Below are 56,852 nucleotides of genomic sequence, written 5' to 3'. Positions count from 1 at the left end.
TTTATCACCGGACGGCCCAGACAGTACAGCTCCCACGCCAGCAGCGTGCTGGTGGCGTGCAGGTGAAAGACGGAACGCAGCGCGGCGTTAGCGCCGGGGAAAATAATGGTGTCCTGCGGCAGCCACTCCAGCGTGGCCTCTTCGTCGAGGTAAAAATGCTGACTGAGGCAGGCCAGCGGGCCGCTGCTGCGATAGAACTTGCTGGCGCCGGGCATGGTGAGGAGGGCATGGCTTTTGGCGTCGAGCCGCACGGAAATATCCAGCGTATCCCCGCCCACAATTCCACCTGGCGGGTGCAGCAGGTAAAGGTGGCAGGTTTCCCCTTCGGGATAAAACGGACGCTGAACGGTAAGTGGCCCGGTGTGACGCGCGGAATGGAGGAGGGTTTTCTCAGGGGTATGACAAAACTGGAGGGCAAGCGAGGCCTGCCAGCCTTTGTATGAATTATCAGTGACCTGAGTTGCTAACATGGTGCTTCCACTTCCGCACTATCGGGATACGTTTCAGTATGCCCTGGCGGAAATGAAGGCTGTCATATGAGTCGCTTATGGATAAAAAAACCGGATCATGTGAGCCGGTTTCAGTAATGTAGGCCGGGTAAGCGCAGCGCCACCCGGCAAGAAAGGCTAGCGATAATCCTCTGCATCCACATCATACCCCGACGGCTCCCAGCGGATCGCCAGCAGCGAGGCCAGGCCGATAAACGGCGCCAGCGCAATCACCCAGAACACGGCGGTATCCAGCGAGGCGACCAGCAGCGGGAACAGAAACAGTGATAGCGTTGAACTGCTGCGCATCAGCGTCTGGTTAAGCCCCACACCCACGCCGCGCAGCGAGGTCGGGTAGCTCAGAGAGGCAAACGTCATGGTGTGCGCACCCGGACCAAAACCCTGGCCAAACAGGAACAGCGCCAGCATCGCGACGGCGACCACGCCTTCCGTGGACCCGTCAGGGCGGCCAATCAGCGCCAGGCCGAGCAGCGCCGCCAGCTGGCACGCATAACCCGCCAGTGACATCCGCCATGCGCCGAAGCGCGGAACATAGCGCACCGCCAGCAGCCCGCCGACAAACGCGAACAGCAGATTAAGCGCCAGCGAGATCAGAATGGTCGTCAGCATCGACTGCACAAAGAAGCTGGAGATGATCACCGGCAGGCCAAAGGCTACGGCGTTATAGGCGAACGAGGAGACGACCGACAGCAGCGTGGCGAGCGTGGTACGCCGCAGATAGATACCGCGGAACAGGTTCAGGTAGTTCGACCATTTTGCCTTGTTCACAACAGGCGCGGGCTGGTCGAGCGCATCCTGCGGTACGTGGGCATTAATGTTGTATGACTGCCGCAGGATGGACGCCGCCTCCTTCAGATTGCCCTGATTCGCCGCCCAGACCGGGGATTCGCTCATATAGCGGCTGCGGATGGCGATAATCACCAGCGCGGGCACCGCGCCAAAGCCAAGGATCAGACGCCAGAGCCAGTCGCTGTGGCTTTCCGGCAGCACGGCGTAAAAGAAGAGCACCAGAAGATAAGAGATGCTGATGGCCGCATACCAGGTGGGACACCACATCGCGACGCTGGAGGCTTTATTCCCCGGGCCTTTCAGTCTGGCGAACTCGCTGAGAAACGCCATCGCGACGGGAAGGTCGATCCCAACGCCAAGACCCATCACAAAGCGCGCGCCCGCCAGCACATATTCGTTCGGGGCCAGCGCACAGGCGATAGCGGCAACGACAAAGAATACCATGTCGGCCATAAAGACGCGGTAGCGCCCGATTTTATCCGTAAGATAGCCGCCGAGCAGCGCCCCGACAATCGCGCCAAACGTAATGGCTGAAGCCACCATGCCGGTACCGGCGGGCGTCAGGTTAAATTCGCGGGTGATGTCTTTGATGCCGAATGCCAGCGCGCCGAGATCGTAGGCATCGAGAAAAATTCCCCCGAGCGCGATACCGACCACGATGCGGGCATTGGCCCGGCCCTGAGAGCCGTCATTAACGAGACGTGAAACGTCCGATGCGCTGCGTACCCACCTGATGTCGCCATCCGGGGTGTTTGCTGCCGCTGGAAGGGGAGTTGAATCTGTGATTTCTGCCATTTTCTTTTTGTGTGGTTGTGTTGTGTCTCTAACAGTTACCACAGGCAGAAGGTGACAAAAATCACATTTGGTTATAAGGCATAACGAACGGTTTACTGAGCGTCTTTCTTTTTACGTCTGAGCTTCGTCCAGATCTTCGTTTCCTGACGACGCCACAGGCGTTGAATGTTGTCGTGATGGCGCAACAGGATCAGACACGAGAGCATCGACACCGGGAAGGTAAACTGCGGTTTAAACCACCAGACATAGAACGGGGCGATCAGTGCGCTGACGATGGCGCCCAGCGACGAATAACCGCTCAGCAGGATGGTCAGCAGCCAGGTGCCCGCCATCACGCCGGTGAGATCCCAGCCGATCGGCGCAATCGCGCCAAACGCAGTGGCCACGCCTTTACCGCCTTTAAAACCAAAGAAAACAGGCCAGATGTGGCCGACGCAGGCGGCGATGGCTATCAGCCCCAGCCAGAAGGGTGTGACGCCGAGCGCATACGCGCCCCAGACGGGAAGCATTCCTTTCAGAACGTCAAAAATCAAAACCGCTACGGCTGCTCCCTTGCCGCCAATTCGTAGTACATTGGTCGCCCCCGGATTCCCGGAACCACTTTCACGCGGGTCAGGCAACCCGGCGATGCGGCAGACCAGAATGGCGCTGGAGATTGAGCCGCAAAGGTAGGCGAGGATAATCATTCCAGGCGCGATTGCACTCATAACGCTGTTCCGTTTTGAAAAAGTATCTGTATTCTCAGCATCTGTGGATAATACGCATAATTCGCCGGAAGTGGTATCCGGTTTAGCCAAAAAGCAGGCAGGTCGTGATGGATATTGTATTTATAGAGCAACTTTCGGTAATCACCACAATTGGTGTTTACGACTGGGAACAGACCATCGAGCAGAAACTGGTGTTCGATATCGAAATGGGCTGGGATAACCGCAAGTCAGCGAAAAGCGATGATGTGAATGATTGTCTGAGCTACGCCGACATCAGTGAAACGGTCATCGGCCATGTGGAAGGGCAACGATTTGCGCTGGTAGAACGCGTGGCGGAAGAGGTGGCGGACCTGCTGCTGAGCAAATTTAACTCCCCGTGGGTGCGCATTAAGCTAAGCAAGCCGGGCGCGGTGGCGCGCGCCGCCAACGTGGGCGTGATTATCGAGCGTGGCACAAATCTGAAAGGAAAGATTTAACGTCATAATAGCTAAACCATTTTAGGTTATATCGGTCTTAGAGCTGTATGTTTCACGGTAGCCGTTGTGGCAACCGTTTTTTTATATCTTTTTAGGGGTTTATAGATGAGCGATATGCACTCGCTGCTGGTGGCGGCAATACTGGGTGTGGTCGAAGGATTGACGGAGTTTTTGCCGGTGTCCAGTACGGGCCATATGATTATCGTTGGCCATCTGTTGGGCTTTGAAGGCGATACCGCAAAGACGTTTGAGGTGGTGATTCAGCTGGGCTCTATCCTGGCGGTGGTTGTGATGTTCTGGCGTCGTCTGTTTGGTCTGATCGGCATCCACTTCGGGCGTTTGCCGCAGCGTGAAGGAGAGGGCAAGGGGCGTCTGACGCTGATTCATATTCTGCTCGGGATGATCCCGGCAGTGGTGCTGGGGCTGGTGTTCCACGACACCATTAAATCGCTCTTCAACCCGATTAACGTGATGTACGCGCTGGTTGTCGGCGGCTTCCTGCTGATTGCCGCCGAAGTGCTGAAGCCAAAAACCCCGCGTGCGGAAGGTCTGGACGATATGACGTATCGTCAGGCGTTTATGATTGGCTGCTTCCAGTGTCTGGCGCTGTGGCCGGGCTTCTCCCGTTCAGGGGCAACCATTTCCGGCGGGATGCTGATGGGCGTGAGCCGTTACGCGGCGTCTGAGTTCTCGTTCCTGCTGGCGGTGCCGATGATGATGGGCGCCACCGCGCTGGATCTCTACAAAAGCATCGGCTTCCTGACCGTGGGTGACATTCCGATGTTCGCCGTGGGCTTTATCACCGCCTTCATTGTGGCGCTGATCGCCATCAAAACCTTCCTGCAACTGATTAAGCGTATTTCGTTTATTCCGTTCGCGATCTACCGCTTTATCGTCGCGGCTGCCGTGTACGTGGTCTTCTTCTGATGACCGACCGCCCTCAGTCTTTCGGCTGAGGGCAACGTTTTTCCTTCCACGCCGCAACCGCATCAATCCGCCGCTTCGTCAGCTCTTCGCGGATCTCCGGGCCTTTAAACCCTGCCTCCACCACCTCTTTCGTTGGCACCGCTTTCGCTACGTCCCACGCCTCACGCAGCAAACGACCCTGCGGATAATCGGACGCTTCAAACCCGGTGCGGCCGCGCACGTCGGCTTCGCTGGTCAGCGCAATTTGCTCCACGCGCTGCGGCTTGCGCCAGGCGTCGATGTTATCGAACAGCCTGACGATGGTGGCGGGTTTCAGGATCGGGAAGGTGTGGATCAGGTCGTGGAACTCGGCGACCAGCTTTGCCAGATCGCGAATGTCATTCGGCACGCGCAGGCGCTGGCAAATCCCTTCAACCAGCTTTACGCCAGCCGGACCGTGCCCGTGATGGCGTGGCCACAATTCCTTTGGCGTTAACCCTTTGCCGAGGTCATGGCAGAGAGTGGAAAAGCGCACGTCCACTTCAGGACTGAGCATAGCGGCCATGCTCAGCGTCATCAGGGTGTGAATGCCGGTATCAATTTCCGGGTGCCATTTCGCCGGGGCGGGCACGCCAAACAGCGCATCTATTTCCGGGAACAGCACTTTCAGCGCCCCGCAGTCGCGCAGAACCTGGAAAAAGATCTGCGGATTACGGGTAGTCAGGGCGTTTTCGGTCTCTTTCCAGACGCGTTCTGGCGTCAGGTGTTCCAGCTCGCCCGCGTCGGTCATGGCCGTCATCAGCGCCATCGTCTCGTCGGCGATGCGGAAGCTGAGATGGGCATAACGGGCGGCAAAACGCGCCACGCGCAGTACGCGTAACGGATCTTCAGAAAAGGCGGGGGAAATATGGCGTAAAAGACGGTCGCGCAGATCGTTCTGGCCGCCGTAGACGTCGATAATATGGCCGTTTTCGTCCTGCGCCAGGGCATTAATGGTGAGATCGCGGCGCAGTAAGTCCTGCTCCAGCGTCACATCCGGCGCGGCATAGCAGGTGAAGCCGGTATAACCGGAACCGGATTTCCGTTCGGTTCGCGCCAGGGCGTACTCTTCCCGGCTTTTCGGATGGAGGAACACAGGAAAATCGCGGCCTACCTGCTGGTAGCCCGCGTCAATCATCGCTTCGGGCGTGGCACCGACCACGACCCAGTCTTTATCTTTGACCGGCAGACCTAATAACGCATCACGTACCGCACCACCGACCAGATAACTCTTCACGCCAACACTCCCGTTTTCTCTTTTCGCAAGATGATACGTAAGTGTGGCAGAGAAGACGAGTTAGTTCATCCAGCGGTCTTTACGTTTACGGCTTGGGATAAGGTGAGGAAGCACCAGACCCAGCACCAGACCGACGCCCAGCACCCCGCCGCCATACATAAACCACTGCATGATGATGGTGCGTTGTTTGTCATCCAGCTGTAGATTCGCGGCGTTCACTTTCTTCTGCGCGACGATCAGCTCATTTTTCAGCTTCTGATTTTCATCTTTCAGACCGGCGATCACGCTGTCGCTTTGTGCCACTTTCTGCTGCATCTCTGCGGTGCGCTGGTTCCAGGTGCCGTCGATGTTGTTCAGCTTGTCAGTCAGGGTTTTCACCTGATTTTCCAGATCCGGCACGCGGGTGCGCAGGCTTGGCACCGTGCTCAGCTCTTTCAGCGGGATCCATGAGGTGCGGCCAGAGCTGTCACGAACCTGACCGTAATTGGTGTCTGCATTGGTTTGCAGCAGAGTCACTTCCTCGCCGGCATTTACCGTACCCACGAGGCGATAATTGTCTCCAGGGCCGCTGCGTACCCAGGTATTCAGTTCATCAGAAACGTAACGTTTCTCTTCAGCGTGGACCGCGGTTGCGGCGCTAAAAGCGAGTAAAGTAAGTCCAATCAGGCGTAATTTAAGCATATCAGTCGTTATTTTCATAAAAAGTGGAACGATAGTAGTGGTATCAGTGTCGCTACGCAAAGGATTCATCATCAATCGGAATCATCTGTGTCATGATTTCCACCGCTTTAAACTTTTACGCCCGTCAAATTGCTCATTGCGTGGCAATTTGGCGCAAAATACTATGTACTGACAAACAAATGGCGAGGAAGTTCGCCTTCATCGACGCGTCTGTGACGCACGCAAAAGTACAAGGCTATGGCACAAGAGATCGAATTAAAGTTTATCGTCGAAAAAGACAGCGCTGACGCGCTCCGCCAGCATCTGAATACGCTGTCCGGCGAGCACCATGAACCCGTACAGCTGCTCAACATCTATTACGAAACGCCGGACAACTGGCTGCGCAACCATGATATGGGCCTGCGCATCCGGGGTGCGAACGGGCGCTACGAGATGACGATGAAAATCGCCGGTCGCGTGGTGGGCGGTTTACACCAGCGTCCGGAATACAATATCGACATCAGTAAGCCAGAACTTGAGCTGGATCGTTTTCCGGCGGAAGTGTGGCCGGAAGGGATGCTGCCCGCAACGCTGTCGGCAGAGGCGCAACCGCTGTTCAGCACCGATTTCTGGCGCGAGAAATGGCTGGTGACGGAAGGCAAGAGCCGCATTGAGATCGCGTTTGATCGGGGTGAAATTAAGGCTGGTGAAGAGCAGGAGCCGATCTGCGAATTGGAACTCGAACTGCTTGAAGGCGACGCGAGCGATGTGCTGAAGCTGGCGCGCAAGCTGGTGAACCAGCCTGGACTGCGTCAGGGCAGCCTGAGTAAAGCGGCACGCGGCTATCACCTGGCCGCCGGGAATGCGCCGCGCGTGCTGCGAGAAACCCCGATTCTGCGCGTTGTGCCGAAAGCCTCCGTTGAGCAGGGGATGGAAGCGGCGCTGGAGCTGGCACTCTCTCAGTGGCAGTACCACGAGGAGCTGTGGGCGCGTAACGTGAAAAATGCCAAAAAACAGGTGCTGGCCGCTATGGGGCTGGTACGTCATACCCTGACGCTCTTTGGCGGCATTGTACCGCGTAAAGCCAGCACTCACTTACGTGATTTGCTCACTCAAACCGAAACGCTGATGCTTTCCGACGTGTCGGCACAAACGGCGATCTACAGCCCGCAAAACGCCAGCGCGAAACTGGCGCTGACCGAGTTTCTGGTGACGTGCGGCTGGCGCACCTTCCTCGATGCGAAAGGGCAGGCCAAAATTGCGGAAAACTTCAAACGTTTTGCGGATATCCACCTCTCCCGTCACGCGGCCGAACTGAGAACCACCTTTGCGCATCCGCTGGGTGACCAGTATGGCGATCAGCTTCCCCGCCTGGCGCGTAACATCGACAGCATGTTGCTGCTGTCGGGTGCGTATGAGGGCGTGAAGGCGCAGGCCTGGCTGGAGAACTGGCAGGGGCTTAAGCATGCCATCGAGACCCGTCAGCAGATTGAGATCGAGCATTTCCGCAACGAGGCCATTTCGCAGGATCCGTACTGGCTGCACAGCGGAAAACGTTAATTCTGGCAAGGAACCCCTGATATGCCGCTTTCTTCGCAGTTACAGCAGCACTGGCAGACCGTTTGTGAACGGCTGCCTGAGTCGTTACCCGCGTCGTCGTTAAGCGAGCAGGCGAAAAGCGTGCTCACGTTCAGTGATTTTGTACAGGAGAGCGTCAGCGCTAACCCGGACTGGCTGGCAGAGCTGGAAAGCGCGCCGCCGCAGGCTGACGAGTGGCGGCATTATGCTGGCTGGCTGCAAACCGCGCTGGCAGAGGTGGCAGACGAAGCCACGCTGATGCGCGTTCTGCGTCAGTTCCGCCGCCGGGTGATGGTACGCATTGCCTGGGCGCAGGCGCTGGAGCTGGTGAGTGAAGAGAGCACCTTGCAGCAGTTGAGCGAGCTGGCGCAGACGCTGATCGTCGCCGCGCGGGACTGGCTCTACGCCGCCTGCTGTAAAGAGTGGGGCACGCCGTGCAGCGAGGAAGGGGTTCCTCAGCCACTGTTGATCCTGGGGATGGGCAAGCTGGGCGGCTGCGAGCTGAACTTCTCCTCAGACATCGATCTGATTTTTGCCTGGCCCGAGAACGGCTCCACGCGCGGCGGCCGTCGCGAGCTGGACAATGCCCAGTTCTTTACTCGTCTGGGGCAGCGGCTGATTAAGGCGCTGGATCAGCCCACGCAGGATGGTTTTGTTTACCGCGTGGACATGCGCCTGCGTCCGTTTGGCGACAGCGGGCCACTGGTGCTGAGCTTTGCCGCGCTGGAAGATTACTACCAGGAGCAGGGTCGCGACTGGGAGCGTTACGCGATGGTCAAAGCGCGGATCATGGGCGACAGCGACGATGCCTACGCCAACGAGCTGCGCGCCATGCTGCGCCCGTTCGTGTTCCGCCGCTACATCGACTTCAGCGTGATCCAGTCCCTGCGAAATATGAAAGGGATGATTGCCCGCGAGGTGCGTCGCCGTGGCCTGAAAGACAACATCAAGCTCGGTGCTGGCGGTATTCGTGAGATCGAATTTATCGTCCAGGTCTTCCAGCTGATACGCGGCGGGCGTGAACCTTCTCTGCAATCCCGCTCGCTGCTGCCGACGCTAAGCGCTATCGATCAGCTGCATCTGCTGCCGGAAGGCGACGCGCAAACGCTGCGTGACTCTTATCTCTTCCTGCGTCGTCTGGAAAATTTGCTGCAAAGTATCAACGACGAACAGACCCAGACGTTGCCGGGCGATGAGCTGAACCGGGCGCGTCTGGCCTGGGGGATGCGGGTGGATGACTGGGCGGCGCTGACGCAACGGCTGGAAGCGCATATGGCGGGCGTGCGCCGCATCTTTAACGATCTGATCGGCGACGAAGAAACTGAATCGCAGGACGATGCGCTCTCCGAGCACTGGCGCGAACTGTGGCAGGACGCGCTTCAGGAAGATGACACCACGCCGGTGCTGGCGCACTTAAGCGACGATGCCCGCCATCGCGTGGTGGCGTTGATTGCCGATTTCCGCCTCGAACTGAACAAACGCGCTATCGGCCCACGCGGTCGTCAGGTGCTGGATCATCTGATGCCGCATCTGCTGAGCGATGTCTGCTCCCGCGACGATGCGCCGGTGCCGCTGTCGCGCATGATGCCGCTGCTGAGTGGGATCGTCACGCGTACCACTTACCTTGAGCTGTTAAGCGAGTTTCCCGGTGCGCTGAAGCACCTGATTTCCCTCTGCGCCGCCTCGCCGATGGTGGCGAACAAGCTGGCGCGTTATCCGCTGCTGCTGGACGAACTGCTCGACCCGAATACCCTCTATCAGCCGACGGCGACGGATGCCTACCGCGACGAGCTGCGTCAGTATCTGCTGCGCGTACCTGAAGAGGACGAAGAGCAACAGCTTGAGGCGCTGCGTCAGTTTAAGCAGGCACAGATGCTGCGCGTGGCGGCGGCAGATATCGCCGGTACCCTGCCGGTAATGAAAGTGAGCGATCACTTAACCTGGCTGGCGGAAGCGATCATCGACGCGGTTGTCCATCAGGCGTGGGTGCAGATGGTAGCCCGCTACGGCCAGCCGAAGCACCTTGCTGACCGTGAAGGCCGCGGTTTTGCGGTGGTGGGGTACGGCAAGCTGGGCGGCTGGGAACTGGGCTACAGCTCCGATCTGGATCTGATTTTCCTCCACGACTGTCCGGCAGACGTCATGACCGACGGCGAACGTGAGATTGACGGACGGCAGTTCTACCTGCGTCTGGCCCAGCGCATTATGCACCTGTTCAGCACCCGCACCTCATCCGGCATTCTGTATGAAGTGGATGCGCGTCTGCGCCCGTCCGGCGCGGCAGGCATGCTGGTCACCTCGACGGAGGCTTTCGCCGACTATCAGAAGAACGAAGCCTGGACGTGGGAGCATCAGGCGCTGGTGCGCGCCCGCGTGGTGTATGGCGATCCGCAGCTCAAAACGCAGTTCGATGCGATCCGCAAGGCGGTCATGACGACCCCGCGCGAGGGCAGTACGCTGCAAACCGAAGTGCGGGAAATGCGGGAGAAGATGCGCGCGCACCTTGGCAACAAACATCGCGATCGCTTTGATATCAAAGCCGATGAAGGCGGGATTACCGATATTGAGTTTATCACTCAGTACCTGGTGCTGCTGCACGCGCACGATAAACCGAAGCTGACCCGCTGGTCGGATAACGTGCGCATACTGGAACTGCTGGCGCAGAACGACATTATGGATGAGCAAGAGGCGCAGGCCTTAACCCACGCCTACACCACACTGCGTGATGAGTTGCACCATCTGGCATTACAGGAACAGCCGGGCCATGTGGCGCTGGACTGTTTCGCCGACGAACGCGCGCAGGTGACTACAAGCTGGCAGAAGTGGCTAGTGGAACCGTGCGTAACAAAACAAGTGTGATATTATCGCGCGCAAATTGTGAATCTTTCTGGAGTCAGGAATGAAAGTAACACTGCCAGAGTTTGAACGTGCTGGAGTTATGGTTGTCGGTGATGTGATGCTGGATCGCTACTGGTATGGGCCGACCAGCCGCATCTCTCCGGAAGCACCGGTACCGGTGGTAAAGGTCGACACCATTGAAGAGCGTCCCGGTGGCGCGGCAAACGTGGCGATGAACATAGCCTCTCTGGGCGCACATTCGCGTCTGGTTGGCCTGACCGGCATTGACGATGCGGCGCGTGCGCTGAGCAAGTCGCTGGCGGACGTGAATGTGAAGTGTGACTTCGTTTCTGTTCCGACCCACCCAACCATCACCAAGCTTCGCGTGCTGTCGCGTAACCAGCAGCTAATCCGCCTCGACTTTGAAGAAGGGTTCGAAGGCGTTGATCCCGAGCCGCTGCACGAGCGCATTAACCAGGCGTTGGGCAATATTGGCGCGCTGGTGCTGTCTGATTATGCCAAAGGCGCGCTGGCGAGCGTGCAGACCATGATCCAGCTGGCGCGCAAAGCCAGCGTTCCGGTGCTGATCGACCCGAAAGGCACCGATTTCGAGCGCTATCGCGGCGCAACCCTGCTGACGCCCAACCTCTCTGAGTTCGAAGCGGTGGCGGGCAAGTGCAAAACTGAAGAAGAGCTGGTTGAGCGCGGCATGAAAATCATCGCTGATTTCGAGCTGTCTGCGCTGCTGGTGACCCGTTCCGAGCAGGGCATGACGCTGCTGCAACCGGGCAAGGCGCCGCTGCATATGCCAACCCAGGCGCAGGAAGTGTACGACGTGACCGGTGCCGGTGATACGGTGATTGGCGTGCTGGCGGCGACGCTGGCGGCGGGTAACTCCCTGGAAGAAGCATGCTACTTCGCGAACGCCGCGGCGGGCGTGGTCGTCGGTAAACTCGGGACCTCCACCGTTTCGCCAATTGAGCTGGAAAACGCGGTGCGTGGGCGTGCGGATACCGGCTTTGGCGTCATGACCGAAGACGAGCTGAAAGTGGCCGTTGCCGCCGCGCGCAAACGCGGTGAAAAAGTGGTGATGACGAACGGCGTGTTCGACATCCTGCATGCGGGCCACGTGTCGTATCTGGCGAATGCGCGCAAGCTGGGCGACCGCCTGATTGTGGCGGTCAACAGCGATGCCTCAACCAAACGTCTGAAGGGTGAAACGCGTCCGGTTAACCCGCTGGAGCAGCGCATGATAGTGCTCGGCGCGCTGGAAGCGGTGGACTGGGTGGTCTCATTTGAAGAAGACACCCCGCAGCGCCTGATTGCCGGAATTTTGCCTGACCTGCTGGTGAAGGGCGGTGATTACAAACCAGAGCAAATCGCAGGTAGCGAAGAGGTCTGGGCGAATGGTGGTGAAGTAATGGTGCTCAACTTTGAGGACGGGTGTTCAACCACCAACATCATTAAGAAGATCCAGAAAGGCAGTCAGTAAAAAACGGGCCTGTTGGCCCGTTCGTTTTTCACCCTCTCCCTGTGGGAGAGGGCTGGGGTGAGGGCATCAGGCCGCACTTATGCCTGGTCATCCACCGGTGGAATAGCTGGCGCTGGCTTCACTTCTTCCGGCGCATTGCGGTTTTCCAGCTCGGTCAAACGTTGTTCCAGCAGCGCCAGCTTCTCGCGGGTGCGCAGCAGCACCTGCGTCTGCACGTCAAACTCTTCGCGGCTGACTAAATCAAGGCGAACCAACTGTGCCTGCAACGTCTGGCGGATTTTCTTCTCAACGTCATCACCAAACTCACGAATACCTTTCGGCATGGACTCATGAACCTGACGCGCGATCTGCTCAATTTTCTTTGGGTCAATCATTGTCGTTTCCCTTGATGAAAAGGTGTTAGTGCCTATTGTAGCGTGTCATGCCTCGGGTTAAACAAAATTGTTTGAAGCTTATGCATTGCCCAGGGTAATCAATAGCGTTATAGTTATCTCGCTTATTCTCAGGGCGGGGCGAAATTCCCCACCGGCGGTAAATCAGCTTAACGCTGAAAGCCCGCGAGCGCTTTGGGTGAATTCTCAAAGGTCAGCAGATCCGGTGTAATTCCGGGGCCGACGGTTAGAGTCCGGATGGGAGAGAGTAACGATCCAGTCGGGCAAAGCCCGCTCACGTTATTTTTTTGCCGCTTGTACGGCGCTCCTAAGACTGCCCTGATTCTGGTAACCATAAAGTTAATGAGGTTTTTTTACCATGAATCAGACGCTACTTTCCTCTTTTGGCACTTCAATTCAACGTGTTGAACATGCACTGGATGCCCTGCGCGAAGGCCGCGGTGTGATGGTGCTTGACGATGAAAACCGTGAAAACGAAGGCGACATGATTTTTGCCGCCGAGAACATGACCGTTGAGCAGATGGCGCTGACCATCCGTCACGGTAGCGGCATCGTATGCCTGTGCATCACCGAAGACCGTCGCCAGCAGCTTGATCTGCCGATGATGGTTGAAAACAACACCAGCGCCTTTGGTACCGGCTTCACTGTGACCATTGAAGCGGCGCATGGCGTAACCACCGGAGTGTCGGCGGCTGACCGTCTGACCACCGTGCGTGCAGCGATTGCTGATGGTGCGAAACCTTCCGATCTGCACCGCCCTGGTCACGTCTTCCCGCTGCGCGCGCAGCCGGGCGGCGTGCTGACCCGTGGTGGTCATACCGAAGCGACCATCGATCTGGTGACGCTGGCTGGCTTCAAACCCGCAGGCGTGCTGTGCGAACTGACCAACGATGATGGCACCATGGCGCGTGCGCCGGAGTGCATCACCTTTGCGCGTCTGCACAATATGCCAGTGGTGACGATTGAAGATCTGGTTGAGTACCGCCGCGCGCACGAGCGCAAAGCCAGCTGAACATGCTGATGTAAAAAAGCCGGGGAAACCCGGTTTTTTTGTTTCTAGTGGTAGTTAATTTTGAACAGTACCACGGTTTCGAACGGCCCGGACTGAATCGCTTTTCCTTCTTCCCGTGAAAGTTCAGCTGTGTAGTTTTGCTCAACATTCATCTTATCGCCCGTAAAATCGGCGTACTCTTTGTACTGGTTGAAGGTGTAAGGGGCCGTTCCGTTAAGAATACGCAGTTTTAACCCATTCCCTATCAGCACCGCAGTGTCGTCTGCGCTGAGCGTTTCGGTTGTGTAAAACGACGAGTCCATCTTAAATCCATCCGAGCACTGGGCATCCTGGACTTTGGTGGTTCGTATTGAAAACGTGCGCAAACGCGTCTGCTGATTCACGATGTCGCGCGCGCTGAAGGTGCCAAAGTCGATCTCCTGATTCTCAGGGTAAATGGTAAACGTCGCCCCGCAATCAAGCACCGTAATGTTTTGCAGTCCGTTGATGTGATACTTAAGGTTCTTCGCATCGGCCATCTGATTAACGCCGCCCTTACCGTCAAACTGCACAACGATGTAATCGCTGAGCGAGCTGACATAGCCATGTGGCGGCATAGCCTTAATTCTCACGAAAAGTCGTAAACGGGCGACGAACGTGCGCGTAATGTGGATATCATCCGGATTGCCAGAGCAGATGCGATTCTCCCAACCCATCTGGCGGATTTGATCCGGGGTGTAAATGGTGATGTTATCGTTGTCCAGGCACTGGCGGGTATCCACGCCGTTGGGCTGGCCTGTGGCATCGTAATCTATGCCTTCATAGGTGACGCCCAGTTCATAATAGGGATCGGTTGCGGCAGGATAAGGGTTTACCCAGGCAAAAACATCTTCCGGCTTGAAACCGCTTGTGACGTTATTGTCACACGTCACCGGAATTTTAATGTCATCAGACTCCCATATTTTTTGGCCAACCTGAGCGTTGCTGGGTATGGCAAAAGGGGAGATCGTTTTTGTCTCCTCGACGGGGCCGCCAGATCCACCCAGATAGCAGTTGAGCGCCAGCGCTTCTTTCAAAGGCAGCGCTGTAAGCAGCAATGTAAGCAGGAAACTAGTGAGCTTTCGCATCTTTATCGATTTTCCGTTCGTTAAGCTTACATTGCGCCGTTCCGGTGCACTGTACGTCGACTTTTTTCAGTGCGCCGTAATCGTCGATGTAGCCGATGCTGTAATAACTACCGTGGTAATCGCCGGTAGAGGCAGTTGCCGTGGCGAAAGGCGCAATCATCAGACTGTCAAAACCCGGCAGCATGGTTTTGGCATTTTTGCTCAGCCACGCCAGCGTGATGTAGTACGGCGTAGGGTTGTGGACCGTGAGCCCTTTCGCGTTGGCGGTAATTTCCATACGCATTTCAGTCAGTTCGCCAGATTTTTTGCGAATCGCTTCCGGACGCCAGAAGAGCTTAATTCGGCTCTGCATGGCAACCTGCATCACGCTGCGCTCCTCGCTGGCGCTGGTGCTTTTAGGCGGTACTTCACGCAGGTTGAAATAAAACAGCGATTCCCTGTCTTTTGGCAACTGGCGGGTAGCGGCTTGTTTAACAATTCTTACCTGCGACGAGGCGCCCGCTTCGATACGTTGAATGGGGGGAAGCGCCATAAAGTGCACATCTTCTTTTTGCCCCTTTTCATCTTCAATCCAGGAGAGCGCCAGATAAGGCAGCGCCTTGCTCTGGTTGTCCACTTTCAGGCTGCTGGCCTTGTCGCTTTCTGGAAAAACAATGCGCGTGCGGTCCAGGTTAATGGCCGCGTGGGCGGTAAATGTTGTGCTGATCAGCATCAGGCACAGGCTTTTAATCGGCGTTAATTTCATGATGATTTCTTACTGGCACGGCAGTATCAACTGCATACTGTTTTCTAAGTGAGAAGGTAACGAGAAGCGACACTGTTGGTTGTCGCCCCATGTCACGCGAAACTGCTGTTCTGGCTCAACGGCGCCGAGCCAGACGCGGCCTTCATCGGCCACCATCCCAACCTGTAAATTGCTTTCATCCAGGCGAACAATCGCCCCGAGTGGTGGTGTTCCTGACGACATCCGCAAAACGCCTGTTACGTCCTGACCTGCGCGCGTGGCAATCTGACGATAACCAATGGCCCCCTCAGTCCAGGTTGAAGTCACGACGCGGTTGTCCACGTCCACGCCATCCGGAAGGTTGTTCATATTGACCTGCACGCTGGAGGGGGAATAGCTGGAGAATGACGGTAAAACGCCGATGCCAAAACGGTTAGTTTCATCGCGCGACATGTTCAGCGGGATATGGCCTACCCCGTCGGTGCTGACCATTACGCGGGGTTCATTACCGTAACTGCGCCGGTGCAGCGCGGCGCCTTTCGCCGTTGAGGTGAAGGAACCGCTCCAGCTCGCGCTGAGGGAGTTATATTCGTTAGCTTTATAGCTGCCGGAGAGATTGAGATCGCCGTACGCAGAATAATGCTGATAATTCCCGCTGACCTGCGCGCCGGAATCTGGCTTCCCGCTCTCCGTACCTGCGGAAACGCCCCAGGTATTATTGCGATCCGACGTGTCATACCACGACACGTTATGGCTCAGCGTGTCGCTGTTACGCAGGTCATAGTTAAGTCGATGATCGGGATCGAGCGGTACGCTGAGCGAGAGATAAAACTGAGTATCGTCATTTTCGTCTTCCTCCTCGTAATGCGTTTTACTCCAGGACAGGGTTACGCCAAGGTTCTTCCAGCGACCTATATCAAAGTTGTAGCCCGCCGTGATGCTGCCGGTCGTGGAGGGTGAATCATTCCACCATGTCTGACGCAGCATATTGACGTACAGGTTCAGGGATAACGCTGAAATGTACTGGCTTGCCGTCACGCTCAGGGTTTGTTTTTCCGACTGGCGGTCACCGTTGTCATAATCCAGGTAGCGGGCGTAGCTCAAAAACTGTGGGTCTGAGTAGCGGTAGCTGGCGAGCGTAAGCTGACTGCCGGTGGTATCGAAACGCTTGCTGTAGTTAATGCGATAGCTGTAACCCGTCTGGCTGCGCTGGTGTGGCAGCTGGCTGGTAGCCTGCGTGACGTCAAAAGAGAGCGCCCCCAGCCAGGCCATATTCTGGCCGATCCCGGCAGCGACGGAACGATAACGGTCGCCATCGGCCAGCGTGCCGCCATACAGAGAGGTGTGCGACAGCATGCCCCAGGAAAATTCGCCGCTCATGAAGGCATTATCTTCAACATCATGGGAGGCGCCCTGGCGCGCTTTACCCGCCGCGAGCTTATAGCGCACCTGGCCCTTGCGCGTTAAAAACGGCACGGATTCAGCCGAGACCTGGAAGGTGTTGACGCGTCCGTCTTCTTCCGTGACTTTGACGTCCAGCGTGCCCTGAACCGACTGGTTAAGATCCTGAATAACAAAGGGTCCTGGTGGCACTTTACTCTGGTAAATCACGCGATCGGCAAGGCTTACGGCCACGGTGGCGTTGGTTTGTGCTATTCCGGTAATCTGTGGGGCATAGCCGCGCAGCGACCATGGCAGCATACGTTCATCGCTGATTAGCGATGCGCCGGTGTAGGTGAAGGCGTCAAAAATGGAGGACTGGAAATCCGTTTCACCCAGCGTCAGTTTCGCACCGATCGAGGGCAGAGGGCGGAACATATACACGCGTGAAAAACGGCCATTCTGCTCTGAGCCTGCTTCAGTATCGCTTCGCGTGTACTGGTAATCGCTTCGCAGGCGCCACGCGCCCATGTTCGCACCGGCGGTACCATAGGTATTGGCGTTGTCATTGCTGCCGCTGCTATTGGGCTGATAATGGCTGGCAAAAAGATTGTAATCCAGCAGTACGCCTGGCACGCCGTTGTCCCAGGTGGATGGCGGCATCCAGTCAACCGCACGGTATTGCAGCCACGCCTGGGGGATCGTTACTTTCAGGGTCTGGCTGCCTTGCTCAAAAATAAATTTGATGTCTGGTCTGGTGGCGAAATCAACGCATCCCTCTTTTTCCGGCAAAGCGTGACGAACGTCATCCTGCAATGCGAATGTATCGGCCAGCTCGGGGGGAATACAGACCTGAACTGCGTTATTTATTTCTCGCCAGCGAAGCTGCCAGCCATTTGCCAGCGGAATATCATTAACTGAAACCGTAACGAAATAGCTTCCCGGCGTAACCGATATTTGATCTTTAAAACGTGATAAATCGACGCTGCCGCGCTGATCTTTATCGATGGCGTTTATATTAAATTCAGTGGCAGAGGCAACTATCGTCATTAACAGGGACGCAATGATGATTATCCATTGTACTTTGTATGTCATCATCCTGTTACTCGAATAAATAAAGAGTGCCGACCGGCATGGATTGCCAGTCGGCTGATACCGTGACGTAACGGAATTATTTGTACATCAGGACGTAGTTAGCCGTGGCTTCAACCTGGCCTGCCGTCGCAGTTTTACCTGTTGGGACTTCCATAACCGCTTTGAAATGCAGCGTCTGGGTGGTTGAACCCGCCAGCAGATCAAGCACGTTTGGCTGACCAAGTGTGATGTTGCCTTCCGCGTTATCCAGCAGACGGACGCCCACGTTCTGCGCACCGTTTGCAAAGGTGTTGCTCATCAGGCTGGTATCCGTCGCATCTGTCGCTGCGCTGGTAAAGGTCACTTCCACTTTAGTAATTGGCGTGTCGGTTTCGTCTGCCGGATCGTCAAGCTGGCAGTTTTCCAGATTGATATCGACCGGAACCGGCGTGGATTTTTTGTTGGCGTTGATAACGGCCGTAGTCACTTCACCCAGGTCGACTTCTTTATCAACGCTGTCTGGAGCGATGCTGCATGGTGCGTCAATAACCACGCCTTTGAATTTGATTTTGCCTGAGCCTTGATCATCAGCAAACGCAGAACCCGATACAATGGCAGCCATAGCTGCCGCTAACAGCAATTTTTTACCCATATACATGAAAATATCCTTTTTCAGATTGATTCGTAATGTGAATGTTAATTTCAGAATACTCGAAAAGTATACGGATTGGGGCGGGGAGACGCGATTAACGTGACTTAAATATATTTTTAGATGGTTTTAATTAATATTTCCAGACTATCTGAAGAGGCTTCTTTTTTCGGGTTTTTAATATATTTATATTTTGTGGGTTATTATAGGTAAAATATATAGAATTGTTTTTTTGAATAATATAAAGCCTCCGTATAAAAACGGAGGCATTAATTCTTAGCCAATACCTGCCGTTTGCAGCAGAACCAGGCTCATCCCCATCACTGACATTCCACACAGCACGCCGTAGCTTGGGTTATTGTTGGGATCGATCTCTTTTGCCAGCGGCATCAGCTCATCGACAGAGAGCGCGACCATAATCCCGGCCACGGCAGCCATAATTGCAGCCATTACAACCGGGGATACGAGGCTACCGAGGATCAGCCACGCCAGCACGCCGCCGAGAATTTCAGCCATGCCGGAGATACCTGCCCAAAAGACAGCTGTACGTTTTGAACCCGTGGCGGCATAAACGGGCCCGGCAACGGCAAGTCCTTCAGGAATATTGTGCAAAGCCACGGCCAGCGCCACACCAAAACCCATTTCCAGGTTGCTGCTGGCCGTGACATAGGTGGCGATACCTTCCGGAAAGTTATGCAGGCTGATACCCAGCGTCAGCAGAATGGCCGTGCGTTTGATATTTCCCGGAACGGGGGTAACGCTTTTTTGCATTAAATCCTGCGGGTGCGCGTGAGGAAGAATACGGTCGAGTGCAAAATAACCCAGCAGGCCAATGATAAACATGCCATAGCCCAGAACAGGCGACATCCCTTCGGTGTGAAGCGCGGCGGGCAGCATCTCCATCAGCGAGATAAGCAGCATGATCCCGGCGGCGAAACCCAGCGAGAAGGCCAGCAGGCGATTAGAGGGTTTTTGCCCGAGTACCCCGAGGAACGCACCGATAAAGGTTGCGGCGCCCGCAAGTATGGTCAAAATCAACGGTACTGACATGCATTCTCCTTAAGCGATATCTGGCATTCAAATTTCCTGATGATGATCTTCACGGTTATCTGCGTTCATCTTCACCTGAATGCGCGTAATGTAGGCCTATCACATTGACACCTCCTTTAAGGATATCACCATGTCTTCTTCTCGTATGCCAGCACTGTTTTTAGGCCATGGCAGCCCAATGAACGTCCTGGAAGATAACGTCTATACCCGCGCCTGGCGTCAGTTGGGTGAGACGTTACCGCGTCCGAAGGCAATTGTGGTGGTCTCTGCGCACTGGTTTACCCGGGGTACCGGCGTGACGGCCATGGAAACGCCAAAAACGATTCATGATTTTGGCGGCTTTCCGCAGGCGCTGTATGACACGCATTATCCTGCGCCGGGCTCCCCTGAGCTGGCGCAGCGGCTGGTTGATCTGCTTGCCCCTGTTCCGGTTGCGCTGGACAAAGAAGCCTGGGGCTTTGACCATGGCTCATGGGGGGTGTTGATCAAAATGTATCCGAATGCCGATATTCCGATGGTACAACTGAGTATCGACAGCACCAAACCAGCTGCCTGGCACATGGAGATGGGGCGTAAGCTGGCTTCGCTTCGTGATGAGGGCATCATGCTGATTGCCAGTGGCAACGTGGTACACAATCTGCGTACGGTACGCTGGCACGGTGAAAATACGCCGTACCCCTGGGCAACAGCCTTTAATGACTATGTAAAAGACAACCTGGCCTGGCAAGGGCCGGTCGAACGGCACCCTTTGGTGAACTATCTGGAGCACGATGGCGGTTCGCTCTCTAACCCGACGCCGGAACACTTCTTGCCGTTGCTGTATGTATTAGGCGCATGGGACGGTCAGGAGGTTATTACAACCCCGGTCGACGGCATTGAGATGGGGAGTTTGAGTATGCTGTCGGTGCAGGTGGGGTAAACACATGCCCGGTGACGCTGCGCTTACCGGGCCTACGCTCGACATGTAGGCCGGGTAAGGTGAAGCCGCCACCCGGCAAGTCTTACTCGACGAAAATATGCGGGTAGAAACGCGACAGATCCTGCGTAATCAGCGCGCGATCTTCGCGAATGCCAATCCCGGCAGGCTGATCGTTAATAAGCCAGCTGCCGATCAGCGTATAGCTGTCGCCAAACTTCGGCAGTTGATAAAACGCCTGGACGATCATCCCTTCTTCACCGTACGGCCCTTCAACTGCTTCCAGCGTTTTACCGTTTTCGATAATCGAGACGTTTGCCCCTTCACGGGAGAAGATTGGCTTAACGACGTATTTCTCCATCGGTGGGAAATCATCTTCGGCAAAATAAGCAGGCAGCAGGTTCGGGTGATTCGGGAACATCTCCCACAGCATCGGCAGCAGGGCTTTATTGGAGATAATGCTCTTCCAGGCTGGTTCCAGCCAGCGCACGCCAGCGTCTTCCAGTTTGGTAGAGAACATTTCCCGCAGCATGTATTCCCACGGATAGAGCTTGAACAGGTTGCTGATCACCTGATCCTGCATGTCCGTAAACTGACCTTTTTCACCTAAACCGATATCTTCGATATAGAGAAATTCCGTCGCCACTTCCGCTTCGGCTGCGCAGTCCTGCAAATACTGAACCGTACCGCGGTCTTCTTCGGTATCGCGGCAGCAGGCGAGGTGCAACAGGTTGAAACCGTGCTGTTCACGCAGTTCGACGAAACGTTCAATCAGCTTTTCCTGAAGGCTGTTGAACTGATCGCTGCCTTCCGGCAAGTTTCCGGCATTCGCCTGATCTTCCAGCCAGATCCACTGGAAGAACGCGGCTTCGTACAGGGAGGTTGGCGTATCTGCGTTGTTTTCTAAAAGCTTCGGTTCACCCACGCCATCCCATGCCAGATCGAGGCGAGAGTAGAGCGAAGGCTGGTTCGTTTTCCAGGACTGACGAACAAAGCTCCAGGTGTGCTTCGGAATGCGGAATTTGGTCATCAGCTCATCGCTGTCGATGACTTTCTCAACCACCTTCAGGCACATCTGGTGCAGCTCTGCGGTCACTTCTTCAAGCTTTTCGACCTGAGCAAGCGTGAGCTTATAGTAAGCATCTTCACACCAGTACGGCTCGCCGTACATGGTGTGAAAGTTGAAACCGTATTCGGTGGCTTTTTCGCGCCAGTCCGGGCGCTCGGCAATACTGACTCGTTCCATGATCAGCCGCCCATTGAGCGAGTTGAGGAGCCGGTCGCACTACGCTGCATGGTGGTTTGTTTGGCAACAGACTCACCGAAGCCGCCACGGGTAATGGTGCTGGTGGTGGCTGGTTTCGGCGCCATTGCGGTTTTCGGTACGGTCATCGTACGGCCAGGCGTTGCAGCACCGTAACCCTTGCCGGTGGCATCGGTGTATTTCCCGTAGGCCGGGCTGTTCGGATTTTTGGAGCTAAACAGCGGCTGCTGCTGGTAGCCCGCACCGCCGCTCATCAAACGGCCCATCATATAACCCGCCATCAGCGGCATCCAGAAGCTGCCGCTGGACTGTGCCTGCGCCTGGTTTTCCGGTGCCATACCCGCCTGAGCAGGTGCCTGCTGGCACTGGCCTTCACCGAATTCGGCTACACAGTCTTCGCGTGAGGCATATTTCGGCGCGGTACGTTCCGCTTCTTTCAGGGCGTTGTTATACGCCGTCGTACACTCAGCGGCTTTACCGGTTGCGCTCGTGCAGTCGTCGGCGTTTTGATACAGCGAAACCGTTTCGTCGTTTTGCTCACAGCCTGCCAGCATAAAGACGGCGGTGACCGCCAGCGCGACAGGTGTCAGGTGGCGTGCGTTCCAGCTTTTGCGGAACGACGCGTGATTCATCGTTTTTGTCCGTTTCATATTTGTCTTCCAGGACCCAGTGGTAATAACGCTCAGGATAGAGGATGAGTGGTTGAAAATGAAGCGACGAGGGGCGAAATCCGGGGGATCTTTACGTTGGCTTACGTTCGGGGGGGATTAATGTGCTCCCTCTCCCTGTGGGAGAGGGCTGAGGTGAGGGCATCAGGCCGCAGTGGGCCTGATGACACGCTTAATTGCGGAACGGATTCGTGCCGCTGCTGGCAGGTGAGGTGCTACGCGCTGCCGCTGGCTGTGCAACCGGGGTGCTGCTGTTAGCGGTGAAATTATCCACGGCGGCATCCTGCTGTGGATTTTCCGGCGCGACGCTGTCAGGCGACGTGGAAACCGGTTTGCCCAGCGTGCTGTTCAGCATTTGCAGATCCTGCTCGTTCAGCGTACCCAGCGCCTGCTTGATGTTCAGCTGGTTGATCAAGTACTGGTAACGCGCACTGGAGAGCTGCTGTTTCGCGTTGTACAGCGTGGTCGTTGCGTCTAACACATCAACGATAGTACGCGTACCGACGGAGTAACCCGCTTCCATCGCGTCCAGAGAGCTTTGCGCAGAGACAACGGCCTGTTTATAGGCGTTGATGCTGCTGATGGACGCGTTCACGTTGTTGAAGGAAGAACGCACGGTCTGGACCACGTTGCGGTGCGCGCTTTCAAGCTGCTCGCTCGCGCCTACGAAGTTGTACTGCGCCTGCTTAACCTGAGAGTTAACCATCCCGCCCTGGTACAGCGGCAGAGAGAAGCTGAGGTCCACTTTGTTCTGGCCCATATTGTTGTCGTCATACTGGGCAGTGTTGGTTTTAGAACCGCTGTAGCTGGTATCCGATACGCCGGTAGAGGCGCTCAGGCTCAGGGTTGGCAGGTGACCATCCTGTGCAAGACGGATCTGCTCGCGCGCCAGGTCCTGGCTCAGGCGTGCCTGCAGCAAGGTCAGGTTGCGGTTTTCCGCCTCTTTCAGCAGGGCGTTAACCGCCTGCGGCTTGTCTGTTTTGAAGCTGTCCACGTTCAGAGAGGCCAGCTCAGGATAGTAGTTACCGGTGACCTGACGCAGTGCTTCCAGCGCGTTGTCGAGGTTGTTACGTGCGGTCACTTCGTTAGCCAGTACGGTATCGTACTGTGAACGGGCGTTCTGCACGTCAGTGATCGCAACCAGACCCACATTAAAACGCTGGGTGGTCTGATCTAACTGACGATAAATCGCCTGTTTCTGCGCTTCGGTGTAGGAGAGGGCGTCAATCGCGCTCAGTACGTTGAAGTAGGCGGTCGCGGTATTCAGGATAAGCGTCTGCTGATCTGTCTGATAGGTGACATCCTGAATGCCGGCGCTCTTTTCCTGCAAGCTCAGCTCACGCCATTTGGACATGTCGAACAGGGTTTGCGTTAACTGTAAAGAGGCGCTGGTGGCATTTGAGTTGATGCCGTTATTATCGCGAAAACCGTTAGTGTAGGTATAATCTGCACCTAAGCCTAACTGCGGCAGCAGTGGACTACGTGCTTCGTTAATCTTTTCAAACGCAGCATCACGATCGGCCGCTGATTTACGTAAATCAGGGTTGCCCAGACGTGCCTGCTGGTAGACCTGTAACAGGTTCTCTGCCTGGCTCATTGCACTGAAGCCCGTCAGGCTCAGGCCGATAAGGATGGGGAGCAATTTCTTCATTTGCATTCCTTGTTGTGAAGCAGTATTAGCGCTGATCTAATTAAAAATAATTGCCGATTCTAACAGAATCATCCACACCAAAAGGTTGGCGTAACGTGCCATCTGGCGGTAATTTGCTCCAATCTACCATATAGCCATACAAACGGCAGCCAAACAGCCTTGAAATTCACAATTTCATCACCATTGCTACCAGGACTCGACCGATGCAAAAACCAGAAAACGTGCCTGTCACCTTCGCCAAAAACGATGTAGAAATTATTGCACGAGAAACGCTTTATAGCGGTTTTTTTTCAATGGAACTTTACCGTTTCAGGCATCGTCTGTTTAACGGTGAGATGAGTGGTGAAATCAAACGCGAAATTTTTGAGCGCGGGCATGCGGCTGTGTTGCTACCCTATGACCCAGTGCGTGACGAAGTTGTGCTGGTCGAGCAGGTGCGTATTGCGGCTTATGATACCAGCGAAACGCCGTGGTTGCTGGAGATGGTGGCCGGGATGATCGAAGAAGGTGAGTCGGTCGAAGACGTCGCTCGCCGCGAGGCGCTGGAAGAGGCGGGCCTGGTGGTTGGCCGGACGAAGCCGGTGTTGAGCTACCTGGCAAGCCCGGGTGGGACAACGGAACGTTCATCTATTATGGTGGGCGAAGTGGACGCCACGACAGCGGAAGGGATCCATGGTCTGGCAGATGAAAACGAAGATATTCGGGTTCATGTGGTGAGTCGGGAGCTGGCTTACCAGTGGGTAGAAGAGGGGAAAATCGACAACGCAGCGTCTGTCATCGCTCTGCAATGGCTACAGCTGCATTATCAGACATTACGACACGAGTGGAAAAAATGAAGCGTTATACACCTGACTTCCCAGAAATGATGCGCCTGTGCGAAACAAATTTCGCCCAGCTGCGCCGCCTGCTGCCGCGAAACGACGCGCCCGGCGAAACGGTGAGCTATCAGGTGAGCAACGCGCAGTATCGGTTAACGATAACAGAATCAACGCGCTACACTACGCTGGTGGAGATTGAGCAAACGGCGCCGAGCATCAGCTACTGGAGCCTGCCGTCGATGACGGTACGTCTTTATCATGACGCGATGGTCGCTGAAGTGTGTTCAAGCCAGCAGATCTTTCGCTTTAAAGCGCGGTATGATTATCCGAATAAAAAGTTGCATCAACGCGACGAAAAGCATCAAATTAACCAGTTTTTAGCCGACTGGCTAAGATATTGTTTAGCACATGGAGCAATGGCGATTCCGGTTTGTTAGCGTCATAAACCTACCTAAGGACACCATTTGGAAAGCCTGTTGAACCTGACTGTTGCTGGTGGGGCGCCAGTCAGGATATTACAAATCACCGACACCCACCTTTTTGCCGAAAAGCATGAGACGCTTCTGGGCGTGAACACCTGGGAGAGTTATCAGGCGGTTCTTGACGCGATCCATGCTGAAAAGCGGCCATGCGATCTGATCGTCGCGACGGGCGATCTGGCGCAGGATCAATCCTCCGCAGCCTATCAGCATTTTGCTGAAGGGATTGCGAGCTTTAGCGTGCCTTGCGTCTGGCTGCCGGGCAATCACGATTTTCAGCCCGCGATGTACAGTTCGCTTCAGGATGCGGGGATTTCACCGGCAAAATGTGTCTTTGCGGGGGACCAGTGGCAAATTCTGCTCCTCGACAGTCAGGTGTTTGGCGTTCCGCACGGTGAGTTGAGCGACTATCAGCTTGACTGGCTGGAGACAAAACTGGCCGCCGAACCGAATCGCAATACGCTGCTGTTACTGCATCATCACCCGCTGCCGGCGGGCTGTAGCTGGCTCGATCAGCACAGCTTACGCAACTCTGCGGCGCTGGACGGCGTGCTGGCGAAATTCCCGCGCGTAAAAAATTTGCTGTGCGGTCATATTCACCAGGAACAGGATCTCGACTGGAACGGTCGACGTCTGCTCGCGACGCCCTCTACCTGCGTGCAGTTTAAGCCGCACTGCGCCAACTTTACGCTGGATACCATCGCACCGGGCTGGCGCTGGCTGGAGCTGCATGCCGATGGCTCGCTGACCACCGAAGTTTGCCGTCTGGCCGGGGCACAATTCCGCCCGGATACCGCTTCGGAAGGCTATTGATGTCGACGCTTCTCTATCTGCATGGGTTTAACAGCTCACCGCGTTCGGCGAAAGCGACGCAGCTTCGCCAGTGGCTGAGCGCGCATCATCCCCACGTGGAGATGATTATTCCGCAGTTGCCCCCTTATCCGGCGGATGCGGCAGAGATGCTGGAATCGCTAGTGCTGGAACACGGCGGCGAATCGTTTGGCGTTGTCGGGTCGTCGCTCGGCGGCTACTACGCCACCTGGCTGTCGCAGTGCTTTATGTTGCCCGCTGTCGTCGTCAACCCGGCGGTCCGGCCATTTGAGCTGTTAAGGGACTTTCTTGGCGAAAACGAGAACCCCTACACCGGCCAACAATATGTGCTAGAGTCACGCCATATTTACGATCTCAAAGTTATGCAGGTCGACCCGCTTGAAGCGCCCGATCTTATCTGGCTGCTGCAACAGACGGGAGATGAAGTGCTGGATTACCGCCAGGCAGTGGCGTATTACGCATCCTGCCGCCAGACTGTAGAAGAGGGCGGTAACCATGCTTTCACGGGCTTTGAAGATCATTTCACCCAGATTGTCGATTTTCTTGGACTGCACAGCCACTGACAATCAATGCGAATTGCTAGCTTAAATCATGACGCAAACCTATAACGCTGATGCCATTGAGGTACTCACCGGGCTTGAGCCGGTTCGCCGCCGCCCGGGGATGTACACCGATACGACGCGCCCAAACCACCTGGGCCAGGAAGTAATTGATAACAGTGTGGACGAAGCGCTGGCAGGCCATGCCAAACGCGTGGACGTTATCCTGCACGCCGATCAGTCGCTGGAAGTCATAGACGACGGCCGCGGCATGCCGGTAGATATCCACCCGGAAGAGGGTGTTCCCGCCGTTGAGCTGATCCTCTGTCGTCTGCACGCGGGCGGTAAGTTCTCCAACAAAAACTACCAGTTCTCCGGCGGCTTGCACGGCGTGGGGATCTCCGTGGTTAATGCCCTGTCAAAGCGCGTGGAAGTGAACGTCCGTCGCGACGGCCAGGTGTATAACATCGCGTTTGAAAACGGCGAAAAAGTGCAGGATTTGCAGGTCGTCGGGACGTGCGGTAAACGCAACACCGGCACCAGCGTCCACTTCTGGCCTGACGAAAGCTTCTTCGACAGCCCACGCTTTTCTGTTTCCCGCCTGACGCACCTGCTGAAAGCCAAAGCGGTGCTGTGCCCGGGCGTGGAAATCACCTTTAAAGACCACGTTAATAATACCGAACAAACCTGGTGCTACGCCGATGGTCTGAACGACTACCTGTGCGAAGCGGTTAACGGCCTGCCAACCCTGCCGGAAAAACCGTTCGTCGGGAATTTCGAAGGCGATACTGAAGCGGTGGACTGGGCGCTGCTGTGGCTGCCGGAAGGCGGCGAGCTGCTGACCGAAAGCTACGTTAACCTGATCCCCACTATGCTCGGCGGGACCCACGTCAACGGCCTGCGTCAGGGGCTGCTGGATGCGATGCGCGAGTTCTGCGAATACCGCAACATTCTGCCGCGCGGCGTGAAGCTGTCGGCGGAAGATATCTGGGATCGCTGCGCCTACGTGCTTTCCGTGAAAATGCAGGATCCGCAGTTTGCCGGTCAGACTAAAGAGCGCCTGTCGTCACGCCAGTGTGCGGCGTTCGTCTCCGGCGTGGTGAAAGATGCATTTACCCTGTGGCTGAACCAGAACGTTCAGGCCGCAGAAATGCTGGCTGAAATGGCGATCTCCAGCGCCCAGCGTCGTCTGCGCGCGGCGAAGAAAGTGGTGCGTAAAAAGCTGACCAGCGGCCCCGCGCTGCCCGGCAAGCTGGCGGACTGTACCGCGCAGGATCTCAACCGCACCGAGCTGTTCCTGGTGGAAGGAGACTCGGCAGGCGGATCGGCCAAGCAGGCGCGGGATCGTGAATATCAGGCGATCATGCCGCTCAAGGGTAAGATCCTCAACACCTGGGAGGTCTCGTCTGATGAAGTGCTGGCCTCGCAGGAAGTACACGACATCTCGGTTGCGATCGGTATCGATCCGGACAGCGACGATCTGAGCCAGTTGCGCTACGGCAAGATCTGCATTCTCGCGGATGCGGACTCCGATGGCCTGCACATCGCCACGCTGCTCTGTGCGCTGTTTGTGAAGCATTTCCGCGCGCTGGTGAAAAACGGTCACGTCCACGTGGCGCTGCCGCCGCTGTACCGAATCGACCTCGGCAAAGAAGTTTACTATGCACTGACGGAAGAAGAGAAAGCGGGCGTGCTGGAACAGCTTAAGCGCAAGAAGGGCAAACCGAACGTTCAGCGCTTTAAGGGGCTGGGTGAGATGAACCCGATGCAGCTGCGTGAAACCACGCTGGATCCGAATACCCGCCGTCTGGTGCAGCTGACCATCAGCGATGAAGATGAACAGCAAACTAACGCCGTGATGGACATGCTGCTGGCCAAGAAACGTTCTGAAGATCGACGTAACTGGCTACAGGAGAAAGGCGACATGGCGGATATAGAGGCCTGATACACGCTGTCTTTTTGCCGGGTGGCGGCTGCGCCTTACCCGGCCTACTTAACCCGTAGGCCCGTGCAAGCGTAGCGCCGCCGGACAAGAAATGCAGCTCATCACGATGAATGGTTTTTCCGGTACTGCAACGGCGTCTCGCCAATCCCCTTTTTAAACGCGCTGATAAACCACGTCACGTCGGAAAATCCCGCCTGTGCGGCAATGTCACGCACGCTCGAATCAGTGTGGAGTAAACACTCGCACGCCTTACGCAACCTTAGCGTGTTCAGGTAGTCGTGAATTTTTTCGCCTGTTTCCGCATGGAATCTTCGCGATACGTAACTGCGCGATTTACCCAGCTCTGCGGCCAGCGCATCCAGACGAAATTTCTCCTGATAATGCTCGTCGAGCCAGAACATGATCTGGCTGGCGATCCCCTGGCTGTTGCCCGGCTCGCCGTCGCGATCGTCGGGCAGCATCGCGAACAGGCCGATCAGCAGGCTGGCGATGCTCTCGCCGTTCATCGGCGGTTTATAGCAGCTAAACAGATGGTCGATATGGTGGTGACAGTGGGCTAAATCGGCGACCCACGCTTCGCCGCCACGGCGTGACAGCCGCTCCAGGCGCTGCCGGGTCTGGGGAAAATCCCGCAGGATCTTCAGCACCGCGTGCTGGTCGAGATGAATAATGGTGCGGCGGTAAATTGCCTCCGCCTGTTCGTCCACCATGACCTTGTGCAGCGTAAAAGGCGGGAAAAAAAACAGTCGTCCGGGGCGCATGGTGTAGTGACGATTATCGACAATCGCCACGCCAAAGCCCTCTTCCACATAGAGGATCTCCAGACACTGATGCCAGTGATGGTAGCGCACCGTATTGGCAAACAGGCGGCTGAACGAGGCCACGGTATCGTTCAGGGCGATCAGTTCCAGAAGGTCGGTTGTCGGCGTGTCGCGCATAGTGCAATAAAACTCAACTTTTTCCCGTCTGATCGTCTTTATAAACCACCTTTTTAAATTTTCTCAACTGGAGGTTTATTCATCGTTCATGCCTGTGACATGGCTAACATTTCTGCACCTTGCGGATTCACTATGCTTTGCCGCAGTTGATTACGAGGGCGAACCGATGTGGGCGGCAAACAAAGAAAAATCAAATCCGTTGTCTTCACGCCAGGAGGTAGTGGCGTCGTTGAATGCACTTTTACAGGCGCTGGACATGCAATTTCCGGCGAACCGTTCACGATTCCCGCTGGGCGACACCTGCGCCCATTACACAGCGGATATTGCGCAGATGGAGGGACTTTCCCGCGCGCTGTGGGGGCTGTTTCCGCTGATGGCGTCCGGCGAAAACACGCCGTTCAGCGAGAAGTACCTTACTGCCATTAAGCTTGGTACCGACCCGCAAAGCAGCGGCTACTGGGGTGAAACCGGCCCGTACGATCAGCGTCTGGTGGAGATGGCGGCCTACGGTCTGGGGCTCGCTCTGCTGGGAGATAAACTCACCGCGCACTTTACCGGTCGCGAGGTGATGAACCTGCACGCGTGGCTCAACCAAATCACCGACGCGCAGATGCCGGACAGCAACTGGAACTATTTTGCCATTATGGTTCAGCTAGGCTTTAAGCGCGCCGGCCTGCCGTACGATCAGGCCGCCATTGACCACCGCTTTGCGCTGATGGACGCCTACTACCTCGGCGACGGCTGGTATTCCGACGGTCCCGGCCGCCCGAAAGATTACTACATCTCCATGGCTTTCCATTTCTACGGCCTGATTTACGCCACCCTGAGTGACGACGAGGCGAGGGCGAATGTGCTGCGCGAGCGCTCGCGCCTCTTCGCGGAAGACTTTATCTACTGGTCCGCCGCCGATGGCGCCTCGGTGCCGTTTGGCCGCAGCCTAACCTACCGCTTTGCCATGGTTGCCTTCTGGAGCGCGGTGGCTTTTTCCCAGCTGGACGTCTTCACCCCGGGCATCGTGAAAGGCATTGTGCTGCGGCATCTGCGCTGGTGGCAGCAGCAGTCGATTGTCGATCGCGACCGCATTCTCACCCTGGGGTTTGCGTATCCGAACCTGGCGATGTGCGAGGATTACAACTCCCCCGGTTCACCGTACTGGGCGCTGAAAACCTATCTGATCCTGGCGCTGCCGGAAGCACACCCGTTCTGGCAGGCGGAAGAACAACCGCTGCCCGCGCTTGATGAAAAACATGTGATCCCGCATGCGCAGCAGATCCTGATGCATTCGAAAGATTCGCAGCACGTCGTCATGCTCACCGCCGGTCAGCTGGAACTGAACAACTACGTCAACACCGAAGCGAAATACACCAAATTTGCCTACTCCAGCCGCTTCGGATTCACCCTTGAGCGCGGGCGTTTTGGCCTGAAGCATGCCGCCTGCGATTCCATGCTGCTGCTGGCGGACGGAGATGACTATTTCCGCGGTCGTCGCGAGTGCGAAGAGGTTCGGGTGGATGAAAATTACATTTTCTCGCGCTGGTCGCCGTGGCGCGACGTGCAGATTGCGACCTGGCAGATCCCGTTCGGGGAGTGGCACCTGCGCCTGCACCGTATCAACAGCACGCGCACTCTGCAAACCGTCGAGGGCGGCTTTGCGGTGATGAAAACCGCCCACCAGGTGCGCGAACGCGGTTGTTATCTGTTGGCTGAAAACGGCAGCAGCGTCATTGTCGATCTTTCGCCGATCATTCAGCGCCAGCCAGACAGCATCGTCACGCCGCCGAACAGCAGCATTATGTTTGCGGAGTGCGCCTCCATTCCGCTGTTAAAAGCTGACCTCCCGCAAGGGGAAAGCTGGCTCTGTTGCGCCGTCCTGGCTGGCGGAAGACAGCCTGCTGCGGCGACGCCACAGCTGAATATAACCCATAACCAGGTCGTTATTAGCGAACCCGGAAGCGAACGTAAGCTGTCGTTCACATTATAAAAATCTGGCCCTACACCCCGGCGAGGATGATATGAAAAGCACATCGACAACCAACAGAACTGAATATTACAAAATCAGCAGCTTTATCTTTCTCTATTTCTTTACCTGGTCTGCCAGTATTGGTCTGCTGGCGATCTGGCTCGGTCAGAAAGCCAACCTGAGCGGATCGGTGATTGGAACCGTCTTTGCGGTGAACGGGATATTCTCCGTTATTCTCAAGCCGATCTACGGCTATATTCTCGATAAGATCGGCATGAGCAAATATCTGCTCTATTTTGTGGTGATCATGTCGGCCCTGATGGCGCCATTCTTTATGTATGTTTACCAGCCGCTGTTAATGTCTAATACCCTGCTCGGGATTATTATCGGCGCGCTCTATTTAAGCTTTGCCTGGTACGCGGGCGTGGCGGCGTGTGAATCCTATTCCGACCGCTTTAGCCGCTTAAACGGCATGGAGTTCGGGCAGATCCGTATGTGGGGATCGCTCGGCTGGGCGGTGGCGTCATCTTTCTCCGGCCTGCTGTTCAACCTCTCACCGGCGTATAACTTTATTCTCGGCAGCGTGGCGTCAGTGGTGATGCTGATTGTCCTGCTGAGCCTGAAAGTGAACACTAACTCCGCTCACGCAGGCGAGGTGCTGACGAAAGAGAAAATCGCCCCGTCAGACGTTTACGCCCTGCTGCGAAACCGCAAATTCTGGGCCTTCTGCCTGTACGTGGCGGGCGTGGCGTGGATGATGTTTATCGCCGAGCAGCAGTTCTCGCGCTATTTCGTCACCTTCTTCGACGATATTCACCAGGGCAACGCGGTATTCGGTTATCTCGGGACCGTGCAGTCGGGCATGGAGTTCGTCATGTATATGGTGATCCCGCTGTTTGTGAACTTTATTGGCGCCAAACGCGGGCTATTAATTGTCGGGCTGGTGGTTGGGGCGCGTCTGATTATTTCCGGCATGTGTGATTCACACCTGTTAATTTCAGTGCTTAAGCCGCTGTACGGTCTGGAAATTTGTCTCCTGCTGGTGTCGGTATTTAAATATATCGCCGAGCATTTCGACAAGCGCGTCAATGCCACCATGTATTTACTCGGCTATCAGGCGATGCTCTACGTTGGCAACGTGGTGGTCTCTTCCCCTGCCGGCTATATGTATGACCGTATTGGCTTTGAGCACACCTATATCATCATGGGCGCAACGGCGCTGACCTTTACCCTTATTTCTGCTTTTACGTTATCCGCCTGTCAGAGCAAATGGCGCGGGGCTCGTGCGCTGAACGTAGCAGAAACGTCAACACGATAAATTACGCCGTCAAAGAAGGAACCGAAATATGTTAAGTCGTATCAAAGAAGAACGTCTGCCTGTTATCGCTGCGCCCGTTGACTCCCGCGCATTCAGCGATGAACTGAATTCGGCGCGCAGCCACGTTCTGGACCTGATTAGCCGTCATTTAACGGAGTTCGGCGACAAATTCCCGGCGGAAACCTGCCAGAACGGTTTTTATCCGCTGACTGACAACGTGGAGTGGACCACCAGCTTCTGGACCGGGCAGCTGTGGCTGGCGTGGGAGATGAGCGGCGAGGAAAAATTCCGTGCGATGGCGGAAAAACACGTGCGCTCGTTTGGCCTGCGCATCGCCGGGCGCAACGACACCAATACCCACGATTTAGGCTTCCTTTACACGCTCTCCTGCGTAGCCACGTGGCGGCTGACCGGAAACCGCGAGGCGCGCGGCTTCTCGCTGCTGGCGGCGGAAGCCCTGCTGGAACGCTTCCACGAGAAGGCGAAGATCATCCAGGCGTGGGGCGATCTCTCCGATCCGGAGCAGGCCGGGCGAATGATCATCGACTGCAACATGAACCTGCCGCTGCTCTACTGGGCAACGGAGCAGACGGGCGATCCGCGCTTTGCCGACGCCGCAAAAGCGCACGTCATGCAGGCGGCGACGTATCTCATTCGTGACGATGCCTCCACCTTCCACACCTACTATATGGATGTGGCAACCGGCGCACCGCGCTACGGCAACACCCAGCAGGGCTACGCCGACGACTCCTGCTGGTCGCGCGGGCAGGCGTGGGGCATTTACGGTTTCCTGCTGAGCTATATCTATACCGGCGACGAAACGATGATCGCTCTGTCAAAACGGCTGGCGAACTACTTCCTCAATCGCCTGCCGGAAGACTACGTCTGCCACTGGGATCTGGCGCTGGTGGGCACCGACGCACTGCGTGACTCTTCCTCGGCGGCAATTGCGGTGTGTGGACTGCTGGAGCTGGTGAAACAACTGCCGGTCACAGATCCGGATCGCGAACGTTACCTCGAATGGGCGAAAGGGATTATGTCCACGCTGACAAAGCACTATCTGATGGGCAAAGAAGAGAAGGGCAACGGGCTGCTTAAGCACTCGGTGTATCACCTGGCGAGCAATAAAGGCGTGGATGAGTGCGCGAGCTGGGGCGATTACTTCTACGTCGAGGCGCTGGTGCGCTTCACCCAGAGCTGGAAGCTGTACTGGTAACGGGCAGCGGTATCACCACCCAAGCACCTCTTTAATGGCGCGTCGGTAGGGCGTATCAAGCTGGGCAGGCACGCGGCAAATATAGTCCCGCGCATGGCTGCGGGTCTGTCCGCTGAGGCTGTCGAGATAAGCGATGGCCTCGTCCACGGCAGGAACCCTGCCTTCCTGCGACGCGCTTCTCGGCGGAAGCCCGGTCCAGATGAGCGCCTCAATTCCTCTCTCCCTCGCCCATGTCGAGATCGCTCCCGCGTTGCGTCCGGCTATCAGCAGCGAGCCGATACCATCGCAACGATCGTCAGGAATGGCCTCCCGCTCGCGCAGGGCCTGAGTGGCCACGCTCAGCGAAGTGGCATTCAGCCATGCCCAAAGCACCGGCACGGCAGGGGCATTCATACAGATGGCGGTCGCCAGTTCACCGCCATCACTGACCCGACAGAACTCGACGGGCAAAGAAGGCCCGTCGGTTTGCCACTCACCGGCTACCGGTAGCGCGCCGCTTTTCCAGATTAACGAGCCCCAGCCAAGACAAGCGATTTTCATGCTGTTCCTCTGCGCGACGTGAACCAATAGCCTCAGACGTTATGCCTTAGGAATACGCAGCGTCTGGCCGGGATAAATTTTATCCGGGCTGGAGAGCATCGGGCGGTTCGCCTCAAAGATCTTGTTGTACTGATTGGCATCGCCGTACACGGTTTTAGAGATGGCGCTCAGGGTATCGCCGGATTTCACCGTATAGTAGGTTGCTTCATCTTTGGCGTCTGTCGCGGTGATATTGTTCTCCACCTCGCTGACGCCCGCGATGTTGCCGACGGCGACCTGGATTTTTTCTTTCTGCTCCTGCGTTAGCCCGTCGCCCGTTACGCTGGCTTTGCCGTCGGTGACGTTAACCTGAACTTTATCGGAACCGGGAATGTTGAGTTTCTTGAGGTGCTCGGTGATTTTGTCGCTCTGACCCTTATGATCGGTCAGGTTGTCCCAGAGCTTTTCGCCTGCTTCTTTCACGAAGTTAAAAAGACCCATTCCATCCTCCTGTTAAACATGAAGTCAGAATAAGCATAGCAGTTGAGCGGTAAGGTGATAAAAAAAGCCCGGTGGCGTTAACGCTTACCGGGCCTGCGGGGGAAAGTTGTAGGCCGGGTAAACGTAGTGCCACCCGGCAAATTTCACAGAACTTAAACCCCTTGCTCCAGAATACGGATGTGGGTTTCCAGAACGTCCCCTTTCACTGCGTCGCTCCACGCTTTCATATGCGCGGTCTGCAAATGGGCTTCAAGGTGTGCGACGGTTTCCCACTGCTCCACCATGATGATGGAGTCTGGCGCGGTCGCCTGGAAGTTTGCGCTGGTGGCGGCGTCTACCATCGGCGCGTAGCCGTGGCAGCCTTCTTCTTTCAGAACGGTCGGGATGATCTTCGCGAACTCATCCAGTACTGCCTGGCGGTGATGTTGGCCAGGACGCGTACGGATTTCAGCAATAACGGTAAGCATAATTAACTCCTTCTAATTCCAGGCTACCAGTTAAGCAAAAATTTCCGCGAGATGCTTGCGATATTCTGCGATATAGCGCGGGACGTCCGGCATTTTAATTACGTCGTTGACGATAAAGGTCGGCAGCGGCTCCATTCCCAGGAACTGATTCGCCTTGTGGAACGGCAGATACGCGCCGTCTACGCCCACGCCTTCGAAGAACTGATCTTTCTCGGTGAAGGCTTCCAGCGGCGCGTTCCAGGTCAGGGAGAGCATATATTTTTTGCCCTGAATCAGACCGCCAGAACCGTATTTTTTAGACGCATCTGAACGGGTGCGGCCGTCGCTGGCATACAGCGAACCGTGACCTTCGGTAAACACATCGTCCATGTATTTTTTCACGGTCCACGGTGCGCCCATCCACCAGCCCGGCATCTGCCAGATCACCACGTCGGCCCACAGGAAGTTCTGCACTTCGGCCTTCACGTCGTAATCGCTGTCCGCGCGCACGACCTTAACATCATGTCCGGCGTCGCGCAGGAAACCATCCGCGACCTCGGTCAGGGTGTCATTGAGCTGGCCTTTAGAGTGCGCAAATTCTTTCGCGCCGTTGATAATCAGAATGTTGCTCATTATTTGTCCTCGATGATGAGAGTATGCCGGGTATTCTACGCGCGAGGACGGAGCGGAAAAATAAGCAAAATGTGCAAAGTCTTTTGCGCTCAGCGCAATAATCTTACCAGCTGACGGTCACCGCAAAACCCCCTTCCGGCGCATTGCCCAGCGAGACGCGCATCCCGTGCAACGCCGCGATACGCTTGACGATAGACAACCCCAGACCGCTGCCAGTGGCGTCCTGGCCCGGTGGACGATAAAAGCGCTCGCCGAGACGCGTCAGCGCATCGGTTGAAATGCCCGCGCCGTTGTCGCACACGGTAAAGCTTTGGGTGTTCAGCGTCACGTCCACCACGCTGCCGCGCGGGCTGTAACGAACGGCGTTGTCCAGCAGGTTTCGCGCCAGCAGACTCAGCAGTAGCGGCTGTCCGTGACGCATCACCTCGGGCGCATTAACGTTGAGCCGAACATCAATGCCCGCCTGCTGCGCCGGATGCCAGATATCCAGCACCGCAGATTGCAGCAAATCGGCCATCATCACGGGTTCGACGTCATCAAGATTATCCAGTGAATCCAGGCGCGACAGAGTGAGAAGCTGGTCCACCAGTCGGGAGGCGCGGTCGATGCCTGCATGCAATTGCCCCAGCGCTTTAGACTGCGCCCCGGGATCGTCAAGGGAAAGCTGCGCCACGTCGGTTTGCACCTTCAGCGCGGCCAGCGGGCTGCGCAACTCATGGGCGGCATCCGAGGTGAAGCGACGCTCGCGGGCCATCATCTCCTGCGTACGGGCGAAAAGATGGTTAAGCGCATCAAGCAGGGGGCGAACCTCCGTCGGCACGCCGTGGGTGGGCAGCGTATCGGTCGCATCCGGGGAGCGCGAGCGCAGGGTCTGCGCCAGCTTTTTCAGCGGTTTCAGTTCCCGGCTCAGCAGAACAATCAGCAACAGCAGCATTATGGGCAGCGCCACCAGCCACGGCGTCAGCTGCGAGCTGACCACGTCCAGCGCCATATCCTGTCGGTACTCCCACTCCTGGCCAACCACCACGCGGTATTTCCCGTCCGGAGAAGTCAGCCACAGGAAACGCCATTCGTCGTTGTCATCCTGCAACCGACCGTCATCAAACCCGTCCCGGCGGTAGAGGTAAGGTATGTCGCGCCCGTTTTCGCCGTCGTTAAGCACCATGCTGCCGTCGGCGGTGAAGATTGCGAAGGCCAGCGCATCGTCGTCAAGATGGCCGTGTTTGGCTTTTTTCGGCACCTCGCGCATGCGTTCCGGGGCGCGAAGTTCGTCCACGTCCATCGTCAGCAGCCGTTTGGCAAACAGCATCTGCTGGGTATCGAACAGCTTATCGAGCTTGTCGGTCGTCTGGTGCCAGGCCACCACGCTTGCGGCAAACCAGGCCGCCAGGGACAGCAGCAAAAAGAGGAGCGTCAGGCGCAGCTTCAGGCTCAGGCGTTGGGTCAGTTTCATGCGTCACCCAGGGTATAACCGATGCCGTGCACGGTGCGGATAAAGTCGCTGCCGAGCTTGCGGCGTAAATGATGAACGTGGACTTCGACAGCGTTGCTGGAGACGTCATCATCCCAGTTGTAGAGCTTCTCCTCGATGGCCTTGCGCGGCAGCACGCGGCCCGCGTTGCGCATCAGCAGTTCCAGCAGGGCGAACTCTTTGGGTTTGAGCACCAGCGTTTCGCCCTCCAGCGTGGCGACAAGGCTTGCCGGATCGAGCGTGACCTTGCCGTGACGCAGCTCGCTGCGCGCCTGCCCGTGGCTGCGGCGTACCAGCGCTTCCAGACGGGCCGCCACTTCAATTAGCGCGAACGGCTTACACAGGTAATCATCCGCCCCCAGGCGTAACCCTTCGACGCGCTGATTCAGCGCATCCCGCGCGGTCAGGATCAGCACCGGTTCGCTCTTTCCGCTTTCGCGCCAGGCGCGCAGGATCTCAAGCCCGTCGATTTCCGGCAGCGTCAGATCAAGCACCACGGCATCATACGGCGCGGTGTACAGGGCCGCCTGCCCGGTTTTCCCGTCGGTAAACCAGTCCACGTTAAAGCCCATTTTGCTTAAGCCCGCTTTGATGCCGTCGCCAATGAGCTTGTCGTCTTCTACCAGTAAAATGCGCATATTTCCTCCTTGATGCCGTCAGTAAACCTTCTGCAAGCGCCTGCTGTACAGTAAAAATAAATAAATTTTCCCCTTAAGAAGTTGTTAAGGTTTACCCTGTTTAATGGATTGTGAAACGACATTAAAGGGAGAGATAAAGATGAAAAAATTCGCTGCAATTGCTGCCATCATGATGATGACCACGGCCCCTGTCTTTGCTGCACAGGGTGGCTTCTCTGGCCCATCTGCGACACAGAATCAGACGCAAACCCAGCAGGGTGGCTTTGTCGATAACAACGCCAACCTCACCACCGCGGCTAAAGTGAAAGACCTGAAGGACGATGCCTGGGTGAAGCTGCGCGGGAACATTACCGAGCGCCTGTCCGATGACCGTTACACCTTCCGCGATGAAAGCGGCACGGTGGTGGTGGAGATCGACCACAAGCGCTGGAACGGCGTGACGGTGACGCCCCAGGATAAAGTCGAACTCCAGGGTAAAATCGATAAAGACTGGAACGAGTTTGAAATCGACGTGAAGCAGGTTATCAAGCTGAACAAATAACCCGGAAAGGGCCGCATGAGCGGCCCTTTTTCTTTGTGACTCAACTCGCCAGATGAGGTAGTATCTGCGGCAATATTGCCTGAAACCCATCGGTTTCTGAGTTGAGGAATCACACGTAATGAGCGATATGGCAGAGCGCCTCGCGCTACATGAATTCACGGAAAACGCCTACCTGAACTACTCCATGTACGTCATCATGGACAGGGCGTTGCCGTTTATCGGGGATGGCCTGAAGCCCGTTCAGCGCCGCATCGTCTATGCGATGTCCGAACTGGGGCTGAACGCTACCGCCAAGTTCAAGAAATCCGCCCGTACCGTCGGCGACGTGCTGGGTAAATACCATCCGCACGGCGACAGCGCCTGCTATGAAGCGATGGTGCTGATGGCCCAGCCGTTCTCTTATCGCTATCCGCTGGTGGATGGCCAGGGGAACTGGGGGGCGCCTGACGATCCGAAATCCTTCGCGGCGATGCGTTATACCGAATCTCGCCTGTCTAAATATGCCGAAGTGCTGTTGGGCGAGCTGGGGCAGGGTACGGTCGACTGGGTGCCAAACTTCGACGGTACGATGCAGGAGCCGAAAATGCTGCCTGCGCGTCTGCCGAACATCCTGCTGAACGGCACGACCGGTATCGCCGTGGGCATGGCGACGGACATTCCGCCGCACAACCTGCGTGAAGTGGCAAAAGCGGCCATCACCCTGATTGAGCAGCCAAAAACCTCGCTGGACGATTTGCTGGATATCGTGCAGGGGCCGGACTATCCGACTGAAGCCGAGATCATCACCTCGCGTGCGGAAATCCGCAAAATCTACCAGAACGGCCGCGGCTCCGTGCGCATGCGCGCGGTGTGGAATAAAGAGGATGGTGCCGTGGTGATCACCGCGCTGCCGCACCAGGTCTCCGGTGCGAAGGTGCTGGAGCAGATCGCCTCCCAGATGCGCAATAAAAAGCTGCCGATGGTGGACGACCTGCGCGACGAATCGGACCACGAAAACCCGACCCGTCTGGTGATTGTGCCGCGTTCTAACCGCGTGGACATGGAGCAGGTGATGAACCACCTGTTCGCCACTACCGATCTGGAAAAAAGCTACCGCATCAACCTGAACATGATTGGTCTGGACGGTCGTCCGGCGGTGAAAAACCTGCTGGAGATCCTTACCGAATGGCTGGCCTTCCGCCGCGATACGGTGCGCCGTCGTCTGAACCATCGCCTGGAAAAAGTGCTTAAGCGCCTGCATATCCTCGAAGGTTTGCTGGTGGCGTTCCTCAACATTGACGAAGTGATCGAGATCATTCGTACCGAGGATGAACCTAAGCCTGCCCTGATGTCGCGCTTTGGCATCAGCGAAACCCAGGCCGAAGCGATCCTCGAACTGAAATTGCGCCATCTCGCCAGACTGGAAGAGATGAAGATCCGCGGTGAGCAGAACGAGCTGGAAAAAGAGCGCGATCAGCTTCAGGCGATTCTGGCGTCCGAGCGCAAGATGAACACCCTGCTGAAGAAAGAGTTGCAGGCCGATGCCGACGCCTTTGGCGACGACCGACGTTCTCCGCTGCACGAGCGCGAAGAGGCGAAGGCGATGAACGAGCACGACATGCTGCCGTCCGAGCCGGTGACCATCGTGCTTTCCCAGAGCGGTTGGGTGCGTAGCGCCAAAGGCCACGATATCGACGCGCCGGGTCTGAGCTACAAATCCGGTGACAGCTTCAAGGCGGCGGTGAAGGGCAAGAGTAACCAGCCGGTGGCGTTCATCGACTCCACGGGCCGCAGCTACGCCATCGACCCGATCACGCTGCCGTCTGCGCGCGGCCAGGGCGAACCGCTCACCGGTAAGCTGACGCTGCCGCCGGGTGCCACGGTTGAGCATATGCTGATGGAAGCCGACGATCAAAAACTGCTGATGGCGTCTGATGCGGGCTACGGCTTTATCTGTACCTTCAACGATCTGGTGTCGCGTAACCGTGCCGGTAAAGCGCTGATTAGCCTGCCGGATAACGCACACGTCATGCCGCCGCTGATCATCGAGAACGAAAGCGACATGCTGCTGGCGATCACCGCTGCCGGACGTATGCTGATGTTCCCGGTCAGCGATTTGCCGGAGCTGTCGAAAGGCAAGGGCAACAAGATCATCAGTATCCCGTCAGCGGAAGCGGCAAAAGGCGAAGATAGCCTCGCGCATCTCTTCCTGCTGCCGCCGCAGAGCACGCTGACCATTCATGTCGGCAAGCGTAAAATCAAACTGCGTCCGGAAGAGTTGCAGAAGGTGGTGGGTGAGCGCGGACGTCGCGGCTCACTGATGCGCGGCCTCCAGCGAATCGACCGCGTGGAGATTGACTCGCCGGCGCGCAGCAAAGCGGACGACAGCGAAGAGTAACCTGTTTCATCCCCCTCTTTCCGGAGGGGGTATTACCATAAAATTTCCCGTAAAAACGTTGTTAATTCGTGCGTTGCGATTAACAATACGCGCTCGTAATAAAGTCCTTACCTGGCCACAGGTGAAGTATAATTGTCAGCTGTCAGGGCTTCAGAGGTCGCTATGCTATACATTGTTCGTCTCATTCTTACCGTTATTTATTGCATTCTGGTCTGTATTTTCGGATCGATTTATTGCCTGTTCAGCCCGCGTAACCCAAAGCATGTCGCGACGTTTGGCCACATGTTTGGTCGTCTTGCGCCGCTGTTTGGCCTGAAGGTTGAAAAGCGTCTGCCTGAAGGGGCGGAGAATTTCGGTAACGCCATCTATATCGCTAACCATCAGAACAACTACGATATGGTGACGGCCTCAAATATTGTTCTTCCGCCGACCGTAACCGTGGGCAAAAAAAGCCTGCTGTGGATCCCCTTTTTCGGCCAGCTGTACTGGCTCACCGGTAACTTGCTGATTGACCGCAACAACCGCGCCAAAGCGCATGGCACTATTGCGGAAGTGGTGGATCAGTTTAAAAAGCGCCGGATTTCCATCTGGATGTTCCCGGAAGGGACGCGCAGCCGTGGTCGCGGCCTGCTGCCGTTCAAGACCGGCGCGTTTCATGCTGCAATTGCGGCTGGCGTTCCAATTATTCCCGTGTGTGTTTCCAATACATCGAATAAGATTAATCTTAACCGTCTGAATAACGGACTGGTCATTGTCGAAATGCTGCCGCCGGTAGATACCTCTAAATACGGTAAAGACCAGGTGCGCGAGCTGGCCACGCACTGCCGCGAGCTGATGGCTCAGCATATTGCGCAGCTCGATAAAGAAGTTGCAGAGCGAGAAGCCGCCGGTAAGATTTAACCCGGTGTCGTGTAAGGGAAAACGAATTCCCGCGTTGTTAGTCGTTTCAGATGGAGCTTATATGTCACTCAGTCGGCGTCAGTTTATTCAGGCTTCGGGTATCGCCCTTTGTGCGGGTGCGATACCGCGGACAGCCAGCGCCGCCGGGCAGCAACAGCCGCTGCCTATTCCGCCGTTGATTGAATCCCGTCGCGGGCAGCCGCTATTCCTCACGCTTCAGCGTAGCCACTGGTCCTTTACCCAGGGAACGCGCGCGCAGGTATGGGGCATTAACGGACGCTACCTCGGGCCGACCATTCGCGTGTGGAATGGCGATGACGTTAAGCTCATCTACAGTAACCGTACGACGGAAAATGTCGCGATGACCGTCAGTGGTTTGCAGGTGCCGGGGCCGCTGATTGGCGGCGCGGCACGCATGATGTCGCCGAATGCCGACTGGGCGCCCGTCCTCCCGATTCGTCAGAGCGCGGCGACATTGTGGTATCACGCCAATACCCCGAACCGCACCGCCCAGCAGGTCTACAACGGCCTGGCCGGAATGTGGCTGATTGAAGATGAGGTCAGTAAAACGCTGCCGATCCCGAATCACTACGGCGTCGATGATTTCCCGATCATTATTCAGGATAAGCGACTGGATAACTTTGGTACCCCGGAGTACAGCGAGCCGGGCAGCGGTGGCTTTGTGGGCGATACGCTGCTGGTTAACGGCGCGCAAAGCCCGTATGTCGAAGTGTCTCGTGGCTGGGTGCGCCTGCGTCTGCTGAATGCCTCTAACTCGCGCCGCTACCAGTTGCAGATGAGCGACGGCCGCGCGCTGCACGTGATTTCAGGCGATCAGGGGTTATTACCTGCGCCGGTGTCGGTGAAGCAGCTGGCGCTGGCGCCAGGCGAACGTCGTGAAATCCTCGTGGATATGACCAACGGGGATGAAGTGTCCGTGACCTGCGGCGAAGCGGCAAGCATTGTTGACCGTATTCGCGGCTTCTTTGAACCGTCGAGCGTGCTGGTCTCCACGCTGGTGCTGACGCTGCGCCCGACCGGCCTGTTGCCGCTGGTGACCGACAGCCTGCCGATGCGCCTGCTGCCGCAGGAAATTGTGACCGGCCCGGCAGTACGCAGTCGCGATATCAGCCTTGGCGACGATCCGGGCATCAACGGCGCGCTGTGGGACGTAAACCGTATTGATATCACCGCCCAGCAGGGAACCTGGGAGCGCTGGACCGTCCGCTCGGAGATGCCGCAGTCGTTCCATATTGAAGGGGTGTCATTCCTGATCCGCAACGTCAACGGGGCGATGCCGTTCCCGGAAGACAGGGGCTGGAAAGATACCGTCTGGGTGGATGGCCAGGTCGAACTGCTCGTCTACTACGGCCAGCCTTCCTGGCCGCACTTCCCGTTCCTGTTCCACAGCCAGACCCTGGAGATGATGGACAGGGGATCGGTAGGGCAGATGCTGGTGAATCCGGCACCGTAAAACACTTTCTCCCTCTCCCTGTGGGAGAGGGTTGGGGTGAGGGCAACAGCCCGCACAATACCCCTTCATTTCCCCCGGTAAACCAGCGTATAATCCCGCTCCTTTTGTCTATTTTTTCTTCGGAAGCATTATGAGCGCTATTTCCCTGATCCAGCCGGATCGCGACCTCTTCTCCTGGCCCCAGTACTGGGCAGCCTGCTTTGGACCGGCGCCGTTCCTGCCGATGTCCCGGGAAGAGATGGATCAACTGGGCTGGGACAGCTGCGATATCATTCTGGTGACGGGCGATGCGTATGTCGATCACCCGAGCTTTGGCATGGCGATCTGCGGCCGTATGCTTGAAGCCCAGGGCTTCCGCGTGGGGATCATCTCCCAGCCTGACTGGAACAGCAAAGACGACTTTATGCGTCTGGGCAAGCCGAACCTGTTCTTCGGCGTGACCGCGGGCAACATGGACTCCATGATCAACCGCTACACCGCCGACCGTAAGCTGCGCCATGACGACGCTTATACGGCTGACAACGTGGCGGGTAAACGTCCCGACCGCGCGACCCTCGTCTACACCCAGCGATGCAAAGAAGCATGGAAAGACGTGCCGGTGATCCTGGGCGGCATCGAAGCGAGCCTGCGCCGTACCGCACACTATGACTACTGGTCCGACACCGTGCGCCGTTCGGTGCTGGTGGATTCGAAAGCCGACATGCTGATCTTCGGTAACGGTGAGCGTCCGCTGGTAGAGGTGGCACACCGTCTGGCGCAGGGCGAAGCGGTCAGCGAGATCCGCGACGTGCGCAACACCGCGATCATGGTGAAAGAGGCGCTGCCGGGCTGGAGCGGGGTGGATTCCCGCATTATCGATATGCCGGGCAAAATCGATCCTATCCCGCATCCGTACGGTGACGATTTGCCGTGCGCGGATAACAAACCGGTTGAGCCAAAAAAAGCGGAAGCAAAGGCCGTGGTGGTGCAGCCGCCGCGTCCGAAGCCGTGGGAAAAAACCTATGTGCTGCTGCCGTCCTACGAAAAAGTAAAAAGCGATAAAGTACTCTACGCCCACGCGTCGCGCATCTTACACCATGAAACCAACCCCGGCTGCGCGCGAGCGCTGATGCAAAAGCACGGCGAGCGCTATATCTGGGTTAACCCGCCGGCGATCCCGCTCTCTACCGAAGAGATGGACAGCGTGTTTGCTCTGCCGTACAAGCGTGTACCGCATCCGTCATATGGCAGCAGCCGCATTCCGGCGTACGAGATGATTCGTTTCTCGATCAACATCATGCGCGGCTGCTTCGGCGGGTGCTCCTTCTGTTCGATCACCGAACACGAAGGCCGTATTATTCAGAGCCGTTCCGAAGAGTCGATTGTTAACGAGATCGAAGCCATTCGCGACACGGTGCCGGGCTTTACCGGTGTGATCTCCGATCTGGGTGGTCCAACGGCCAACATGTACATGCTGCGCTGTAAATCGCCGCGCGCCGAGCAGACCTGCCGTCGTCTCTCCTGCGTCTATCCGAGCATTTGCGAGCATATGGACACCAACCACGAGCCGACGATCAACCTTTACCGTCGCGCCCGTGACCTGAAAGGCATCAAGAAGATCCTGATCGCCTCCGGCGTGCGTTACGACATTGCGGTGGAAGATCCGCGCTACATCAAAGAGCTGGCGACGCACCACGTTGGCGGTTATCTGAAGATCGCCCCGGAGCACACCGAAGAAGGCCCGCTGTCCAAAATGATGAAGCCGGGCATGGGCAGCTATGACCGCTTTAAACAGCTGTTTGATACCTATTCAAAACAGGCGGGGAAAGAGCAGTATCTGATCCCATACTTCATCTCCGCACACCCCGGCACCCGTGATGAAGACATGGTGAATCTGGCGCTGTGGCTGAAGCAGCGTCGATTCCGTCTGGATCAGGTGCAGAACTTCTACCCGTCGCCGCTCGCCAACTCGACGACCATGTATTACACCGGCAAAAACCCGCTGAGTAAGATTGGTTATAAGAGCGAAGACGTGGTGGTGCCGAAAGGGGATAAACAGCGCCGTCTGCATAAAGCGCTGCTGCGCTATCACGATCCGAAAAACTGGCCGCTGATCCGTCAGGCGCTGGAAGAGATGGGGAAAAAGCACCTGATCGGCTCGCGTCGTGATTGCCTGGTGCCTGCGCCAACGCTGGAAGAGATGCGCGAAGCGCGCCGCCAGAACCGCAACACGCGCCCGGCGCTGACCAAACATACCCCGATTGCGCATCAGCGTTCGAATGGTGTTGCGGGAACGAAGAAGAACGTAAAACGTTAGACCGGTTAAACCTGTAACAATACCCGGTGGCGCTGCGCTTACCGGGTCTACAGGTCTAACCCTCTCCCCTCCGGGGAGAGGGCAGGGTGAGGGGATTACCCGCCAAACTGATCCGGGTCCGGCCCAAGCCGCTTGCCCTGATCCAGCTTCGCAATTTCACCCAGCTCGTCTTTATCCAGGCGGAAATCCCAGACGTCGAAGTTCTCGGCGATACGCGATGGCGTGACCGATTTCGGGATCACCACCAGACCGCTATCCAGATGCCAGCGAATGACGATCTGCGCCGGGGTTTTACCGTACTTATCCGCCAGTTCACGGATGATTTTCTGGTCAAACACCCCTTCGCCGCCCTGGGCCAGCGGGCTCCAGGATTCGGTCTGGATCTTGTGCGTGGCGTTCCATGAATGAAGCTGGCGCTGCTGCATCAGCGGGTGCAGCTCAATCTGGTTAATCACCGGCGCGACGCCCGTTTCATCAATCAGGCGTTGCAGATGATGAACCTGGAAATTACAGACGCCGATGCTTTTTATCAGCCCCTCTTTTTGCAGTTCAATCATCCCTTTCCAGGCATCAACGTAATGGTCGATAGCCGGTACCGGCCAGTGCATGAGATAAAGATCGACGAAATCGAGCTGGAGTTTCTCCAGACTCTCCTGCAACGCTTCGCGGGGACGCTTTTGATCGTCGTTCCACAGCTTGGTGGTGATGAAAAGCTCATCCCGGGGAACGCCGGCGCTGGCAAGCGCTTTTCCCACGCCGTCCTCGTTTTTATAGGCGGCGGCGGTATCGATGGACCGATAGCCGACTTCCAGGGCTTTATGAATGGCGGAGACGACCTCGTCGTTACCGGCTTTCCATACACCTAGCCCCAGCTGGGGCATCACGTTGCCGTCCTGTAGCTTGATTACGGTTTGGTTTGCCATTTTTCCTCCTTCAGGTGCTCATCGCCGGAGGGAACCTCCGACGATGTGATGTGCATTAAGTCTGGACGAAATGTCAAAAAACGAAAGTCAGGATCCTAAAAACGCTTAGCGTGCCGCTTCGTAAATACGACGGCTGACGTCAAGGGTGATGTCGCCATGCTCGCCGATCTGCGTCATACCGTGTGCTTCCAGTTTCGCCAGCAGGGCAGGGATGGAGCTGCCGTCCAGGCCGTAGCCAGAGAGACGCGTTGGCACGCCCAGGCTTTCAAAGAAGTGACGGGTGGCTTCAATCGCGGCATCGATACGCGCATCGTCGGAACCGTCGGTGATGTTCCACACGCGTTCGGCGTACTGGAGCAGTTTGGCGCGTTTAGCGTCACGTTTTTCGTTCCACAGCGCAGGCAGAACCACCGCCAGCGTCTGGGCGTGATCCAGGCCGTGCATCGCCGTCAGCTCGTGGCCGAGCATGTGGGTAGCCCAGTCTTGCGGCACGCCTGCGCCGATCAGGCCGTTCAGCGCCTGGGTGGCTGCCCACATCACGTTGGCACGCACGTCGTAGTTTTCAGGCTCTTTCAGCGCTTTCGGACCTTCTTCAATCAGCGTCAGCAGAATGCCTTCCGCGAAACGATCCTGAATTTTGGCGTTTACCGGGTAAGTAACGTACTGCTCAACGGTGTGAACAAAGGCGTCGACCACGCCGTTCGCCACCTGACGCGCAGGCAGGGTATAGGTGTAAACCGGATCGAGGATCGCGAACACGGGCTGAACGTGTTCGTTCATAAAGGCCTGCTTGTCACCGGTGGTTTTACGGGAGATGACCGCGCCTTTGTTGGACTCTGATCCGGTGGCCGGCAGCGTCAGCACGGAGCCCATCGGGATCGCACTGCTGATGTCGCTGCCGCCCGTTTCCAGAATATGCCACGGGTCGATGCCGTCAGCATAATGGGCCGCCGCCGCGATGAATTTGGTGCCGTCCAGCACGGAACCGCCGCCCACCGCCAGCAGGAAGGTGATCTGCTCCTCGCGGGCGATTTTTACCGCGTTCATCAGCGTTTCATAAGACGGGTTAGGCTCGATACCGCCGAACTCGCGCACGTCCAGACCTTCCAGAGCGCTGTACACCTGATCCAGTACGCCGGTTTTTTTCACGCTGCCGCCGCCGTAGGTAATCAGGACGCGGGCGTCCGTCGGGATTTGCGCGCGCAGGTCAGCGATAGCGTTTTTACCAAACAGAATGCGGGTTGGGGTATGAAGATTAAAGTTGTTCATGGCTTGTTCCCTGTAGTGGGTAAAAAATCGTGGTGGCGCAGAAGGCAACCTGATGCTGCTCATTGTGGCGGGCAGGCGCTATCCTCTCAATGCACATTCCTGCCGATGTCTTGCCCATTTCTACAGCGCGCTGGAGAAACGGTAAGAAAATGCGCACACTGTCAGTGTCGGAAACCGTACCCGGAGTAACTGAAAATGAACCGTGATGCCATCTGCCGCCAGCTAACGTCGCAGATTAAAAGACTGATAGATAACGGAAATGATTCGGCTGAGCTGTTGCCGGATATCCGATTGCTCTACGGTACCCAGCCCGGCACGCGCACCCCGGTGATGTATCAGCCCGGCATCGTGTTTCTCTTTTCTGGCCATAAGATTGGCTATATCAATGAGCGCGTGTTCCGTTACGACACCAATGAATATCTGCTTCTGACAGTACCTTTACCCTTCGAATGTGAAACTTTCGCGACAGAGGAGGTACCGCTGGCCGGGATCCGCGTCAACGTCGACATCCTCCAGTTGCAGGAGCTGCTGATGGATATTGGGGAGGACGAACTTTTCCGGCCGTCGATGGCGGCAAGCGGTATCAACTCCGCGACCCTATCGGAGGAAATTCTCTGCGCGATTGAACGCCTGTTAGACGTGATGGAAAGGCCTCTGGATGCGCGTATTCTCGGAAAGCAGATTATCCGCGAAATTCTTTACCATGTGCTGCTCGGGCCGGGCGGCGGGGCGCTGCTGGCACTGGTAAGCCGCCAGACGCACTTTAGCCTGATTAGCCGCGTGCTCAAGCGCATTGAGAGCCAGTACACGGAAAACCTCAGCGTTGACCAGCTGGCGGCGGAAGCCAATATGAGCGTCTCGGCGTTTCACCATAACTTTAAATCCGTCACCAGCACGTCGCCGTTGCAGTACCTCAAAACCTACCGTCTGCATAAGGCGCGCATGCTGATGATCCACGATGGCATGAAGGCCAGCGCCGCGGCGATGCGGGTTGGGTATGAAAGCGCGTCGCAGTTTAGCCGGGAGTTTAAGCGCTACTTCGGCGTCACGCCGGGGGAAGATGCGTCGCGCATCAGAACGATGCAGGGCGCTTAGGCTTTTGATTCTCTCCCCGCGGGAAGAGAATCAGGATGGGGTATCAGGCGCTGCAATACTTCTTCTTAATCACCACCGCGATTGTGCCGACCAGGCCCGCAACCAGCAGGAATATCGGCAGCACCATCAGGAACGTCATCACCTGGTCTTCATGGCGCTTAACAAACGGGATCATGTTCAGCGCGTAGCCGAGCGTGGTGACCACGCCCACCCAGAGCAGAGCGCTCAGCCAGTTGAAGAACTGGAAGCGGCGGTTAGGGAGGCCTGAAATACCCGCCATGGTAGGCAACAGGGTGCGAACAAACGCCAGAAAACGCCCGGCAAGTAACGCCAGCAGGCCGTGGCGGTCAAACATGCAGGTGGCGCGCTGGTGATATTTATGCGGCAGCTGTGCCAGCCAGCCTTTCACCACGCGGGTGTTTCCAAGCCAGCGCCCTTGCAGGTAGCTCAGCCAACAGCCGAGACTGGCCGCAGAGGTGAGGATCACCATTGTCGGTGCGAAGTCCATCACGCCCTTGCCGATTAACGCCCCTGCGAGCAGGAGCAGGCTGTCACCGGGTAAAAATGAGGCTGGCAGTAGTCCATTCTCCAGAAACAGCGTCGCGAACATCACGAAATAGACAATCCCGACGACATGCGGGTCCGCCAGCGCGGCAAAATCGTGTTGCCAGAGCGCCGTGATGATATTTTGAATAACAGCCATGGACTTTCCTGTGGAACAGCAGATATAACGCTATTGTACTCCCAATTTTGCCTGTCGGGGTTGATCGCAGGCGCATCTCATACAGACTTTTCTGCTTGCGGTGTTCAGAATTGCGTCCGGGGAGTACATTTCAGTCAGCACTTTACACGATGCGCTCAAATCCTGCCGATAAATCCGCAATTAAATCGTCCACATTTTCCAGCCCGATATGCAGGCGGATTAAGGTCCCTTCGAAGTCCACCTCGCCGCCCGGGCGCAGGGCCGCAATCTGCTCCGGCTGGTTGGGCAGGATCAGCGATTCAAACCCACCCCATGAATAGGCCATGCTGAAGAGGGTAAAGTTATCCAGATAGCTTGCCAGTTCGGCGTCATTCAGGCGCTTTTTAAGTACAAATGAGAACAACCCGCTGCTGCCCGTAAAGTCACGTTGCCAGTATTCATGGCCTTTGCTGCCCGGCAGCGCCGGATGGTTAACGCGCTCCACCTGCGGATGCAGCGCCAGCCACTGTGCAATTTGCAGGCTGCTTTCGTGATGCTGACGCAGACGCACGCCGAGCGTACGGATGCCCCGGCTGGTCATGTAGGCGGTATCGGCATCCACCATCTGGCCCATCAGGTAGGCGTTTTCACGCAATTGATCCCAGCAGCGGGCGTTAGATACCGCCGTACCGATCATGCCGTCGGAATGGCCAATCAGGTATTTGGTCGCCGCTTGAATGGAGATATCGATGTCAAATTCCAGGGCTTTAAACAGCACACCTGCCGCCCAGGTGTTGTCGATCATGATGATCGCTTCCGGCGCTATGCTGCGCACCGCCTTCACGATGGCCGGGACGTCATGCACTTCCATGGTGATGGAGCCGGGAGATTCCAGGAACACAACGCGCGTGTTGGGCTGAATAAGCCCGGCAATACCGGCCCCAATCAGCGGATCGAACCAGCTGGTGGTGACGCCGAGCTTGCTGAGTATTTTGGTGCAGAAGTCCTGGCTTGGCTCGTAAGCGGTATTGGTCATCAGGACGTGGTCACCCTGTTCCACAAACGCCAGAATGGTATTGGCGACCGCCGCCGCGCCGCACGGGAACAGCGCGCAGCCCGCGCCGCCCTCCAGTTCGCACATGGCTTCCTGCAACGAGAAATGGGTTAACGTGCCACGACGACCGTAAAATAGCCCGCCCTTCGCGCGATTACGCGTAGCGATTTTTTTATCTTCAACGGTATCAAACACCAGCGAGGAGGCGCGCTGGATCACGCTGTTGACCGAGCCCTGAGTGTATTTCTTACTGCGTCCTGCCTGCACCAGCGTGGTCTCAAGCTGCTTTTTAGTCATGTTCGCTAACCCTATCTTTATACGTCTGGACGTCCAGACTACCACGATTGTCAGAATGTGCATCCGGATGCTTATCGAATAAGCAGAAAATATTATCAAAAATTCGCATAAGAAATTTTTACTGCGTAAGCGCAAGGAAAGTGAGCGAAAATTACGGCACTATGTAAATACTAATGAGAACTACTATCAATTCGACGACGTTTTGATATTATTACGTTCAGATTTTGTGATTTGCGTCCTGGAGATACAGAGTGGGTAATAATTTGATGCAGACGGATCTCTCCGTTTGGGGCATGTATCAACATGCTGACATCGTAGTTAAGATTGTGATGATCGGCCTGATTCTGGCGTCCGTGATCACCTGGGCTATCTTCTTCAGCAAGAGCGCCGAACTTCTTTCACAAAAACGCCGCCTCAAGCGTGAGCAGAAGCAGCTGGCGGAAGCCCGTTCTCTGGATCAGGCTTCTGATATCACCTCATCCTTCCATGCGAAAAGCCTGACTACCCTGTTAGTGAACGAAGCGCAGAACGAGCTGGAACTCTCCGCAGGCAGTGAAGATAACGAAGGCATTAAAGAGCGTACCGGCTTCCGTCTGGAGCGTCGCGTTGCGGCCGTGGGTCGTCATATGGGCCGCGGTAACGGCTACCTGGCGACTATCGGCGCTATCTCCCCGTTCGTCGGCCTGTTCGGTACCGTCTGGGGCATCATGAACAGCTTTATCGGTATCGCCCAGACGCAGACCACTAACCTTGCGGTCGTCGCGCCGGGTATCGCAGAAGCGCTGCTGGCAACGGCTATCGGTCTGGTTGCCGCTATCCCGGCGGTTGTTATCTATAACATCTTCGCGCGCATGATTGGCAGTTACAAAGCCACACTGGGTGACGTTGCCGCGCAGGTTCTGCTGCTGCAAAGCCGCGATCTGGACCTGAACGCCAGCGCCGTTAAACCGGTTCATGCGGCGTCCAAACTGCGCGTAGGTTGATTGTATGGCAATGCGTCTTAATGAAAATCTGGACGATAACGGTGAAATGCATGAGATCAACGTGACGCCGTTTATCGACGTCATGCTGGTTCTGCTGATTATCTTTATGGTTGCCGCACCGCTGGCGACGGTGGACGTGAAGGTGAATCTGCCTGCGTCCTCCAGCCAGCCGCAGCCGCGTCCGGAAAAGCCTATCTACCTGTCCGTGAAGGCCGATAAGTCCATGTTCCTGGGCAACGATCCGGTAACGGATGCCTCGGTTATTCCGGCGCTGGACCAGCTCACCGGCGGCAAGAAAGACACCACCGTCTTCTTCCGCGCGGATAAAACCGTCGATTATGAAACCATGATGAAGGTAATGGACACGCTGCATCAGGCGGGCTACCTGAAGATTGGTCTGGTCGGCGAAGAGAAAGCGGCCGCGAAGTAAAACGAAGGCTCTTGCAGCCTTGCCTGCCGGGTGGCGGCGTCGCCTTACCCGGCCTGCATTCCGCAACAATCATTGTTGTCTCACTCTGAAGGCGCCGTCGGCGCCTCTTCATCAAGCGCCACACAGGTCACGTTTGATGTACGGTAATTGCCTTCCGAGAGTTTACGGGTCAGGCGCAGGGTGGCTGTCTCGCGTGCCAGCAGGTACTGATAGTTCGCCTCCAGTCGCCCGAGGATCTTCTCTTTAAGCTCAGGACGCTGCTCAATAATGGCGTTCATCACTGCGCCGTATATCTCCTCCTTGGCCTGCAAGGCGTAAATCTCCCGACGGTTCTGCCATTTCAGGCGTACCAGCGTGGCCGGAATCGAAACCAAATCCTGCGTAATTCGCGTCATCTCGTCATTTTTTATCTTTTTCAGGGCGCCGAGATTCTGCTTTAAGATAAATTCATCGCTTTTTTTATCATCTAAAGTCAAATAAACGTTATTACCGCTATCATCATTCACGTTAATCTTCCCCCAGGTTATAAAAGATGGGATTGTTTTTTTCACGCGTAATTAAATTAAGCCAAATTTCATTGCCGGCTTCATTTATTTGCTGCGTTTTCTCGACCATTATTTGACTTAGCGTCTGGGCGTCTATTTCCCCTTCGGCCTGTAAATCATTCAGCAGATGAACTAAGGCTTCAATCTTGATCGCGCGAAATAAACGCTCTTTTAAATGGCGATCGTGCTCTTCCAGCACCATATTACGGGATTTGCCAGTGCGTGAAACACCAATTAATATGTCGGCTTCATAGTCGGAGAGTTTTCTTTTTCCTTGAGTGAAATTCGCCTCTTTATCTGCTTCCGTCGAAGGCTGTTCCACAAGCGTAATGTGGTACTTTGCCGGGACAAGATTGTCGGGCAGCATTTTAATTTCCTTTAATTTCAAAAGGGTGGGATTGGAAAAAGGGTGAGATTCGTTGACAATATCATGAGGCAATTTTAAAATCAAAAAAAATGGAGCCTACCCATGAACAGCATTTTCTTCACGGTCATAACGTTACTATTACTGACCGCTGGCGTGCTTTTATTGATGCAAGAGTTCAATAAAACGAAAGTGTCAAAAGACGTCAGTGAACCGCCGCAGCCTGAATTGATGTCGAAAGAGGAGGGGGAAGATCATTTCTCCGTATTGATGAACGCCGTGACGCCGGTCTGGTACTGGCGAGTAAATCACGAATATATCGATTTCCTCCATGCGACAATTAAGCGAATGAAAATGGCCGAAATTAATGATACGCCCGGCCTGTTCGACGCGCAGCGCCGCTGTAGCGACCTTAATTCGGCGGTCTATAAATATTACGACAATATCAAAAAGCGCTGTCTGAATGGCGAGAAGGTGTCGTACTCCGATTTAGATGTATTAAATCTGCGCCAGTGTTTTCGTGAGTTTAGCCTGGAAGCCTACCCGGAACTGGTCGCGCTGGTCTGGCCGGAGTATGCGCGTCCGGATGTAGATCCCAACGAGGTATAGTTGAGATATACTCAGCGCTGGTTTCGTTTGCAGACAGGATTTTATGGAACGCTTCTTTGAAAACGCAATGTATGCCTCTCGCTGGCTGCTCGCACCCGTCTATTTTGGTCTCTCCCTGGCGCTGGTCGCCCTGACGATTAAGTTCTTTCAGGAGATATTCCACGTCCTGCCAAACATTTTCTCCGTGGCAGAAGCCGATTTGATTCTGGTTCTACTGTCGCTGGTAGATATGACGTTGGTGGGAGGATTACTGGTGATGGTGATGTTCTCCGGTTATGAGAATTTCGTCTCTCAGCTTGATATCGCCGAGCACAAAGAAAAGCTCAGCTGGCTGGGGAAAATGGACGCCTCATCGCTGAAGAATAAAGTCGCGGCGTCGATTGTTGCAATTTCGTCTATTCACCTGTTACGCGTCTTTATGGACGCGAAAAACGTCCCGGATAATAAGCTGATGTGGTATGTGATTATCCACCTGACGTTTGTGCTGTCGGCGTTTGTGATGGGGTATCTGGATAAGATCAGTAAGAAATAAATTCACCACGCCCCCTCTCCCTGTGGGAGAGGGGGCGTGGTAAGGGCAGCAGGCCGCACTATTTATCCGACGACGCCTGCCACAAATTCAGCTCACCATCCGCAACGTGCTGGTCAATCCGCATCAGTTCATCTTCGCTAAAGCGCAGGTTATTCAGCGCCTGAACGTTCTCTTCCAGCTGCTCCGGGCGGCTCGCGCCAATCAGTACCGACGTTACACGCTCATCTTTCAACAACCAGCTTAGCGCCATCTGCGCCATCGTCTGCCCGCGCGCGTGCGCCATCTCGTTCAGCAGACGAAGGCTGCTCAGGTTGGCTTCCGTCAGCATTTTCTCCGTCAGGCCGCGCACTTTTTTCCCTTCGCGCTGCATACGTGAACCGTCCGGAATGCCGTTCAGGTATTTTCCGGTGAGCAGGCCCTGTGCCAGCGGGGTAAAGGCGATACAGCCCGTTCCGTTTTTCTCCAGCGCGTCCAGCAGGCCGGTCTTGTCGACCCAGCGGTTAAGCAGGTTGTAAGACGGCTGGTGGATCAAAAGCGGGATCTTCCACTCGCGCAGCAATTTGGTCATCGCCGCCGTGCGTTCCGTGGAGTAAGACGAAATGCCGACATACAGCGCTTTTCCGCTCTGCACCGCGTGTGCCAGCGCGGCGGCGGTCTCTTCCATCGGCGTGTTTTCGTCTACGCGGTGAGAATAGAAAATATCCACATACTCCACACCCATGCGGTTCAGGCTCTGGTCGAGGCTGGCGAGCAGGTACTTACGTGAACCGCCCGAACCATACGGTCCTGGCCACATGTCGTAGCCCGCTTTGGTGGAGATGATCAGCTCGTCACGATACCCGGCAAAATCCTCCCGCAGCAGACGGCCAAAATTCTCTTCAGCGCTGCCCGGAGGGGGGCCGTAGTTGTTGGCAAGATCAAAGTGGGTAATGCCGAGATCGAAGGCCTTACGCAGCAGCGCGCGCTGGGAATCGAGCGGCTGAACGTGACCGAAGCTGTGCCACAGGCCCAGCGACAGTGCCGGTAAGCGCAGGCCGCTTTTGCCGCAGTATCGGTACTGCATGTTTTCGTATCGGCCGGTGTAAGGGTGCCAGGACATGATGTCTCCTTTCTTGTCGGTGAATTTTCGAAACAACGTTTTCATTCTATGCCGACTCGATAACGAAAAAAGTATATTTTCTACAGTATCTGCCGATAACGAGGGGAGTACTCGCCTCTGGGCGAATTCACCCTCACGGCAAGGAATACTCAATGAAGATGCTTCGTAATTTCACCATCCGTTTCGTCATGCTGACGATACTGGGGATCTTTTGTGTCATGTGGGCAGGCGTGGGGCTTTACAGCACCTGGTCTCTGTCTCGTGTTTCTGATGGTAATGACGTTGACCGCCAGCTGGTCCGGCAAATGACGGTGCTGAGCCAGGGCAACGATCAGTATTTCCGTTTCGTCACCCGCCTGAGCCGGGCAATGGAAGTTAAAGCGGCGGGCGGCACGCCGGACCTGGCTCCTGCTCAGCAGGCGCTGGATAACATGAGTAAAAAGCTGGCAGAGATGAAAGCTATCTCCCCGGGCCCGATGGATGAAAAGGTGTCTGCGCAGGTGATTTCCACCTGGCAGGCGCTGCTCGATCAGGGCGTTACACCGCAGATGGCGCAGGCGAAGCAGGCGACGCTCGAAGGCTATCGTCAGCATGCCAACAACGTCACGCCGCCGCTAAGCCGTGCATTCGGGTCAGCGGCTGAGAACTTTAACAATACCGCGGCGAAGGCGCACGACAGCACGCGCGTGGTGGTCGACGGCCTCACCAGCATGACCCGGACGGTAATTATCACCGCCACGATCGTGGGTCTGCTGATCCTGCTGTTCACCGACCGCTACCTGGTGGCGATACTGGTAAAACCGCTGGATCGTATCCGTCAGCAGTTCCGCCAGATTGCGCAGGGCGACCTCAGCCAGCCGATTGAATCTTTGGGCCGCAACTGCGTGGGGCAACTGGTACCGCTGCTGAGTGCAATGCAGGACAGCCTGCGGGAGGCGGTCAGCACGATTCGTTCCGGCAGCGAGAATATCTGGCGCGGGGCAACGGAGATCTCCAGCGGGAATAACGATCTTTCTTCGCGTACCGAAGAGCAGGCCGCCGCGCTGGAAGAGACCGCGGCCAGCATGGAGCAGCTTACCGCAACGGTGAAGCTGAACGCCGAAAGCGCGCGCCAGGCCAGCCAGCTTGCGGATGTCGCCTCCAGCACGGCCAGCCGCGGCGGGTCGCTGGTGGAAGATGTGGTTACGACCATGAGCGGCATTTCGGACAGCTCGAAAA

At 56.3% G+C, this 56,852-nt stretch carries 54 protein-coding genes and 1 riboswitch (1 of these 55 running past the window's edge); of the genes, 26 read left to right on the top strand and 28 right to left on the bottom strand.

The window, feature by feature from the left end; all coding sequences use genetic code 11:
• The 3 genes from DD606_RS10680 to plsY all read right to left on the bottom strand — a co-directional run.
• A protein-coding gene (locus DD606_RS10680; protein ID WP_047654222.1) for an urease accessory protein UreD crosses the window boundary here: on the bottom strand, positions 1-470 show its 5' portion. It extends 358 nt beyond the left edge of the window; 470 of the gene's 828 nt are visible here — the first part of the coding sequence; it begins with the start codon at positions 468-470; the stop codon falls past the left edge of the window.
• A 156-nt stretch (positions 471-626) separates the two neighbouring features.
• A complete protein-coding gene (locus DD606_RS10675) occupies positions 627-2,093 on the bottom strand; it encodes an MFS transporter (protein WP_023323759.1) in 1,467 nt (488 codons plus the stop codon).
• A 92-nt stretch (positions 2,094-2,185) separates the two neighbouring features.
• On the bottom strand, positions 2,186-2,800 hold the full coding sequence (plsY, locus tag DD606_RS10670) for a glycerol-3-phosphate 1-O-acyltransferase PlsY (RefSeq protein ID WP_003862548.1): 615 nt from the start codon (positions 2,798-2,800) through the stop codon (positions 2,186-2,188).
• A 107-nt stretch (positions 2,801-2,907) separates the two neighbouring features.
• On the opposite strand from plsY, the gene folB reads away from it, so the two are divergent.
• A complete protein-coding gene (gene folB, locus DD606_RS10665; RefSeq protein WP_003862547.1) occupies positions 2,908-3,276 on the top strand; it encodes a bifunctional dihydroneopterin aldolase/7,8-dihydroneopterin epimerase in 369 nt (122 codons plus the stop codon).
• A 105-nt stretch (positions 3,277-3,381) separates the two neighbouring features.
• Positions 3,382-4,203 (top strand): undecaprenyl-diphosphate phosphatase, encoded by an 822-nt coding sequence (bacA, locus tag DD606_RS10660; protein ID WP_003862545.1) that lies wholly within the window; start codon positions 3,382-3,384, stop codon positions 4,201-4,203.
• A gap of 13 nt (positions 4,204-4,216) precedes the next feature.
• Here bacA and DD606_RS10655 read toward each other — a convergent pair whose 3' ends face one another.
• On the bottom strand, positions 4,217-5,458 hold the full coding sequence (locus DD606_RS10655) for a multifunctional CCA addition/repair protein (RefSeq protein WP_047654220.1): 1,242 nt from the start codon (positions 5,456-5,458) through the stop codon (positions 4,217-4,219).
• 60 nt (positions 5,459-5,518) lie between these two features.
• The gene (locus tag DD606_RS10650; protein ID WP_001303390.1) at positions 5,519-6,139 is read right to left on the bottom strand and encodes a TIGR04211 family SH3 domain-containing protein; all 621 of its coding nucleotides are present in this window, start codon (positions 6,137-6,139) and stop codon (positions 5,519-5,521) included.
• A 237-nt stretch (positions 6,140-6,376) separates the two neighbouring features.
• Between DD606_RS10650 and DD606_RS10645 the strand changes: the two genes are divergently transcribed.
• Genes DD606_RS10645 through hldE form a run of 3 tightly spaced genes read left to right on the top strand, consistent with a single transcriptional unit; the run spans position 6,377 to position 12,026 of the window.
• A complete protein-coding gene (locus tag DD606_RS10645) occupies positions 6,377-7,678 on the top strand; it encodes an inorganic triphosphatase (protein WP_129258612.1) in 1,302 nt (433 codons plus the stop codon).
• Between the two features lie 21 nt (positions 7,679-7,699).
• Positions 7,700-10,555 carry a bifunctional [glutamate--ammonia ligase]-adenylyl-L-tyrosine phosphorylase/[glutamate--ammonia-ligase] adenylyltransferase gene (gene glnE / locus DD606_RS10640; RefSeq protein ID WP_060580261.1) on the top strand — a complete coding sequence of 952 codons (2,856 nt, stop codon included), beginning with the start codon at positions 7,700-7,702 and terminating at the stop codon, positions 10,553-10,555.
• A gap of 40 nt (positions 10,556-10,595) precedes the next feature.
• Complete coding sequence (hldE, locus tag DD606_RS10635) at positions 10,596-12,026, top strand: bifunctional D-glycero-beta-D-manno-heptose-7-phosphate kinase/D-glycero-beta-D-manno-heptose 1-phosphate adenylyltransferase HldE (RefSeq protein WP_045335739.1); 1,431 nt, start codon at positions 10,596-10,598, stop codon at positions 12,024-12,026.
• Between the two features lie 77 nt (positions 12,027-12,103).
• Here the strand turns inward: hldE and ubiK are convergent, their stop codons facing one another.
• The gene (gene ubiK, locus DD606_RS10630; protein ID WP_003862539.1) at positions 12,104-12,400 is read right to left on the bottom strand and encodes a ubiquinone biosynthesis accessory factor UbiK; all 297 of its coding nucleotides are present in this window, start codon (positions 12,398-12,400) and stop codon (positions 12,104-12,106) included.
• Positions 12,401-12,520: 120 nt separating this feature from the next.
• Positions 12,521-12,671, top strand: a riboswitch (FMN riboswitch).
• 105 nt (positions 12,672-12,776) lie between these two features.
• Between ubiK and ribB the strand changes: the two genes are divergently transcribed.
• Positions 12,777-13,430, top strand: a complete 654-nt coding sequence (ribB, locus tag DD606_RS10625; protein ID WP_045335738.1) for a 3,4-dihydroxy-2-butanone-4-phosphate synthase — start codon at positions 12,777-12,779, stop codon at positions 13,428-13,430.
• A gap of 44 nt (positions 13,431-13,474) precedes the next feature.
• Here the strand turns inward: ribB and DD606_RS10620 are convergent, their stop codons facing one another.
• The 5 genes from DD606_RS10620 to zupT all read right to left on the bottom strand — a co-directional run bounded on the left by DD606_RS10620 (position 13,475) and on the right by zupT (position 19,413).
• Positions 13,475-14,536, bottom strand: coding sequence for a fimbrial protein (locus tag DD606_RS10620; protein ID WP_045335737.1), 1,062 nt, complete (start codon positions 14,534-14,536; stop codon positions 13,475-13,477).
• A complete protein-coding gene (locus DD606_RS10615; protein ID WP_023323755.1) occupies positions 14,520-15,281 on the bottom strand; it encodes a molecular chaperone in 762 nt (253 codons plus the stop codon). Before DD606_RS10615 ends, DD606_RS10620 begins: the two co-directional genes overlap by 17 nt.
• Before the next feature lie 9 nt (positions 15,282-15,290).
• Positions 15,291-17,735, bottom strand: a complete 2,445-nt coding sequence (locus DD606_RS10610) for a fimbria/pilus outer membrane usher protein (protein WP_045332896.1) — start codon at positions 17,733-17,735, stop codon at positions 15,291-15,293.
• Positions 17,736-17,811: 76 nt separating this feature from the next.
• A complete protein-coding gene (locus DD606_RS10605; protein WP_003862529.1) occupies positions 17,812-18,372 on the bottom strand; it encodes a fimbrial protein in 561 nt (186 codons plus the stop codon).
• 267 nt (positions 18,373-18,639) lie between these two features.
• Positions 18,640-19,413: a zinc transporter ZupT gene (zupT, locus tag DD606_RS10600; RefSeq protein WP_109949023.1), complete on the bottom strand. Its 774-nt coding sequence runs from the start codon at positions 19,411-19,413 to the stop codon at positions 18,640-18,642.
• Positions 19,414-19,543: 130 nt separating this feature from the next.
• On the opposite strand from zupT, the gene ygiD reads away from it, so the two are divergent.
• Entirely contained in the window at positions 19,544-20,332 is a 789-nt protein-coding gene (gene ygiD / locus DD606_RS10595) for a 4,5-DOPA dioxygenase extradiol (RefSeq protein ID WP_003862526.1), read from the top strand.
• Between the two features lie 82 nt (positions 20,333-20,414).
• Here ygiD and DD606_RS10590 read toward each other — a convergent pair whose 3' ends face one another.
• The 3 genes from DD606_RS10590 to tolC form a co-directional block, all read right to left on the bottom strand.
• Positions 20,415-21,575 carry a glutathionylspermidine synthase family protein gene (locus DD606_RS10590; RefSeq protein WP_023314866.1) on the bottom strand — a complete coding sequence of 387 codons (1,161 nt, stop codon included), beginning with the start codon at positions 21,573-21,575 and terminating at the stop codon, positions 20,415-20,417.
• Positions 21,576-21,577: 2 nt separating this feature from the next.
• Positions 21,578-22,243, bottom strand: a complete 666-nt coding sequence (locus DD606_RS10585; RefSeq protein ID WP_045332893.1) for a DUF1190 family protein — start codon at positions 22,241-22,243, stop codon at positions 21,578-21,580.
• 190 nt (positions 22,244-22,433) lie between these two features.
• Complete coding sequence (gene tolC / locus DD606_RS10580) at positions 22,434-23,912, bottom strand: outer membrane channel protein TolC (RefSeq protein ID WP_129258610.1); 1,479 nt, start codon at positions 23,910-23,912, stop codon at positions 22,434-22,436.
• 203 nt (positions 23,913-24,115) lie between these two features.
• Between tolC and nudF the strand changes: the two genes are divergently transcribed.
• The 5 genes from nudF to parE are packed head-to-tail and all read left to right on the top strand — an operon-like array spanning position 24,116 to position 28,524.
• Positions 24,116-24,748, top strand: a complete 633-nt coding sequence (gene nudF / locus DD606_RS10575) for an ADP-ribose diphosphatase (protein WP_003862517.1) — start codon at positions 24,116-24,118, stop codon at positions 24,746-24,748.
• A complete protein-coding gene (locus DD606_RS10570; RefSeq protein ID WP_003862516.1) occupies positions 24,745-25,167 on the top strand; it encodes a DUF1249 family protein in 423 nt (140 codons plus the stop codon). Before nudF ends, DD606_RS10570 begins: the two co-directional genes overlap by 4 nt.
• Positions 25,168-25,194: 27 nt before the next feature.
• Entirely contained in the window at positions 25,195-26,022 is an 828-nt protein-coding gene (gene cpdA, locus DD606_RS10565) for a 3',5'-cyclic-AMP phosphodiesterase (RefSeq protein WP_023314864.1), read from the top strand.
• Positions 26,022-26,603, top strand: coding sequence for an esterase YqiA (yqiA, locus tag DD606_RS10560; RefSeq protein WP_023314863.1), 582 nt, complete (start codon positions 26,022-26,024; stop codon positions 26,601-26,603). The genes cpdA and yqiA overlap by 1 nt, the downstream gene beginning before the upstream one ends.
• Before the next feature lie 28 nt (positions 26,604-26,631).
• Positions 26,632-28,524: a DNA topoisomerase IV subunit B gene (gene parE, locus DD606_RS10555; protein WP_003862513.1), complete on the top strand. Its 1,893-nt coding sequence runs from the start codon at positions 26,632-26,634 to the stop codon at positions 28,522-28,524.
• Between the two features lie 101 nt (positions 28,525-28,625).
• On the opposite strand, the gene DD606_RS10550 is transcribed toward parE, so the two are convergent.
• Positions 28,626-29,462 carry an AraC family transcriptional regulator gene (locus tag DD606_RS10550; protein ID WP_129258608.1) on the bottom strand — a complete coding sequence of 279 codons (837 nt, stop codon included), beginning with the start codon at positions 29,460-29,462 and terminating at the stop codon, positions 28,626-28,628.
• A 166-nt stretch (positions 29,463-29,628) separates the two neighbouring features.
• Between DD606_RS10550 and DD606_RS10545 the strand changes: the two genes are divergently transcribed.
• From DD606_RS10545 to DD606_RS10535, 3 genes are read left to right on the top strand one after another with little or no spacing between them, the layout of a single operon-like run.
• Positions 29,629-31,443 carry a DUF2264 domain-containing protein gene (locus DD606_RS10545; RefSeq protein WP_129258606.1) on the top strand — a complete coding sequence of 605 codons (1,815 nt, stop codon included), beginning with the start codon at positions 29,629-29,631 and terminating at the stop codon, positions 31,441-31,443.
• A 31-nt stretch (positions 31,444-31,474) separates the two neighbouring features.
• Positions 31,475-32,740, top strand: coding sequence for an oligosaccharide MFS transporter (locus DD606_RS10540; RefSeq protein WP_129258604.1), 1,266 nt, complete (start codon positions 31,475-31,477; stop codon positions 32,738-32,740).
• A gap of 28 nt (positions 32,741-32,768) precedes the next feature.
• Entirely contained in the window at positions 32,769-33,956 is a 1,188-nt protein-coding gene (locus tag DD606_RS10535; protein ID WP_129258602.1) for a glycoside hydrolase family 88 protein, read from the top strand.
• Positions 33,957-33,968: 12 nt separating this feature from the next.
• On the opposite strand, the gene DD606_RS10530 is transcribed toward DD606_RS10535, so the two are convergent.
• The 6 genes from DD606_RS10530 to qseB all read right to left on the bottom strand — a co-directional run bounded on the left by DD606_RS10530 (position 33,969) and on the right by qseB (position 38,164).
• Positions 33,969-34,496: a hypothetical protein gene (locus tag DD606_RS10530; protein WP_109949020.1), complete on the bottom strand. Its 528-nt coding sequence runs from the start codon at positions 34,494-34,496 to the stop codon at positions 33,969-33,971.
• Between the two features lie 39 nt (positions 34,497-34,535).
• Positions 34,536-34,976, bottom strand: coding sequence for a peptidoglycan-binding protein LysM (lysM, locus tag DD606_RS10525; protein ID WP_003862507.1), 441 nt, complete (start codon positions 34,974-34,976; stop codon positions 34,536-34,538).
• A 152-nt stretch (positions 34,977-35,128) separates the two neighbouring features.
• Positions 35,129-35,443 (bottom strand): putative quinol monooxygenase, encoded by a 315-nt coding sequence (locus tag DD606_RS10520; protein ID WP_129258600.1) that lies wholly within the window; start codon positions 35,441-35,443, stop codon positions 35,129-35,131.
• A gap of 30 nt (positions 35,444-35,473) precedes the next feature.
• Positions 35,474-36,055, bottom strand: a complete 582-nt coding sequence (locus tag DD606_RS10515) for an NAD(P)H-dependent oxidoreductase (protein WP_032607911.1) — start codon at positions 36,053-36,055, stop codon at positions 35,474-35,476.
• 103 nt (positions 36,056-36,158) lie between these two features.
• Positions 36,159-37,508 carry a quorum sensing histidine kinase QseC gene (qseC, locus tag DD606_RS10510; RefSeq protein ID WP_129258598.1) on the bottom strand — a complete coding sequence of 450 codons (1,350 nt, stop codon included), beginning with the start codon at positions 37,506-37,508 and terminating at the stop codon, positions 36,159-36,161.
• On the bottom strand, positions 37,505-38,164 hold the full coding sequence (qseB, locus tag DD606_RS10505) for a quorum sensing response regulator transcription factor QseB (RefSeq protein ID WP_023323747.1): 660 nt from the start codon (positions 38,162-38,164) through the stop codon (positions 37,505-37,507). The genes qseC and qseB overlap by 4 nt, the downstream gene beginning before the upstream one ends.
• Positions 38,165-38,303: 139 nt before the next feature.
• Between qseB and DD606_RS10500 the strand changes: the two genes are divergently transcribed.
• From DD606_RS10500 to DD606_RS10480, 5 genes are all read left to right on the top strand, one after another.
• Positions 38,304-38,705, top strand: coding sequence for a YgiW/YdeI family stress tolerance OB fold protein (locus DD606_RS10500; protein ID WP_003862501.1), 402 nt, complete (start codon positions 38,304-38,306; stop codon positions 38,703-38,705).
• Positions 38,706-38,823: 118 nt separating this feature from the next.
• Entirely contained in the window at positions 38,824-41,082 is a 2,259-nt protein-coding gene (gene parC, locus DD606_RS10495; protein ID WP_003862499.1) for a DNA topoisomerase IV subunit A, read from the top strand.
• Between the two features lie 162 nt (positions 41,083-41,244).
• Entirely contained in the window at positions 41,245-41,982 is a 738-nt protein-coding gene (plsC, locus tag DD606_RS10490) for a 1-acylglycerol-3-phosphate O-acyltransferase (protein ID WP_003862497.1), read from the top strand.
• A gap of 61 nt (positions 41,983-42,043) precedes the next feature.
• Positions 42,044-43,456, top strand: coding sequence for a cell division protein FtsP (ftsP, locus tag DD606_RS10485; protein ID WP_003862496.1), 1,413 nt, complete (start codon positions 42,044-42,046; stop codon positions 43,454-43,456).
• Between the two features lie 130 nt (positions 43,457-43,586).
• Complete coding sequence (locus tag DD606_RS10480) at positions 43,587-45,752, top strand: YgiQ family radical SAM protein (RefSeq protein ID WP_003862495.1); 2,166 nt, start codon at positions 43,587-43,589, stop codon at positions 45,750-45,752.
• Between the two features lie 95 nt (positions 45,753-45,847).
• On the opposite strand, the gene dkgA is transcribed toward DD606_RS10480, so the two are convergent.
• Positions 45,848-46,675, bottom strand: a complete 828-nt coding sequence (gene dkgA, locus DD606_RS10475; protein WP_003862493.1) for a 2,5-didehydrogluconate reductase DkgA — start codon at positions 46,673-46,675, stop codon at positions 45,848-45,850.
• 105 nt (positions 46,676-46,780) lie between these two features.
• The gene (gene yqhD / locus DD606_RS10470) at positions 46,781-47,944 is read right to left on the bottom strand and encodes an alcohol dehydrogenase (protein WP_003862492.1); all 1,164 of its coding nucleotides are present in this window, start codon (positions 47,942-47,944) and stop codon (positions 46,781-46,783) included.
• Between the two features lie 195 nt (positions 47,945-48,139).
• Between yqhD and DD606_RS10465 the strand changes: the two genes are divergently transcribed.
• The gene (locus DD606_RS10465; RefSeq protein WP_032660319.1) at positions 48,140-49,039 is read left to right on the top strand and encodes an AraC family transcriptional regulator; all 900 of its coding nucleotides are present in this window, start codon (positions 48,140-48,142) and stop codon (positions 49,037-49,039) included.
• Positions 49,040-49,082: 43 nt separating this feature from the next.
• On the opposite strand, the gene yghB is transcribed toward DD606_RS10465, so the two are convergent.
• Positions 49,083-49,742 carry a DedA family general envelope maintenance protein YghB gene (gene yghB / locus DD606_RS10460; protein WP_003862486.1) on the bottom strand — a complete coding sequence of 220 codons (660 nt, stop codon included), beginning with the start codon at positions 49,740-49,742 and terminating at the stop codon, positions 49,083-49,085.
• A 142-nt stretch (positions 49,743-49,884) separates the two neighbouring features.
• A complete protein-coding gene (gene metC, locus DD606_RS10455; protein WP_003862484.1) occupies positions 49,885-51,072 on the bottom strand; it encodes a cystathionine beta-lyase in 1,188 nt (395 codons plus the stop codon).
• A 251-nt stretch (positions 51,073-51,323) separates the two neighbouring features.
• Between metC and exbB the strand changes: the two genes are divergently transcribed.
• Complete coding sequence (gene exbB / locus DD606_RS10450) at positions 51,324-52,055, top strand: tol-pal system-associated acyl-CoA thioesterase (protein WP_003862482.1); 732 nt, start codon at positions 51,324-51,326, stop codon at positions 52,053-52,055.
• Positions 52,056-52,059: 4 nt separating this feature from the next.
• Positions 52,060-52,485, top strand: a complete 426-nt coding sequence (gene exbD, locus DD606_RS10445) for a TonB system transport protein ExbD (RefSeq protein WP_001251472.1) — start codon at positions 52,060-52,062, stop codon at positions 52,483-52,485.
• A gap of 80 nt (positions 52,486-52,565) precedes the next feature.
• Here the strand turns inward: exbD and DD606_RS10440 are convergent, their stop codons facing one another.
• Together DD606_RS10440 and DD606_RS10435 are read right to left on the bottom strand one after the other, a co-directional pair.
• On the bottom strand, positions 52,566-52,991 hold the full coding sequence (locus tag DD606_RS10440) for a hypothetical protein (RefSeq protein WP_060580269.1): 426 nt from the start codon (positions 52,989-52,991) through the stop codon (positions 52,566-52,568).
• 1 nt (position 52,992) lies between these two features.
• Complete coding sequence (locus DD606_RS10435) at positions 52,993-53,397, bottom strand: hypothetical protein (protein WP_003862477.1); 405 nt, start codon at positions 53,395-53,397, stop codon at positions 52,993-52,995.
• Positions 53,398-53,499: 102 nt separating this feature from the next.
• On the opposite strand from DD606_RS10435, the gene DD606_RS10430 reads away from it, so the two are divergent.
• Positions 53,500-54,003: an ESA_00282 family adhesion-associated protein gene (locus tag DD606_RS10430; RefSeq protein WP_003862475.1), complete on the top strand. Its 504-nt coding sequence runs from the start codon at positions 53,500-53,502 to the stop codon at positions 54,001-54,003.
• 43 nt (positions 54,004-54,046) lie between these two features.
• Positions 54,047-54,535 carry a TIGR00645 family protein gene (locus tag DD606_RS10425; protein ID WP_003862473.1) on the top strand — a complete coding sequence of 163 codons (489 nt, stop codon included), beginning with the start codon at positions 54,047-54,049 and terminating at the stop codon, positions 54,533-54,535.
• A 58-nt stretch (positions 54,536-54,593) separates the two neighbouring features.
• Here DD606_RS10425 and DD606_RS10420 read toward each other — a convergent pair whose 3' ends face one another.
• On the bottom strand, positions 54,594-55,634 hold the full coding sequence (locus tag DD606_RS10420; protein ID WP_032610129.1) for an aldo/keto reductase: 1,041 nt from the start codon (positions 55,632-55,634) through the stop codon (positions 54,594-54,596).
• A 152-nt stretch (positions 55,635-55,786) separates the two neighbouring features.
• Between DD606_RS10420 and DD606_RS10415 the strand changes: the two genes are divergently transcribed.
• The coding region (locus DD606_RS10415) for a Tar ligand binding domain-containing protein (RefSeq protein ID WP_129258596.1) at positions 55,787-56,852 on the top strand (1,066 nt) is incomplete at its 3' end.

Source organism: Enterobacter cloacae complex sp. GF14B, assembly GCF_004136805.1.
Lineage (GTDB): Bacteria > Pseudomonadota > Gammaproteobacteria > Enterobacterales > Enterobacteriaceae > Enterobacter > Enterobacter hormaechei_C.
This window is presented reverse-complemented; position numbering and strand designations above follow the sequence as displayed.

Excerpts from the sequence above, each read along its gene's own strand:
- DD606_RS10675 (WP_023323759.1), bottom strand. The coding sequence starts at position 2,093 with ATGGCAGAAATCACAGATTCAACTCCCCTTCCAGCGGCAGCAAACACC.
- plsY (WP_003862548.1), bottom strand. The coding sequence starts at position 2,800 with ATGAGTGCAATCGCGCCTGGAATGATTATCCTCGCCTACCTTTGCGGC.
- folB (WP_003862547.1), top strand. The coding sequence starts at position 2,908 with ATGGATATTGTATTTATAGAGCAACTTTCGGTAATCACCACAATTGGT.
- bacA (WP_003862545.1), top strand. The coding sequence starts at position 3,382 with ATGAGCGATATGCACTCGCTGCTGGTGGCGGCAATACTGGGTGTGGTC.
- DD606_RS10650 (WP_001303390.1), bottom strand. The coding sequence starts at position 6,139 with ATGCTTAAATTACGCCTGATTGGACTTACTTTACTCGCTTTTAGCGCC.
- DD606_RS10645 (WP_129258612.1), top strand. The coding sequence starts at position 6,377 with ATGGCACAAGAGATCGAATTAAAGTTTATCGTCGAAAAAGACAGCGCT.
- glnE (WP_060580261.1), top strand. The coding sequence starts at position 7,700 with ATGCCGCTTTCTTCGCAGTTACAGCAGCACTGGCAGACCGTTTGTGAA.
- hldE (WP_045335739.1), top strand. The coding sequence starts at position 10,596 with ATGAAAGTAACACTGCCAGAGTTTGAACGTGCTGGAGTTATGGTTGTC.
- ubiK (WP_003862539.1), bottom strand. The coding sequence starts at position 12,400 with ATGATTGACCCAAAGAAAATTGAGCAGATCGCGCGTCAGGTTCATGAG.
- ribB (WP_045335738.1), top strand. The coding sequence starts at position 12,777 with ATGAATCAGACGCTACTTTCCTCTTTTGGCACTTCAATTCAACGTGTT.
- DD606_RS10620 (WP_045335737.1), bottom strand. The coding sequence starts at position 14,536 with ATGCGAAAGCTCACTAGTTTCCTGCTTACATTGCTGCTTACAGCGCTG.
- DD606_RS10615 (WP_023323755.1), bottom strand. The coding sequence starts at position 15,281 with ATGAAATTAACGCCGATTAAAAGCCTGTGCCTGATGCTGATCAGCACA.
- DD606_RS10610 (WP_045332896.1), bottom strand. The coding sequence starts at position 17,735 with ATGACATACAAAGTACAATGGATAATCATCATTGCGTCCCTGTTAATG.
- DD606_RS10605 (WP_003862529.1), bottom strand. The coding sequence starts at position 18,372 with ATGTATATGGGTAAAAAATTGCTGTTAGCGGCAGCTATGGCTGCCATT.
- zupT (WP_109949023.1), bottom strand. The coding sequence starts at position 19,413 with ATGTCAGTACCGTTGATTTTGACCATACTTGCGGGCGCCGCAACCTTT.
- ygiD (WP_003862526.1), top strand. The coding sequence starts at position 19,544 with ATGTCTTCTTCTCGTATGCCAGCACTGTTTTTAGGCCATGGCAGCCCA.
- DD606_RS10590 (WP_023314866.1), bottom strand. The coding sequence starts at position 21,575 with ATGGAACGAGTCAGTATTGCCGAGCGCCCGGACTGGCGCGAAAAAGCC.
- DD606_RS10585 (WP_045332893.1), bottom strand. The coding sequence starts at position 22,243 with ATGAAACGGACAAAAACGATGAATCACGCGTCGTTCCGCAAAAGCTGG.
- tolC (WP_129258610.1), bottom strand. The coding sequence starts at position 23,912 with ATGAAGAAATTGCTCCCCATCCTTATCGGCCTGAGCCTGACGGGCTTC.
- nudF (WP_003862517.1), top strand. The coding sequence starts at position 24,116 with ATGCAAAAACCAGAAAACGTGCCTGTCACCTTCGCCAAAAACGATGTA.
- DD606_RS10570 (WP_003862516.1), top strand. The coding sequence starts at position 24,745 with ATGAAGCGTTATACACCTGACTTCCCAGAAATGATGCGCCTGTGCGAA.
- yqiA (WP_023314863.1), top strand. The coding sequence starts at position 26,022 with ATGTCGACGCTTCTCTATCTGCATGGGTTTAACAGCTCACCGCGTTCG.
- parE (WP_003862513.1), top strand. The coding sequence starts at position 26,632 with ATGACGCAAACCTATAACGCTGATGCCATTGAGGTACTCACCGGGCTT.
- DD606_RS10550 (WP_129258608.1), bottom strand. The coding sequence starts at position 29,462 with ATGCGCGACACGCCGACAACCGACCTTCTGGAACTGATCGCCCTGAAC.
- DD606_RS10545 (WP_129258606.1), top strand. The coding sequence starts at position 29,629 with ATGTGGGCGGCAAACAAAGAAAAATCAAATCCGTTGTCTTCACGCCAG.
- DD606_RS10540 (WP_129258604.1), top strand. The coding sequence starts at position 31,475 with ATGAAAAGCACATCGACAACCAACAGAACTGAATATTACAAAATCAGC.
- DD606_RS10535 (WP_129258602.1), top strand. The coding sequence starts at position 32,769 with ATGTTAAGTCGTATCAAAGAAGAACGTCTGCCTGTTATCGCTGCGCCC.
- DD606_RS10530 (WP_109949020.1), bottom strand. The coding sequence starts at position 34,496 with ATGAAAATCGCTTGTCTTGGCTGGGGCTCGTTAATCTGGAAAAGCGGC.
- lysM (WP_003862507.1), bottom strand. The coding sequence starts at position 34,976 with ATGGGTCTTTTTAACTTCGTGAAAGAAGCAGGCGAAAAGCTCTGGGAC.
- DD606_RS10520 (WP_129258600.1), bottom strand. The coding sequence starts at position 35,443 with ATGCTTACCGTTATTGCTGAAATCCGTACGCGTCCTGGCCAACATCAC.
- DD606_RS10515 (WP_032607911.1), bottom strand. The coding sequence starts at position 36,055 with ATGAGCAACATTCTGATTATCAACGGCGCGAAAGAATTTGCGCACTCT.
- qseC (WP_129258598.1), bottom strand. The coding sequence starts at position 37,508 with ATGAAACTGACCCAACGCCTGAGCCTGAAGCTGCGCCTGACGCTCCTC.
- qseB (WP_023323747.1), bottom strand. The coding sequence starts at position 38,164 with ATGCGCATTTTACTGGTAGAAGACGACAAGCTCATTGGCGACGGCATC.
- DD606_RS10500 (WP_003862501.1), top strand. The coding sequence starts at position 38,304 with ATGAAAAAATTCGCTGCAATTGCTGCCATCATGATGATGACCACGGCC.
- parC (WP_003862499.1), top strand. The coding sequence starts at position 38,824 with ATGAGCGATATGGCAGAGCGCCTCGCGCTACATGAATTCACGGAAAAC.
- plsC (WP_003862497.1), top strand. The coding sequence starts at position 41,245 with ATGCTATACATTGTTCGTCTCATTCTTACCGTTATTTATTGCATTCTG.
- ftsP (WP_003862496.1), top strand. The coding sequence starts at position 42,044 with ATGTCACTCAGTCGGCGTCAGTTTATTCAGGCTTCGGGTATCGCCCTT.
- DD606_RS10480 (WP_003862495.1), top strand. The coding sequence starts at position 43,587 with ATGAGCGCTATTTCCCTGATCCAGCCGGATCGCGACCTCTTCTCCTGG.
- dkgA (WP_003862493.1), bottom strand. The coding sequence starts at position 46,675 with ATGGCAAACCAAACCGTAATCAAGCTACAGGACGGCAACGTGATGCCC.
- yqhD (WP_003862492.1), bottom strand. The coding sequence starts at position 47,944 with ATGAACAACTTTAATCTTCATACCCCAACCCGCATTCTGTTTGGTAAA.
- DD606_RS10465 (WP_032660319.1), top strand. The coding sequence starts at position 48,140 with ATGAACCGTGATGCCATCTGCCGCCAGCTAACGTCGCAGATTAAAAGA.
- yghB (WP_003862486.1), bottom strand. The coding sequence starts at position 49,742 with ATGGCTGTTATTCAAAATATCATCACGGCGCTCTGGCAACACGATTTT.
- metC (WP_003862484.1), bottom strand. The coding sequence starts at position 51,072 with ATGACTAAAAAGCAGCTTGAGACCACGCTGGTGCAGGCAGGACGCAGT.
- exbD (WP_001251472.1), top strand. The coding sequence starts at position 52,060 with ATGGCAATGCGTCTTAATGAAAATCTGGACGATAACGGTGAAATGCAT.
- DD606_RS10435 (WP_003862477.1), bottom strand. The coding sequence starts at position 53,397 with ATGCTGCCCGACAATCTTGTCCCGGCAAAGTACCACATTACGCTTGTG.
- DD606_RS10430 (WP_003862475.1), top strand. The coding sequence starts at position 53,500 with ATGAACAGCATTTTCTTCACGGTCATAACGTTACTATTACTGACCGCT.
- DD606_RS10425 (WP_003862473.1), top strand. The coding sequence starts at position 54,047 with ATGGAACGCTTCTTTGAAAACGCAATGTATGCCTCTCGCTGGCTGCTC.
- DD606_RS10420 (WP_032610129.1), bottom strand. The coding sequence starts at position 55,634 with ATGTCCTGGCACCCTTACACCGGCCGATACGAAAACATGCAGTACCGA.